This window comes from Neorhizobium sp. AL 9.2.2 (assembly GCF_013317225.1).
GTDB lineage: Bacteria > Pseudomonadota > Alphaproteobacteria > Rhizobiales > Rhizobiaceae > Neorhizobium > Neorhizobium soli.
The window spans coordinates 1293556-1349874 of the sequence record NZ_JAALXU010000003.1; the positions used below are offsets into that span (position 1 = coordinate 1293556).

Sequence of the window (56319 nt, forward strand, 5' to 3'; positions counted from 1 at the left end):
CGGTGCCCTTCAGGTTTTCAACGACTACGGCGCCTTGCAATGCGCGTGAAGGCAGCAATCAGCCCTTGGCGACTGCTGCAACTTCTGCTGCGAAATCGCTTTCTTCCTTTTCGACGCCTTCACCGAGGAGAAGACGTGCCATGCCGGTGACTTCGATCGGCGCGCCGACTTCCTTCTCGGCAGCCTTGACGGCGTCACCGACGGTCAGATCGGGATTGATGACGAAAGCCTGCGACAGAAGAGCAACTTCTTCGAAGAACTTGCGCATGCGGCCGTCGACCATCTTTTCGATGATGGCTTCCGGCTTGCCGGATTCGCGGGCCTGTTCGATGAAGACGTTGCGCTCGCGCTCGGCGACAGCGGCATCGACTTCTTCCGAACGGATGGCGAGCGGGTTGGTCGCAGCGATGTGCATGGCAACCTGGCGGCCGATGGCGTTCAGGGCTTCCTTGTTGCCGGTCGACTTCAGGGCAACGAGAACGCCGAGCTTTCCGAGACGGTCAGCCGCTGCGTTGTGGATGTAAGTCGCAACAACGCCGTCCTCGACGGACAGAAGCGCGGAGCGGCGCAGGTTCATGTTCTCGCCGATCGTGGCAATCGTATCCTTGATCGTGTCGGAGACCGTCTTGCCGGTAGCCGGATAGATTGCTGCGCTGACGCCGTCGACGGTACCGTCGGTGGTCAGGGCAACATCGGCAATGCCGCGAACCATGGTCTGGAACGCATCGTTGCGCGCTACGAAGTCGGTTTCGGAGTTCACTTCGACAACGACAGCCGAGGTGCCGTTGGATGCGACGCCGATCAGGCCTTCGGCAGCGGTACGGCCGGACTTCTTGTCAGCCTTGGCGATGCCCTTGGCGCGCAGCCAGTCGATCGCAGCTTCGATGTCGCCGTTGTTTTCGGCAAGCGCGCGCTTGCAATCCATCATGCCCGCGCCGGACTTTTCGCGCAGTTCCTTCACCAGTGCAGCGGTGATTTCAGCCATTTTCGTGCCTCTTGTCGGTTCAAGTTGCGTGTCGCCGGAAAACCGTCGGCGATACCAAATATTGGGACGAATGTACCCGGAAATATGACATCGTGATGAAGCCATCACGGTTGCGACCGTCTCCACGTCCACCTGACGGTAGACGGCGACGTATCGTCTTAAACGACCAAGGCCAGGGATTGATATCTCTGGCCTTGGTCGAATTCGAAAAGACGGAGCGTCTCAGAACGCTCCAGACTCAGACAATTAAGCCTGAGCTTCCGTTTCGGCTGCGCCTTCAGCTTCGAGAGCAGGCTCTTCAGGAGCCTCCATCATCGCGCCGAGGTCACGGCCCGAAGCGCCCTGCTGACGGGCAATGCCGTCGATGGCAGCGCGTGCCATCAGGTCGCAGTAGAGAGCGATGGCGCGCGAAGCGTCGTCGTTGCCGGGGATCGGGAAGTCGATCAGGTCCGGATCGCAGTTCGAGTCGATGATGGCGACGACCGGGATGCCCAGGCGCTTTGCTTCATCGATCGCGATCTTTTCCTTGTTGGTGTCGATGATGAACATCAGGTCCGGAACGCCGCCCATGTCACGGATACCGCCAAGAGCCTTGTCCAGCTTTTCGCGTTCGCGCTCGAGGTTCAGACGCTCTTTCTTGGAGTAGCCGGAAGCTTCCGAGTTCAGGATCTCGTCGAGCTTGCGCAGACGGGCGATCGAGTTCGAAATGGTCTTCCAGTTGGTCATCATGCCGCCGAGCCAGCGGGAGTTGACGTAGTACTGGGCCGAACGCTTGGCGGAGTCAGCGATCAGCTCGGAAGCCTGACGCTTGGTGCCAACGAACAGAACGCGGCCGCCACGAGCGACGGTGTCGGACACGACCTGAAGGGCGCGCGACAGCATCGGAACGGTCTGAGCCAGATCGATGATGTGGATGTTGTTACGATCGCCGAAGATGTACGGCTTCATCTTCGGGTTCCAGCGGTGTGTCTGGTGGCCGAAGTGGGTGCCGGCTTCGAGAAGCTGGCGCATAGAGAAATCGGGCAATGCCATGCCTAGTTATCCTTTTCCGGTTGAACCTCCGCAAGACGAACAGCAACCTCGTCGAGGCTGCCACCGGGCGGAACGGACCGGATTTCTCCCGGACCATCCCATGCCTTGCGTGTGGAATGCCGGTGCCCATACTAGGCATCGGCCACAAAGGCAAGCTCTTTTCGACGCTGCCTGTCTTTGGGAAGAGCGGGACTGGCCGAAGCCCTAGTCCATTTCGCGGTCGCCGCAGGGCCAGCTTTCCGGCAGTGTCAGGCCGGCCGGCAGTTTCGTGCGCCGGTCGCCGCAGGCCACGTTCAGCTGGTGCTGATCGAGCCCGATCGAAGACGACAGGTCCACTCCTTCGATGCGCGTCAGAAAGAAGAAGGCGCTCTGGAAATTGAGCGGACCTTTGAATTCGGCCTTCGTCAGGTCGGCGCGTGCCAGGTTTGCGAAGGCGAAACTTGCGCCGGTTAGGACGGCCCCGTCGAAGTTCGACCTGCCGAGTTCGGCTTTCTCGAAGCGTGCGTTGTTCAACTCCGCTTTCGAGAAATTGGACCTCTCCAATTCCGCGCTCGTGAAATTCGCGTCGTTGGCGCGTACTTTCTGGAAGTCGGACCGATATGCTTCGACCTTTGAAAAATTCGCCCCCTCGGCGTTGCTGCCTGCCATCCAGGTGCGGATAAGCTTCGCCTTGGTGAGATTGGTACCGGCAAAATTCGAATCGCGCAGATCGGTAAAGCTTAAGTCCGCCTCCGCAAGACTACCCTTGGAGAAATCGGATCCGCTCAGCATCAGATTGCGCTTGGCGCAACTCGACCAGTTGATCCCGGGATAGGGATCGGTACGGCACTCCTGCGCCGAGACCGTGGTCGGCGCGAGTGTCAGCGCGGCGGCTCCTGTCAGGAGCGCGACAGAAAGAATGGTACCAATCGAACTCATAGACACCGCTCCTCTCCACGCCTCGGTGGACGTGCATACTCAACTACCGCTTATATAGAGAAGGACGGCAGCAAATTCACCCCGTCGTCACCTGGTCACGGGTCGTTGATCTGCCTGGCAGTCGCTCTTTTGCAAAAGCTCAAGCTTGCTCAGGCTTCCGCTCAGCACGAAGTCGCCGTAGTCCATCGTCAGGTCGCGCGTGATGCCGTTCTCATAGAGCTTGAACGACATGTTGTAGACGGGCGTCGGATCGCCCGCGGCTGCCTCGTTGAAATAGGCAATGGTCACAGGCCAGTAAGCCGCCTTGGAGAACTCGCCGGCTTTGGCTGCATCAAGATCTTCCTTCTGCGGGTCCTGCTGCTTTCCGATGACTGTCGTGGTCAGAAGCGACTTGTCGCCATCCTCGGAACCGTCGAACACGCGTGCCTCGAAAAACCGGTTGCCATCCTTCGCATTTTTGATCACTTCAAGCATGTGATTGGTAGGGAACGCGCTGGCTGGAAGGTCGACTTCGCGCCCCTCGGGACCGGTCAGGTCCACTTTGACGCCGGTTTCGCCGGTCGTCGCGTCACCGGCGACCTCCTTGTCCAACTGTTCGTCGGTAAACGACTTGGTCTCGAAGTGAAACTGCTGCGCCGATACATCCTCGAACGTGTTGGTCTGTTGGTCGCTGACGCGGGTTTGCTCGCCGGTATCTATCTTTGTGACGAGACGGAAGTTGGTCGTGAACCCCGTGCAGGCCGAGCCGGTAAACTCGTAGACCATTCGTCCGACCATCCCTTCGATTCCGGACCGCTCGGACGCATCCTTGAGCTTCAGGTCGTAGACGGCGCGATGCGGAATGAGCAGGCGGGCCGCCGTATCGGCGCTCATCGGGGCAGCGGAGGCCGCTGGCACGCTCATCACGCCGGCAAGGAACATCCCAAGGCTCGTGCGCAGCATTCACATTCTCCTATTGGACTCAATGCATGATGTTGTAAGAACGCCATCAGCCGAGGTTATGACCTTGATGCAGGATTTTTGGGCAATTTACAATAAAACCGGAGACCGAAATGTCGAACCCGATCGAGACGCGCCTGCAGGAACTGGACATCGTTCTGCCTGAGGCAGCAGCGCCCGCCGCCAATTACGTGTCCTACGTGATCAGCGGCAACATGCTCTATATCTCCGGTCAGCTGCCCACCGAAAACGGCAAGATAGCCGTCAGCGGCCTGGTCGGTGCCGATGTCGACGTCCCGGCAGCGCAGCGTGCCGCGGAACTCTGCGCCATCAACATTCTGTCGCAGGCGAAGGCTGCTCTTGGCGGAGATCTCACCAGGATCAAGCGCGTCGTCAAGCTGTCGAGCTTCGTTGCGTCTGCACCGGGCTTCACGGAACAGCATATCGTCACCAATGGCGCTTCGAACCTCATTGCGAACGTGCTCGGGGAAGCCGGCAAGCACGCCCGCGCTGCCGTCGGCATGGCAGCACTTCCACTTAACGCCGCGGTCGAGATCGAGGCTATCATCGAGATCTCCGCATGACATCTGCAGACTGGATCAAGGACGTTCCGGTCGCGCATCGCGGCTATCACGACATGAACAAGACGGTTTGGGAAAATACGCTGTCAGCGTTTTCCCGGGCCATTGATGCGGGTTTCGCGATCGAGTGCGACATACAGCTGTCCGCAGACAGCGTCCCGGTCGTGTTCCACGACAACAAGCTGGAGCGCCTTTGCGGCATCAAGGGCGACGTTCGCGAACGGACCGCGGCAGAACTCGGAATGCTTTCGATTGGTGGCACCGCGGACAAGATACCGACGCTCAAGCAGATGCTCACGCTTGTCGCCGGTCGCGTTCCTCTTGTCATCGAGATCAAGGGTCGCCAAGCGGATGAGGACGACGGCTTCGTTGACGACGTTCTCGACGTATTGGAAGGGTATGAGGGCAAGGTTGCCCTGATGAGCTTCGACTACCACATCCTGCGTGCACTGAAGCAGGCCGAGGCGCCCTACCCGCTGGGCCTCACCGCCGAAGGCTCAAAGCCGGAGGAGTTCTTCAATCACGACGAAGCGATGCAGCTCGGCCTCGATTTCATCTCCTATCACTGGGCGCATCTGCCCAACTCATTCGTCACTGCGCAGGCTGATGCCGGAATTCCGATCATTACCTGGACGGTGAGGGATGCAAAGGCCGTCGAACATACCTATAAATATGCAAAGCAGATGACCTTCGAAGGGTTCGACCCACGGGAGAACCCTGCCGCATAATTGGATCCAATGACCGGCAACCTGACAATCCGCATCGAAAAATCCATTGCCGCGATCAGCCCACAAAGCTGGTCGCGGCTTTCCGGCGCCTCCAAGGAGGCCGATCCCTTAGGGACATCTTCCGTTCCCTACAATCCGTTCCTGTCACATGCCTTCCTGTCCGCACTGGAGGAATCCAGTTCGGCAACGGCAAAAACAGGCTGGCACGGCCAGCATCTCCTGCTGGAAGATGACAAGGGTCAACTGATCGGCGCCGTGCCGGGCTATCTCAAGAGCCATAGCCAGGGCGAATACGTGTTCGACCATGGCTGGGCCGACGCCTTCGAGCGCGCCGGCGGCCGTTACTACCCTAAACTGCAGTGTGCGGTCCCATTTACGCCCGCAACCGGTCCGCGCCTTCTCGTTGCGTCGGGCTATGATCGCGACATGGTGCAAACCACGCTCGCGGAAGGTCTCCAGGAGGTGACACGGCAGCTCGGCATATCGTCCGCGCATGTCACCTTCGTGCCGGATGATGAAGTCATCGCTTTCGAAGACGCTGAATATCTGCACCGAACCGACAAGCAGTTCCACTTCATCAACGACGGTTATGCCGATCACGATGCGTTTCTGGAAACGCTCGCGTCTCGCAAGCGCAAGGCGTTGAAGAAGGAACGGCGAGCCGCGCTCGAGAACGGTATCACGATCGACTGGCTGACAGGCAAGGACCTGACCGAGGACATCTGGGACCAGTTCTACACGTTCTACATGGATACGGGCGGGCGCAAATGGGGCCGGCCGTACCTTACCCGTGCCTTCTATTCGCTGATCGGCGAACGCATGGCGGACGACATTCTTCTGGTCATGGCCAAGCGCGAGGGGCGGTACGTCGCCGGTGCGATCAACTTCATCGGCGGTGACGCGCTTTACGGGCGCCACTGGGGCTGTATCGAAGACCATCCCTTCCTGCATTTCGAGGTGTGCTACCATCAGGCGATCGACTATGCGCTTGCCCATGGGCTAAAGCGGGTCGAGGCGGGCGCACAGGGCGAGCACAAGCTTGCGCGCGGTTACCTGCCCGTCACCACCCACTCGATGCATTACATCGCCCATCCCGGCCTTCGTAGCGCGATTGCTGACTACCTGAAGCGAGAGCGGGAGGATGTGGAATACATGAACGAGTACCTCTCCGAGCACAGCCCTTTCCGCAAGGGTGAACGGCAAGAACAAGACTGAGCAGCAGAAAGGGAGACGCCACCGATGACCGGTCACGACTACGATTCGAACAACATCTTCGCCAAGATCCTCAAAGGCGAAATTCCCTGCCACCGCGTCTACGAGGACGACGACACGCTCGCCTTTATGGATGTGATGCCGCAGACGCCGGGCCATGTTCTGGTGGTTCCGAAAGCGCCCTCACGCAATCTTCTCGATGCGGATGCGGCCGTGCTTTCGAAGATCATTCCGGTGGTGCAGAAGCTTGCACGAGCCGTCAAGGATGCGTTTGACGCCGACGGCATCACCATCACGCAGTTCAACGAGGCGCCGGCCGGCCAGACCGTCTTCCACCTGCACTTCCACGTCATTCCGCGCTACGAGAACCAGCCGTTGAAGCCGCATACGGGCAAGATGGAGGACAATGAAGTCCTCGCAGCCAATGCCGAGAAGATCATCGGCGAGCTTGGCTTCTGATCAGGGCTGAAGCAGGAGCAGTCCTGCGACGAGAATGGCGATCGGTGTCAGAACGCCGATCGCGACCCGTTTGCCGGTGAGGAGAAACACGGCAAAGCCGAAACCGGCCGCCGCAAGCCGCAGCCAGAGCGGCGAAAGGGCCAGCGTTCCCGTCGGGAACACGATCAGCTTGGCCGTCACCGCCATGACGAGAGCGGTGGCAACCGCCCTCACCCAGTAAAGCGTCTCGGAATCCTCCTTCAGACGGTGGCCTGCGATCACGCCAAGCCAGCGCCAGATATCGGTTGCGAGAAAACCTGCGACAGCGATGACGATATAGGTCCAGTAGCCATCGAACATCATGCCGCCCCCCGACCCGACCCGCGCTTGCGGCGATAGCGGTCGATCAGGTAGGCCACCGTGCCACCGCCGATCCCAGCCAGAAGCACGTCGAACTGCGGCGCTACCAGCGCCAGCGCCGGTCCTGAGACGATGCCGATCACGAAGGCAATCCGGACGACCGGCTGCGCTGCACTCGCCCAGATCGAGGAAATGAAATAGACCGGGGTCAGCATGAACAAGGCACCCGCCACAACAGGCGGAAACTGAGACACGACACCAAAGCTGACGCCGACGATCAGCGCATTGGTGCAGGTCAGCGTGATGCCAAAACCTGCAAAGAAGGCAACCCGGCGCTCTCTCGGCACATGGCGGAGATTGAGGCTCGCAAAGACCCAGGACGTGATGGCGATGAAATGCGAGAGAAACAGGAGAACCGGTAGCGGTGTCTTCTTCGTGCGCATCTCCGGCACGATCGACGCCACCATCGGCATCATCCGGATAGACGACAGCGTCACGGCGAGGAAGGACGCGGCGATGTTGGCGCCGCCCAACATCGAACCCACCAGGATCATCTGGGCCGGCAGGGCCCAGATACCGAGCGTCATCGCGACAGCCTGCCCTCGCGTCAGGCCGGCTTCGACCGCAAAGGCGCTGAAACCGACATAGGACGTCATCAGGATCAGAGCCGGCAAGGAGAAGATGCCGCGCATGCCCTTAAGAAACCACGCAAGGCCGCTGCGCTCGGAGCTTTCGGTGGTCATTGGCATGCCCGTAAATGATTGACGTTACGGGACCTACAAAAACGACGATGCCGGGACAAGCCCGGCATCGATTTCTCGGATGGAAAAGAGCGCTACTTGCTCTTTGGGACGCGTGGCACGGTGCTACCCTTGCGGGGCGCGGACTTTGCCGGGGCTTCCTCGGCAATCACGTCGCCATCGTCGACGACATTTGCCTTGGCGGAACCGCCGTCCTTGTCCTTGGCCTTCGGCGCAGACTTCTTCGAAGGCTTTGACTTTGTCGTCTTGGCCTTGATCTCGTCGGCAGCCTCTTCCACTTCCGCTTCAGGCTTCGGCTTTACCCGGGCCGTTTCCGAAATGGACTCCAGAAGAAGACCGTCGGTGCCATCTTCCTTCTTGCCGGCCGTGACGCGGACGATGCCACCCTTGCGAAGCTTGCCAAAAAGGATCTCGTTGGCGAGCGGCTTCTTGATGTATTCCTGGATCACGCGAGACAGAGGTCTTGCGCCCATCTTCTCGTCATAACCCTTTTCCGCCAGCCAGGCGATCGCGTCCTCATGCAGATCGAACGTCACGTTACGCTCCGACAGCTGGCTTTCCAGCTGCATCACGAACTTCTGGACGACCTGGTGGATAACCGTGGTCGGCAGCGGTGCGAACGGAATGATCGCATCGAGACGGTTGCGGAATTCCGGTGTGAACAGGCGATTGATCGCCTCCTCATCTTCGCCGGTGCGTCTTGATGATCCAAAGCCGATCGCAGACTTGGCCATCTCGGATGCACCCGCATTCGTCGTCATGATCAAGATGACGTTGCGGAAGTCGATTTTCTTGCCGTTGTGATCGGTCAGCGATCCATGGTCCATCACCTGCAACAGGATGTTGTAGATATCCGGATGCGCCTTCTCGATTTCGTCGAGCAGAACCACGCTGTGCGGGTGCTGATCAACGCCATCGGTCAGGAGGCCGCCTTGGTCGAAGCCGACATAGCCGGGAGGTGCGCCAAGCAATCGCGAGACCGTGTGGCGTTCCATATATTCCGACATGTCGAAACGCAGCATCTCGACGCCGAGCGAGGCGGCAAGCTGCTTCGCGACTTCGGTCTTGCCGACGCCGGTTGGACCGGAGAAGACATAGGAGCCGATCGGCTTGTTCGGCTCGCGCAGACCTGCACGTGCCAGCTTGATCGCCGTCGACAGCGCGTCGATCGCGACGTCCTGGCCGTACACGACGGAACGCAGTTCCTTCTCGAGGTTGGCGAGAACCATCTCGTCATCCTTGGAAACCGTTTTCGCCGGGATGCGGGCCATCGTGGCGATTGTCGCCTCGATTTCCTTTTCCGTGATCAGCTTGCGACGCTTGGAAGCGGGCAGCAGCATCTGGGCTGCACCGGTCTCGTCGATCACGTCGATCGCCTTGTCCGGCAGCTTGCGGTCGGAGATATACCGTGCTGACAGTTCCACCGCCGACTTGATCGCGTCGTTGGTGTAGCGCAGCTTGTGATACTCTTCGAAATACGGCTTCAAGCCCTTCATGATTTCGATCGCATCATCGATCGACGGCTCATTGACGTCGATTTTCTGGAAGCGTCGAACCAGAGCCCGGTCCTTTTCGAAGAACTGGCGGTATTCCTTGTAGGTCGTCGAACCGATGCAGCGGATCTGGCCAGAGGACAGAGCCGGCTTCAGCAGGTTGGACGCATCCATGGCACCGCCCGACGTTGCACCCGCACCGATGACGGTGTGGATTTCGTCGATGAACAGGACAGCACCTGGAAAATCTTCCAGTTCCTTGACGACCTGCTTCAGACGTTCCTCGAAGTCGCCGCGATAGCGGGTGCCTGCAAGCAGGGTGCCCATATCGAGCGAGAAGATCGTCGCATCGGCCAGCGCTTCGGGCACCTTGCCCTCGACGATGCGCTTTGCCAGTCCCTCGGCGATCGCAGTTTTGCCAACGCCCGGATCGCCCACGTAAAGCGGGTTGTTCTTGGAGCGGCGGCACAGGACCTGGATCGTGCGGTTGACCTCGGAATGACGACCGATCAACGGATCGATACGGCCATTCTTGGCCTTTTCGTTCAGATTGACACAGTATGCCTTGAGGGCATCCTGCTGCTTCTTGCCGGGACCTTCCTCCTCGTTGCGCGAAACAGGCTTGGCGTCCGAATCGGGCTCATCAGCACCACGCGGGGTCCGGGCCTGGGAGGAACCCGGACGCTTGCCGATGCCGTGAGAGATATAGTTGACCGCGTCGTAGCGGGTCATTTCCTGCTCCTGCAGGAAGAAGGCTGCGTGGCTCTCACGTTCTGCGAAGATTGCGACGAGCACGTTTGCTCCGGTCACTTCTTCACGACCGGAGGATTGGACGTGGATCACAGCGCGCTGGATGACGCGTTGAAAGCCGGATGTCGGTTTGGAGTCCTCGTCATAGCCTGTCACCAGGTTTGCGAGTTCATTGTCGACATATTCAGACACGGTTTTGCGGAGCGTATCCAGGTTGACGCTGCATGCTCCCATGACCGCCGCCGCATCGGCGTCGTCGATCAACGCCAGAAGCAGATGTTCGAGTGTGGCATATTCGTGATGCCGCTCGTTCGCGAAGGTCAGTGCCTGGTGCAGAGCCTTTTCAAGACTAGGCGAAAATGTTGGCACGTCGGGTTCCTCACTTCTTTTCCATGACACATTGCAGCGGATGCTGGTGTTGCCGGGCGAAGTCCATGACCTGGGACACCTTGGTTTCCGCTACTTCATAGGTGAAAATTCCGCATTCTCCGACGCCATGGTTATGGACGTGGAGCATGATAATCGTTGCCGCATCGCGGTCCTTCTGGAAAAAACGCTCCAGAATATGGATGACGAACTCCATTGGCGTGTAGTCGTCATTCAGAAGGAGAACGCGGTACAGGTTAGGCCGTTTGGTTTTCGGTTTCGTTCGCGTGATGACGGAGGTTCCGCGGCCCGCGTTGTCTCCGTCGCCGTTCTTTTCATTTTCCATCAAGATCGGCAGTGCGATCATCGTCTTTCATTCCCTAGTCATCCAGCGGCGGTATAGCGAACAACCGGTCGACAGGACTTCAGTCTTGCTAAAGGTAGTTCTTTGGGAAAGGATTTTAAGCCCCCTTTCCCGCTGTGCAATCACTATTCCGCCGAGAGGGGCTCGCGACGAGCCAAAAGTACCACATTCGGCAACTCAAATTCTGCCGCCATACTGACCCAAAAGGCGGGCGGCATCATGGCCACAGCCTCAGACGCTGCAGCTTCATGCGTACGGATCCGACGCGCGAACGGCGATCGCCTGTCGCTCACAATTCCGTCGAAGAGTAGATGCTAATGAAGCTTGCATGCTCGAGGCTTACGTCCAAAACAAAAGAGGCCCACGGAGGGCCTCTCGACAACTTTTCTTGAAAACCAGTCGGATCCTGCGATCAAAGATCGACGTCGAGGATCGCCATGGAGAAATTGTAGGAACGCTCTCCATCTTCGTCATCCAGATAGACGACGCCGAGAAATTCATCACCAAGATAGACTTCGGCAGAATCGTTCTTGCGGGGACGCGCCTTGACGACGATCTGGGGGTTCAGAAGGCGCTTGAAATAGTCGTCGATCTTCTTGATTTCGTCGGGGTTCACGATCTTCTCCGTCAGATTTTGCGATCAAATCGATGCGCTTTTGGCACGGGAGAAAGGCGAAAGTAAAGCCGCCGTTCTCTACACCGCACGACCCTGCCCCGAGTTTTCCTGGAACAAGTAGGTCCGGGCGCGGACTAGTCCTCGGCGCGCAGAAGCTGGTCCATCAGGCGTGCCGGCTCGGAGCAACCCGCGGTCCCGACGACCTTTGCCGGAACACCGGCGACGGTGGATTTCTCCGGAACAGCTTTGAGGACGACGGAGCCCGCCGCCACACGCGAGCAGGCACCAACCTCGATATTGCCGAGGATCTTTGCGCCTGCGCCGATCAGCACGCCGTTGCCGATCTTTGGGTGACGATCTGCGCCCTCCTTACCGGTGCCACCGAGAGTGACCCCATGCAGGATGGAGACATTGTCCCCGATGATCGCGGTTTCGCCGACGACAAGCCCGGTCGCGTGGTCGAGGAAGATCCCCTTACCGATCTGAGCCGCCGGATTGATGTCTGTCTGGAAGACACTTGAGGCGCGGCTTTGCAGATAGAGCGCGAAGTCGCGACGGCCGCGGTAAAACAGCCAGTGCGCCAAGCGATGCGTCTGGATGGCGTGAAATCCCTTGAAGTAGAGGACTGGCTCGACGAAACGCAGGCAGGCAGGGTCGCGGTCATAGACGGCCTGGATATCGACGCGCAGAATAGCACCCCAATCCGGCCATTCGTCCAGCATTTCCATGAATGTCTGCCGCAGCAGGACGGCCTGCAGATCGGGATGATCGAGCCGTTCGCAGATCCGATGAACGACGCATTCTTCCAGCGAACGGTGGTTCAGGACGGTTGAATAGAGGAAGGCGGCCAGCAACGGGTCCTGGTCGATTGCGACGCGTGCTTCCTGCCGCAGCGTGTCCCATATGGGGTCGACGCTAGCGACACTATCGGTCTGGCGAATGTCCTCGGTCTGGCGAACTTCGGTTCTCGCGGCCATGGCCGTCTCCTCTTTGGCGTAAGCCACAATATATAGATTAGATTTACGACAACACCAACGCCGGCGAAATCGCATTTCGTTGATCGTTAATTCAAGGAAACATGAAGTCTTGCCAATCCGTGGCGGAGCCGGGCTCAGGCCTGCGCCGCGTAAAACTCCAGTACCGCTTTCTTGAAAACTCTGTCGCCGACCGCAAGCATGTGGTCACGACCGGGAATATCGAGCGCTGTCGCATTCGGCATCAGATCGGCCAGATCCTGCGGTGAACCCGCGATATCGTCCTTCGTCCCAACGCCGATCAGCGTAGGAACGTCGATCTTGCCCATATCGCTGCGTTCGACCAGATCGCGCGAACCGCGGATACAGGCGGCGAGTGCCTGCTTGTCGCTTTTCGTCTGGTCGGCAAAGGCGCGGAACATACGGCCGCGATCATGGCTGACGCTCTCAAGCGAGGGCGCCAAGAGCGCATCCGCGATCGGATCCCAGTCACCGACCCCGTCCGTCATGCCGATTCCGAGACCGCCGAGCACCAGCGACCGGACCCTGTCCGGATCGTTGAGCGCTGCAAACACCGAGATACGCGCGCCCATCGAATAGCCGAACAGATGCGCTGCCGGGATGCGCAGGTGATCGAGCAGAGCAACACAATCCGCTGCCATCACCCAAGGGCGATAGGCGTCCGGATCGGTCGGCTTGTCACTGCCGCCATGGCCGCGATTGTCCATGGCGATCACCCTGTAACCGGCATCGCCGAGCGTCTTTACCCATCCCGGATGCACCCAGTTCACGGTCGCGCTGGAAGCGAAACCGTGGATGAGCAGGACAGGATCGCCCGCCGGATCCCCCTCATCCAGATAGGAGAGGCTCAGGCCGTCATGGCTGAAGGTGGAAAAGGCCGGGGCATTGAGGTTCATCTGGGATATCCTGTTTTGGCGGCGGACCATAAGATATCGGTGCTTGCGATTGAACCCTGAAAGACACCTCGCATCGCGGTTTTTGCACTACACTTTTGAATGCGGCGGCGGTAATGTCCGCGCCAAATCAGACGTGCCCTATTGTACGCATTGGAGACGACCATGGCCGGCCACAGCATTCCCCATTTCCAGAACGACGGCGGTTTCCCGTCGATCCAGATCGGCGTGAAGGAATTCATGTGCACTGGTGCATCCGTTCCTTACGATCATCCGCACATCTTTATCGACATGGGCGACGAAGTCGAAAAAGTCTGCTCCTACTGTTCCACTCTGTACAAATACAACCCTACCCTGAAGGCCGAACAGACCGACCCTCCGGGCTGCGTCTTCAACGTCAAGGCCGCCTGATCGGCAGCCAGAAATGGCTGTCGAGACAGTAGCGATCGTGGGTGCGGGCATGGCGGGTCTCACCGCTGCGCTCGCGTTTGCGCGCCATGGCATCACCTGCGACATCTTCGAGCAGGCGCCTTCCCTTCAGGAAGTCGGCGCTGGACTCCAGCTGTCGCCGAACGCTTCGCGCGTGCTGAGCAAGCTTGGCGTACTTGGCGATCTGGAACGGTTGTGGACAGAACCTGACGAAGTGCAGCTCGTTTCGGGCCGTTCGCTTCATCGGCTGGCCTATGTGCCATCCGGCCGGTTCGCCCGCGAGCGGTGGGGATCGCCCTATGGCGTCCTCCATAGGGCAACGCTGCAAGACGCGCTTCTCCACGCCGTGAACGCCAACCCGCTCTGCACGCTTCGGCTGGGCTCGAAGATTGGGAGCGCCGTTCGAGACGAACTGGCGGAGATCTCCGGACGCCACCATGACCTGATCGTCGCCGCAGATGGAGTCTGGTCTGGCATTCGCTCCGCAATTCCCAAAAATCCGGAAGCCGTTTTTTCCAACAGTGTCGCCTGGCGCTTCATGGTTTCCAAGAGCGCGGCACCTTCCTGGCTGAAGCCGAATGCTGTCAGTGCATTTCTCGGACCTTCGGCACACATTGTGGCCTATCCGCTGAAGGAGAAGGATAGTTTCAACATCGTCGCCATCGCGTCCGGCATCAACCCCGGACATCGGTGGAATACCGAGGCAAGCTCTGCCCAGAAAGACCTGCTGCTGCGTCATTTCAGAGGATGGCATCCGAGCATAGCCGAAACACTGGCCGCGTCTGACAAGCCGACGTTCTGGCCGCTCTATCAGGTGACCCCGGGCCGTTGGCACAATGGCCGCGATCTTGTTCTGATCGGCGACGCCGCCCATGCGATGCTGCCCTTTGCGGCCCAAGGCGCGGCGATGGCAATCGAAGACGCGTTCATCCTGGCAAACCGCGTGGCCGCCCTGCCCTCGCTCACACAGGCGCTATCAGCCTACGAGACCGAACGGGCCGGTCGCGTCGCCAAGGTGCGAGCACGCGGGGAATTCAACCGCTTTGCCTATCATGCGCGCGGCCCGCTGAAGCTCGGTCGCAACTTTGTTCTCTCAATGCGTCCGCCGCAATCGCTCGCGGCGGATCTGGATTGGCTCTACGGTTTCGACGCCGAGTAGCGACGCGATCAGACCGCGGCCGCCGCGGCAAACCCCGCTTCAAGATCTTTCTTGAGATCAGGCACGTCTTCGAGACCGATCTGAAGCCTGATGACTGCACCCTCGGTGGGCTGCTTGCAGATGGTGCGGTCGGAAAGATTTACGACCAGAGCAAGGCTTTCGTATCCTCCCCAGGAGTAACCGAGGCCGAAAAAGCTCAGGGCATCGAGGAAGGCGTGCGCCTTGGCCTTCGCCCTCTCAGGCTCGGCCTGCAGCACGAAGGAGAAGATCCCGCTCGATCCCTTGAAGTCACGCTTCCAGATCTCGTGGCCAGGAAAGCTTGGCAACGCCGGATGCAGGACGCGCGCAACGCCGTCGCGACCTTCCAGCCACTCGGCGATTTCAAGGGCGCTTTTTTGATGCTGGTCCAGCCGCAGACCCATCGTTCTCAGGCCACGCAGGATCAGGTAGGAATCTTCCGGCGCACCGCAGATGCCCATTGCAACCCGCGCGGCCTCAAGAGCCGGAAAATGCTTCGCATTGGCCGACACCGAACCCATGACGATATCCGAATGCCCGGACGGGTACTTCGTGGTCGCATGGATCGAGACGTCGACGCCGAAGTCGAGCGGACGAAAATAAAGCGGTGTCGCCCAGGTGTTGTCCAGCGTCACCACGACGTCTGCGGAATAGGCGTGCACAGCGTCCGTGATTGCGCGGATGTCCTGCATCTCGAACGTATTCGAGCCGGGCGCTTCCGTATGAACGAGTTTGGTGTTCGGCCTCATCAGCTTGGTGATGTCTGCCCCGATCTCCGGATCATAGTACTCGACGTCGATCCCCAGTCTCGTGAGCATCGTGTCACAGAAAGTCCGGCAGGGCGTGTAGACCGAGTCGACGATCAGCGCGTGATCGCCCGATGACAGGTAAGCCAGGAACGGGATTGAGATCGCAGCCAGTCCCGATGGAACGAGGATCGTACCCGCAGAACCCTCGAGTTGGTCGAACGCAGCGCACAGGGCGTCCGTCGTCGGGGTCGCGCGGGTTCCATAGGTGTATGGCTGGCTGCGCTTTTCCATCGCTTCGGCATTCGGGAAAAGGACCGTGGAACCTTTGACGACAGGCGGGTTGACGAAGCCATGATACGCGCGTGGATCGTTTCCGATATGCGCAAGGCGCGTATTCTGACCCGCTTCTTCGATCAGTTTATCTTTCTGGGACATGTCCGGAATGCACTTTCGTTGACAATGGCGCCAGTTTTGCCGCCGCCCTCCAGGCTGGTCAACCCCGCTGCCCAATTCCCAGTACCGGTGCAATATTAGCATGCTCGTTCGGTATAAAAACCGCCACAACTCGCACACAACTTGAGCATTTGCCCAGCGCGTAGGCGGTAAAGTCTAATACACCGTAATTTGGACGCAATTTGAACGGGTGGCCCTTGACCCTGCCTTCGTTTCCGAATGAGATATAAACACCCGCGCCGGGAGGTCAGCGGGGGACCGGTCGTATTCATAAAATCAGGGGAACGGCCTGTGTCGAGAGATCACACAAAACAACAGATAAGGTTGGGAAAATGAAAAAGACGCTTTTGTCTGCCGCGTTTGGCGCAGCGGTCCTTGGCTTTGCCTCGGCAGCTTCCGCGGCCACGCTTGATGATGTCAAGGCGAAGGGCTTCGTTCAGTGCGGCGTCAACACCGGTCTGGCCGGCTTCGCGCAGCCGGATTCGGCCGGCGCTTGGAAAGGCTTCGACGTCGATTTCTGCAAGGCCGTCGCAGCTGCGGTTTTCGGTGATGCAACGAAGGTGAAGTACACGCCGACCACGGCCCAGAGCCGCTTCACGGCACTGCAGTCGGGTGAAGTCGACGTGCTCGCACGTAACACCACCTGGACCATCAGCCGCGATACCGCGCTCGGTTTCAACTTCCGCTACGTCAACTACTACGACGGCCAGGGCTTCATGGTTCCGAAGAGCCTGAACGTGAAGTCGGCGCTTGAACTGTCCGGCGCTGCCGTCTGCGTTCAGTCGGGCACGACAACCGAACTCAACCTCGCCGACTACTTCAAGTCCAACAACCTCCAGTACAACCCGGTCGTCTTCGAAAAGCTCGAAGAAGTAAACGCCGCCTACCAGGCCGGCCGTTGCGACGTCTACACGACGGACCAGTCGGGCCTTTATGCAACGCGTCTCGCGCTGTCGAACCCTGACGAACACGTCATTCTTCCGGAAATCATCTCCAAGGAGCCGCTTGGCCCAGCCGTTCGCCAGGGCGACGACAAGTGGTTCGATATCGTTTCGTGGACAGGCTACGCCCTGGTTCAGGCCGAAGAATTCGGCATCACCCAGGCCAATATCGACGAGATGAAGAACTCGACCAACCCGGATATCCGCCGCTTCCTCGGCACCGAGAAGGACACCAAGGTCGGTACCGATCTCGGCCTGACCAACGAATGGGCCTACAACATCGTCAAGGGCGTCGGTAACTACGGCGACGTCTTCGAGCGCAATATCGGTTCCGGCAGCCCGCTGAAGATCGCACGTGGCCTGAATGCTCTGTGGAGCAAGGGTGGCCTGCAGTTCGCACCGCCGATCCGTTAATCGACTGATAGACTGACGTCTCGCAGGGTGGCTCCGTCCGCCCTGCGAGACATTCTCCACGATCAATAAGAATCAAAAACAATAAGGGCCCACAACGGGTCACAGGGGATTGGCAAAGCATGACGGACAACTCGATCCGTGCGCCTGCTACTAAGCGCGCGTCCACGTCACTCATTTACGATCCAAAAGCGCGGAGCATCTTCTTCCAGGTGCTGACGCTGGTCATTCTCGTTGCGCTCGTCTGGTCGATCGCACACAATGTCAGTGTCAACCTTGCCCGCAGCAACACCGCCACCGGGTTTGGCTTCCTCGCTGGTCGCTCAGGCTTCGATATCGGGCAATCCCTGATCGCCTACACGAGCGACTCGACCTATGGCAGGGCGATCCTGGTCGGCTTCCTGAACACGATGATGGTCGCTGTCACCGGAATCATCACAGCAACCATCGTCGGCTTCATCATCGGTATCGGTCGCCTGTCGAAAAACTGGCTGATCGCCAAGCTCTGCACCGTCTATGTCGAGGTGTTCAGAAACATTCCGCCGCTGCTGGTCATTTTCTTCTGGTATTCCGGCGTTCTCGCCATTCTGCCGCAGCCGCGTGATGCTATCCAGGGCCCGCTCTCGACCTTCCTCAGCAACCGTGGCCTGACCTTTCCGGCAACGATCTGGGGCGAAGGCGCGTGGATCCTTCCGGTTGCCATTCTCGTCGGCATCGTTGTCGCGTTCGTCTTCCGCACGTGGTCGGTCAAGCGCCAGATGGCAACCGGGCAGCAATTGCCCAACGGCTGGATCTCCGCCGCCATCATCATCGGTCTGCCGCTTCTCGGATTCATCGCCATGGGTTCGCCGCTGACCTTCGACTATCCCGTCGAAGGTCGTTTCAATCTTTCCGGCGGCGCCAATATCCGTCCGGAATTTGTGGCGCTATATCTGGCGCTTTCGCTCTACACGGCAGCGTTTATCGCGGAAATCATCCGAGCCGGCATCAAGGGCGTCGGCAAGGGACAGACGGAAGCCGCCGCTGCACTCGGCGTCCAGCCGGGCAAGATCACCAGACTGGTTGTCGTACCGCAGGCTTTCCGCATCATCATTCCACCGCTGACAAGCCAGTATCTCAACCTGACCAAAAACTCGTCTCTCGGCGTTGCAATCGGTTTTCCCGAACTGTTTTCGACCGGGAGCACCTCGCTCAACCAGACCGGTCAGGCTGTCGAGATGATCACGATCATGCTCACCATCTATCTAAGCATCAGCATCGCGACATCGCTGTTCATGAACTGGTTCAACGCCAAGATGGCTCTGGTGGAGAGATAAGACATGTCTACACACAAGCTCTCTTACGTTCGCAATGACATGATTGCACCGGAACCGCCGCCGGTCAGCGCCAGTTCGGCAAGCGGCTGGATCCGGACCAATCTCCTGGCAACGCCAAAGGATGTGGTGCTGACCATCGTCGCCATCGCATTGCTGGCTTTCGCCCTGCCCGGCATCATCAACTGGCTGTTCATCAATGCGAGTTGGGTCGGTGCCGATCGCTCGGTCTGCGCCACCGTCGTCCAAGGCGGCACCCAGCCGGATGGCTGGAAAGGCGCATGCTGGGCGTTTGTCGGTGACCGGTTCCAGCAGTTCATGTTCGGCCGCTACCCGATCGAGGAGCGCTGGCGCGTCATGCTGGTCGGGTTCATGCTGATCGTGCTGCTCGTGCCTCTCCTCATTCCGAAACTGCCGTACAAGCCGCTGAACGCCGTTCTGCTGTTTCTCGTCTACCCGGTCGTCTCGTTCTTCCTCATGCATGGCAATGTTCTTGGCCTGCAGCGGGTCGAGACCCCGCTCTGGGGCGGCATGATGGTGACGCTGATCCTCTCCTTCGTCGGCATCGCGGTCTCCTTCCCCGTCGGCATCCTTTTGGCGCTCGGACGGCGTTCCAACATGCGCGTATTGAAGACGCTCTGCGTCGTCTTCATTGAGGTGATCCGCGGCGTACCGCTTGTCATGGTTCTCTTCATGGCAAACGTGATGCTGCCTCTGTTCCTGCCCACCGGCTGGAGCATCGACAACTTCCTGCGCGCCGTGATCGGTGTGTCGCTGTTTGCCTCCGCCTATATGGCAGAAGTCATTCGTGGCGGCCTGCAGGCTATTCCGAAAGGTCAGGGCGAAGGTGCCGATTCGCTCGGCCTCAGCTACTGGCAGAAAACCCGCCTGATCGTCCTTCCACAGGCGATCAAGCTCGTGATCCCTGGCATCGTCAACACCTTCATCGGCCTGTTCAAGGATACGTCGCTCGTTGCCATCATCGGCATGTTCGACCTCTTGAACATCATCAGGCTCAACTTTACGGATACGACCTGGATCACGCCCATGACGCCGCTTACCGGCCTCGTGTTCGCTGGTCTTATCTACTGGATTTTCTGCTTCGGCATGTCACGCTATTCCGCCTTTATGGAACGGCATCTCGATACCGGCCACAAGCGATAACAAGGGGAAAAACAATGGCTGACGCCCAACCCAAAAACCTCACCGTCTCCTCCACGGATGTCGCTGTCGAGATCATCGGCATGAACAAGTGGTATGGCGATTTTCACGTGCTGCGCGACATCAATCTCAAGGTGATGAAAGGCGAACGCATCGTCATCGCCGGGCCGTCAGGCTCCGGAAAATCGACGATGATCCGCTGTATCAACCGCCTCGAGGAACATCAGTCGGGCAGCATTGTCGTCGACAATATCGAACTTACCAACGATCTGAAAAAGATCGACGAAGTGCGGCGAGAAGTCGGCATGGTGTTCCAGCACTTCAACCTCTTCCCGCACCTGACGATCCTTGAGAACTGCACGCTTGCACCGATCTGGGTTCGCAAGATGCCGAAGAAGGAAGCCGAGGAAGTGGCGATGCACTACCTCAAGCGTGTCAAGATTCCGGAACAGGCCCATAAGTATCCGGGCCAGCTCTCCGGCGGTCAGCAGCAGCGTGTGGCGATTGCCCGCTCGCTGTGCATGAAGCCGAAGATCATGCTGTTCGACGAACCGACCTCGGCTCTCGATCCTGAAATGGTCAAGGAAGTGCTCGATACGATGGTTGGCCTTGCCGAAGAAGGCATGACCATGATGTGCGTCACCCATGAAATGGGCTTTGCCCGCCAGGTCGCCAACCGGGTGATCTTCATGGACCAGGGACAGATCGTCGAAGAGAATTCACCGGCGGAGTTCTTCGACAATCCGCAGCACGAGCGCACCAGACTGTTCCTTAGCCAGATCCTGCACTAGGCAGACTGCGCCAACGGGAATGACCTGCAAAAGAAAAGGGGCGCCGCGAGCGCCCCTTTTTCGTTTCCCGTCGAAACAATCGTCAGGGCGCCATCACCACTGGAATGAATAGCGGGCATTGACGCTGGTTACTGCTGCGGTCGCGTCTGAATAGCGATCGACGGAGCCGCTGAGTGTCAGGCTGTCTCCCAGTTTCTGCTCGAGTCCCAGGCCCGCGCCGCCGATGCGAAACGTATCGATCGCCGTTGCGCGGACGACGACGGCTGTGCCCGTGTTTGACCGGGACAGCCGCAGGGTCTGGTTGGCGTCGAGGCCGCTCCAGTCCTGATTGAGCCCGTCGTAGCGCATGACATAGCTCGCATTGCGCTCGACATCGATCGTCGACGTGACGATCTGCGTTTGGTGGTAGTTCATGCTGACGGCGGCCGTTTCGGCCAATCCGTCGTAATCGATCCCGATCTTGCGTTCGACCTCGTAAGCGGGCCTCTGGACCGACTTCATCTTCATGCTGCCCCACAGCCGAAGCGGCGTGTTCATCGACCCGTCCTTCTTCGCATCGACACCGACGTTGAAGCCCGCCTCGGGCTCCAGCTCCGTCGGCAACCTGAAGCCGAGCTTGACGGAATAGCTTCTGTCCGAATTCTTGACGGGCTGCCAGATCACGGGCCTGTCCGCCGCATGAGCGCTCAATGCCGAAAACGGGCCAACCGCAAAGATTGCCGCAAACAGCGCGACGCCGCCGGCCAATAGACTTCTGTTCATTTGATCCCCACTCGAAGGCTCAAGACAATGTTGAGGCGCAAGCAACCGCGAGGTCACCCGGAACACCCGTTTCAATGCGATGGAGGCGAGTTTGTCAGACCCAAAGGTCCGTTTTCGCCACGTGCCTTCCCCTGCCGATGCAACGGAACTGACCGCCGCGAATATACGCTCGAATGAGGCAGCTTCGAATCGATTTTGCGGCTGAAATGCGATTGCGGGATCACGATCGGTTTCCCGAAGATGTGAACTTCGGATGTTGCTGCATCGCAACATGACGTGGTGAGGCTGGGTACGCGGTGGAATGAATGGTAGGTCCTACCCCACTGCAACGCTCTGGCACCACGAGTACCGGTGGCAGCATGCTAGGCCCGGTTTGGTCATGAGCACGCGTTATCCTACAATGAAAGGATCCAGTTCGACCGGGTCGCCGGCGGGCGATGAGCACACGTGGGGGGTCACGAAAACCACTTCTTAACCATTCAGAACTCACATTAGCCAATAGGAACATATTAACCGATCCTGTTAACGCAACACTCTTTTGACGTTCGGTAAAAGAACAGCACGTCGGGACGCCTTGTCCCACGGCACGAATCAAGGAGGATTTGCATGTCGGTTTTTGCACGCTTTATGAAGGACGAGTCTGGCGCCACTGCCATCGAATACGGGCTCATCGCCGCTCTTATCTCTGTCGCGCTGATCGCTGGTGCACAGACGCTCGGCGGTGCACTAAGCACGCAATTCACGAACCTCAGCAAGAAGTTGAACTGCGGCGGCGCTGCTACCACTTGCTGATCGCTGGCATTGCGAGATGCAACCAAGTCGGGTCATGAGGTAACGTCGTTGCACGATTGGCCGGCAGGTATTCTCACTCAAGTATTCGCCTGAGGTCTTCACCCCAGGTTAACATCCAGATCGTACCCAAAAGCTCGGACGCCATCTCTTGGTTCCAGCACTCAACTCGCCGAACAATGGGACCTCCATTGTTCGGTTTTTTGTTGCCGTCACGGTTGTTCGACCCGGTCGCGCGACGCAATCGAGCCGTTGACGCAGGTTGAGGATGACGTGCTCGCGAGGACCTACGCGGAAGGCGAAATCCGAGTCGGACGTCTGTTGGCCTCATCGACCCTCGCGAAAGTCATACATTTGCATCATCGCATGTGCACACAACCGCGATGAAAGCCTCACGCGCCTCAATCAGTAGTTCATACCCTCGAACACACAGGCGGGTCGCCAAGCCGATATCCGACCAACACACGACGAGTTAACTCAGGTCGTCGTCGGCTGCGGCCTTTGGAGGGTTGTGCTTTCTCTAGGGTCTGATTTCGAAAATGAAGCAATGGTTAACCGACCTTGCCGGGCGGGGCGAAATACGCCAGAGATTCTTGATCTCTATATCCAGCTCCAAAGCAGCGCTTTGCTCAAGGCGATATCCCTTCGCTCAAGCGGCAGTCGCAATTTTTTGGGAGATAGTTTTGGCGACCCCTGCAGGATTCGAACCTGCGACCACCTGCTTAGAAGGCAGGTGCTCTATCCAGCTGAGCTAAGGGGCCTGCTAAGACGCTTCTAACAGAACGCAGACAGGATGTCAGTGCGTCCAGGGCTGCGAGCGATTGAAGCGGAAATTGTCGGTGTAGGAAGCAGCTTGACGCGCAGGTTCTTTCGGCTGAACGACGCGGTATTCGATGCCTTCGCGCTTTGCGTAGGCTTCGGCAAGTTCCTGACTTTCAAAGGTCAGGCGTACCTGCTGCTTCATGTCTCCGGAAGATGTATAGCCAAGGATCGGATCGATCCGGCGTGGCTCTTCCTGGTCGAATTCGAGGAGCCAGAGATGCGTCTTGGCTTTGCCAGATTGCATTGCAGTTTTTGCGGGACGATAGATCTTGGCCGTCATGAACTGAAACATCCGACTTTTGCTAGCGTGACGCTTCGGCAACTGCTGAGCGCGACGCTCTTTTGAAGGCAATGGTCGGAGTGGAGAGATTCGAACTCCCGACCCTCTGGTCCCAAACCAGATGCGCTACCAGACTGCGCTACACTCCGTTCCTTACAAGAATGCGAGATACACGGTTCCCTACCAGCCCGCAACTGCAAAAAGTGGATTTTCCCAATTGTTCGAACTGTCTAACGAACTAACTGTGGGAAAGCGGCCAAACACCTATCCTGCGTTGCCGATCCGTTTGGAAACCACCTTGTCACCAACCTTGATTCCGAGCGCTTTCGTCCGACCGGCATTCAGTTCGAGGACAAATTTTACCGGTCCCCGCGAATCGATCACGTCACGAGAGTAAGGAACCGCATTTTCGCGGATATGAGAGACCGTCCCGTCGCCTTCGATAAACAGCATATCGAGCGGCAGGATGGTGTTTTCCATCCACATGGAAACACGGCGTGTCTCGCCGAAGTCGAACAGCATGCCGTGATCGTCAGGCATTTCCTTGCGGTACATCAGGCCCTGCGAGCGCTGCTGGTCCGTCAGAGCGAGCTCAATCACAAAGGCATGGGTCTCGCCCGCTGCCGTGCGGATCGACAGCTCGTCCTTTGGAAAGATGACCTGCTGGGCTGCGGCAGCGTAGGCGACAAACAGAAAAAGCGCCGCAAGGGCGCCTTTTGCAAAGGGCGTGATCCGCCCGAATGACTGCATTCTCAACATCAATGTGACCGGCTTACAGGGTTGGGATTGTCGGGATGAATTTCGGCTGCCATCAAGCCCTTGTCGCCAGGTCCGAACCGGACCAGCACGGTCTGGCCGGGACGGAGCTCTGTCAGTCCGTAGCGGCGCAGCGTTTCCATGTGGACGAAGATATCTTCGGTCCCCTCACCGCGGCTCAGGAATCCAAAGCCCTTGGTGCGGTTGAACCATTTCACCAGTGCCCGTTCCAGGCCGCTCGTTGGCGTGACCTGAACATGGGTGCGAACCGGCGGCAACTGCGAGGGATGAACTGCGGTCGACTGATCCATGGAAAGAATGCGGAAGGCCTGATAGCCACGGTCGCGCTTCTGGATCATCGCGACGATACGGGTGCCTTCAAGGATGGTCTGGTATCCATCGCGCCTCAGGCAGGTCACATGCAGAAGCACATCCTGCATACCGTTGTCGGGCACGATGAAGCCGAACCCCTTCGCAACATCGAACCACTTGACCACACCCGTAATTTCGATGAGCTCGACCGGATCGCCCGCGAATTCCTCGTATTCGGCTACGCCTTTCAACGATATCCTGTCTGCCATATCCTATCGGCCCCTCGATTACGCGTTACGACATGACGGTGGAAGTGATTCTTCGCGCCTAGATTAACATCCCGTTAACCCTCCAGTGCAAGTCCCCGTCTGGACTTTATCAGCATCTTTCTACGGCTGACGGCTTGCCCCAGGCTTGCTGACCTCCTGCAATGCACCATATCCGCTCGACAGTTTGCCAACGACATCGCGGAGCTTGCGACACATGCGCTATCTACACACAATGGTTCGGGTCAAGGATCTCGACGCGTCTCTCCATTTCTACAAGACATTGATGGGTTTGGAGGAGATCCGCCGCATCGAAAATGACAAGGGCCGCTTCACGCTGGTCTTTCTGGCTGCACGCGACGACGTTTCGCAGGCTAAGGAAAATATGGCGCCGTGCATCGAGCTTACCTACAACTGGGACAGCGAGGATTACACGGGCGGACGCAATTTCGGCCACCTCGCCTATGAGGTCGACGACGTCTATGCATTCTGCCAGCACCTGCAGGACAATGGCATCGTGATCAACCGTCCGCCTCGCGAAGGTCGGATGGCCTTCGTACTTTCGCCGGACGGCATTTCCTTCGAGATCCTGCAGAAGGGCGACAACCTGCCGGTCGCCGAGCCGTGGGCATCGATGCCGAATACCGGCAGCTGGTAATTGAGGCTTGCGTCGGCCTGACCAAGGCCAACGCCCCTCTCTTGCCGAGCGAAACAGGACACGTGATGCTCATCTCCATGATTCGCGACAGAGTGTCCGCGACGTACATGAAGGGCATCACGTGCCGGTGTCGCCAGCAAGATCGATCTCAAGGCCGAGTTTTCCGCTCCTCGCAGTGGCGATAGCAGTTTTAATGATGAGCAGTTGCTCGATGACCCGCAAGGTTGCCGACGCCGAACCGGTGTCAGCAGAGGCGGTGGCCGCGGAGCAACCAGATGGCGCGGCAAAACCGCTTGCCAAAGGCGGCACGAGCGGCGCCAGCCTCTATGTCGATCCTCTCGTCTCCACACAGGCGCACCAAGCCAAATCCGCGCCAGCTGCGACGTCTGATGCGCCGGGCGCCAACGCTGACCCAGGCGCGTTCCCCCCTGCGCCGGAGCAGCCGTCGAACTCCATCGCCGGTCTCGTGACGCAACCGACCGGCGTGCGCGCAAGCAGCTACAGCATCTTTTCGTCCAACGCCTCCCCATTTCCATCGGCAACGACTGCGCCGACGGTTGCCCCCGATGGGCAGACGGCCGTCGCCGCACCCGCCGGCGGCATCAATGCAGCGCATGGCAGCGTCTTCACGCCCCGCCAGCCGCTGCCGGACCCGTCGCAGCAGGCGCAGCTCTAACCATCAGCCTCGTGCGGGAGCGAAAAGAGCGAGCTGGTCAAATCCGATAAGCTGCTGATTTCGCATGGCTTTACGCTTACTGAAGCCGCATTTTCCGCGCATCTAATTTTTCGCAAAAAACATCGTTTTTGCGCTTGCGGTAACGAAATCACGCCTCTATAAGGGCGCTCACTGTACGCGCCCTTCGTCTATCGGTTAGGACGTCAGATTTTCATTCTGAAAAGAGGGGTTCGACTCCCCTAGGGCGTACCAGTTCCTTCCTTCAAACTGTTGATTATGCACAAGAACCTCTAAGTTCTCTTGGAGCATCCAGCCGCGCAATTTTCTCTGCTTATCTTCCGAAAAATACCGTTTCTTGGCTTGTCTGTTTGAAAAATCGTCCCTATAAGACGCTCCTGTACGCGCCCTTCGTCTATCGGTTAGGACGTCAGATTTTCATTCTGAAAAGAGGGGTTCGACTCCCCTAGGGCGTACCACTTCCCCCTTCTTCCATATCTTCAGGATTGTTCGCTCGCGCGTTTTCCCGCGGCACGCCTTGGCTTGGATTATTTCATTTAAAAACAGAGAAATATCGATTTTTCTACTTGCCGGATCGGGCAAGCCTGACTATACGAGCGCTCACTGTACGCGCCCTTCGTCTATCGGTTAGGACGTCAGATTTTCATTCTGAAAAGAGGGGTTCGACTCCCCTAGGGCGTACCAGTTTCCCCTTCTGCCAATCCCTGATTTTACATTGCGGCTTTCACCGCGACTCGACCGCGTCGAGAAGCCTGAGCTGGATCCGTCGATTTCCCTGCCACTGGTCGGCCGTGAGGCATCCCGCGGCATGGATCTGCTTTCCGCGGGAGTTGAGCAGCATCTGGCCGAGCGGCGTTTCGGCCGCCCTGAACGCAATCCCGTCCAGACGCGTGCCATCGAGTGATTCCAGCGTGATCTTCACATGCGCGGTGCCGACAAGCCGCACGTCTCTCAGACGATGGGCGGGAATGGCAAAGACGGGCTGCGCGTGGCCAGACCCGTAGGGACCCGCAAGTTCCAGCTGGTCGAACAGCGCAATCGTGGCCCCTGATGCCGATAATGCGCCATCGATCTTCAGCACGTGGTTGGCAACAAGCGCCGGAACGCCCTCAGCCGCCACTTCCTCGAAATAGGCGCGCAGCTTGCCGAGATTGGCGCGCTCGACGGTCAGTCCCGCCGCCATGGCGTGACCGCCACCTTTTAGCAGAAGCCCTGATTCGACTGCGCCGCGAACCATCCGGCCCATGTCGAAACCGTTGATCGAACGGCCGGAACCGGTGCCCTTGCCGGACGGGTCAAAAGCGATCGCGAAGGCAGGCCGCCGGAATTTCTCCTTCAGTCTTGCAGCGAGAAGACCGACGATGCCCGGATGCCATTTCTCATGCGCCGTGACGATGACGGACGCGCCCTCGGCGTCACCGTATTCGCCAAGAACTTCGGCTTCGGCTTCCGCCAGCATGGCGGCTTCCATGGCCTGCCGCTCGCGGTTCAGATCGTCCAACCGGCCGGCAATTTCCTCCGCCTTGATATCGTCTTCCAATGTCAGCAAGCGGCTGCCGAGTGCTGCATCGCCGATTCGCCCGCCGGCATTGATACGTGGGCCGATCATGAAGCCGAAATGATAGGGCGTCACCGGTCCGCCAAGACCCGCCTTTCGAAACAACGCCGTGAGTCCCGGATTGACCATGTGACGGGCGGCGATCAGCCCCTTCACCACGTAGGCCCGGTTCAGCCCCTTTAGTGGCACGACATCGCAGACGGTTGCCAGCGCCACCAGATCCAGCAGACCGAGCAGATCGAGAGACTGTGCGCGGCTATCGCCACCTTCGCGCAACTGCTTCAGGGTCGCGACCATGACCAGAAACACGACTCCCGCCGCGCAGAGATGCCCCTGCCCCGAGAGATCGTCCTGGCGGTTGGGATTGACGAGCGCCACACAGGGCGGCAGCACGTGACCGACCTGGTGGTGGTCGATGACAACCACATCGCAGCCCTCGTCCCTGGCCGCTGTCAGCGCGTCCAGGCTCGTCGAGCCGCAGTCGACCGTGACGATCAGCTGCGCGCCGTTCGCCACCAGTTGACGGATCGCATTGGGGTTCGGTCCGTAGCCTTCGAAGATGCGATCCGGAATATAGATCTCGGCCTCGACACCGAAATGCGTCAGGAAACGATAGAGCAACGCGGAAGAGGCCGCGCCATCCACATCGTAATCACCGAAGATCGCAACCCGCTCCCGTCGGTTGATCGCCGCAACCAGTCTTGCTGCAGCCTTGTCGCAATCCGTCAGCGTCAACGGATCGGGCATCAGTGACCGGATGGTCGGATCAAGGAAGGCCGGGGCATCGTCGAGCGTCACGCCGCGGCCGGCAAGCACGCGGGCGACCAGTTCGGGAATGCCATGGATCTGGCTGATGGCAAGCGCGCGGTTCTGCGCCGCCTGGTCGAGCCGCGACACCCAGCGCTGGCCACTCACCGATTGCTCTACGTTCAGGAACGCGCGCGGTACCGGATCGACCGGTGACGTTGTCATGGAGAGGCTGCTGGCGATTGAGGTGGTCGATTGGGTGGTCATTCAGCCGTTTTAGCGCATCGGCGCATCAACAGTAATCTGTTTTCGGCAGCGGACGTGGCCTCGGCGAAAAAACACTGGGGCCAGTCTAGTGCGGCTCAACGGCTGCGTGGGTCACATGTCCTTGGGCCGTTCGATCCGGATGACCTGCGGCTCGCCAACCAGATAGCTTTCGGCCTTGATGGCGTCGACGGCCTTGCGGACCGAGTCCTCCATCGTCGCGTGCGTGACAAGGATGATCGTCTTCGACATCACGGACGAATCGGGCTTCGAGCGCTGGACGATCGATTCCAGCGAGATGGCGTTCTCGGCCATGCGGGCAGCGATCGAGGCGAAGACGCCGGTCCGGTCGGCAACGGTCAGCCGGATGAAATAACCGCCTTCGTGGCTCTGCATCTGGGCGCGCTTGTAAGGTGTGAGCGACGCGGCCGGTGTGCCGAGAACCGGAACCTGTTGCGCACCCGGACGGCTCTTGGCGATGTCGGCGATGTCACCGAGCACCGAGGATGCCGTTGCATTGCCGCCGGCACCGGGGCCGACCATCAGCAATTCGCCAAGGATATCGGATTCGATCGCGACCGCATTGGTGACACCGTCGACCTGCGCGATGACCGAATCGCGGGGTACCATGGTCGGGTGAACGCGCTGCTCGATTCCTGTTTCGGTGCGCTGCGCGACGCCGAGAAGCTTGATGCGGTAGCCGAGATCGGCGGCCGCGTGGATATCGTCGATAGAGATATTGGTGATGCCTTCGAGATAGATCTCGTCGGGCGCGATCTGGGTCCCGAACGCAAGCGTCGTCAGGATTGCCAGCTTGTGTGCCGTGTCGTTGCCCTCGATATCGAAGGCCGGATCGGCTTCGGCATAGCCCAGCCGCTGCGCTTCCTTGAGGCAGTCGGCAAAGGACAGGCCCTCCTTCTCCATCCGGGTCAGGATGTAATTGCAGGTGCCGTTCATGATGCCGTAGACACGCGAAATCGTGTTGCCGGTCAGGGACTCGCGAAGGGCCTTGATGACCGGGATACCACCGGCAACGGCCGCCTCGAAATTGAGGAGTGCGCCGTTTTCTTCGGCGATCCTTGCGAGTTCGACGCCGGATGCGGCGAGCAGCGCCTTGTTGGCTGTCACCACGTGGAGACCGCGCCGCAAGGCTGCGCGCACGGAGTCAGCAGCCGCCCCTTCGGCACCGCCCATCAGTTCCACGAACACGTCGATCTCAGCGTTTGCTGCCAGTTCTTCGGCGCTGTCGAACCAGGTCACGCCTGAGAGATCAATCCCGCGGTCGCGGCTGCGGTCTCTTGCCGTCACGGCGGCAATCTCGATCGGGCGTCCGCAGGTGATGGCCAATTCGTTGGCACGGGTCTGGATGATGCGAACGAGGGAGGCACCGACAGTGCCAAGACCCGCAATGCCGACTCTGAGGGCATCTGCCATGATGATTTTCCTGGTATTTTGGGAGACTGGTATCTGGGAGAATGGGGCGGTCAGAACGGCCGCCCCTCAAATCGTGATCGGCGGCCCGGTTCGCTGTCAGCGACGCGTGTTAAGCGTAATCACGTTGTGCATCGTATCGTCTGCCGTCGACAGAAACTTCTTGATGCTGCGGGCAGCCTGGCGAATGCGATGCTCGTTTTCGACCAGTGCAAGGCGAACGTAGTCGTCGCCCATCTCACCGAAACCGACACCGGGTGCGACGGCAACGTGCGCCTTCTCGACGAGAAGCTTGGAGAATTCCAGACTCCCGAGATGGCGGAACTTTTCCGGAATTTTCGCCCAGGCAAACATGGTCGCCGGTGGTGGCGGTACGTCGAAACCGGCCTTGCCGAAGCTCTCGACCATCACGTCACGGCGACGCTTGTAGACGCTGCGCACTTCCGCGATATCGGCACCGTCACCGTTCAGCGCGTGGGCTGCAGCCACCTGGATCGGCGTGAACGCGCCATAATCAAGGTAGGATTTGACGCGCGTCAGCGCTGCGATCAGCCGCTCGTTGCCGACAGCAAAGCCCATGCGCCAGCCGGGCATGGAGAAGGTTTTCGACATCGAGGTGAACTCGACGGCCACATCCATCGCACCCGGCACTTCGAGAACCGAAGGTGGCGGGTTGTTGTCGTCGAAGTAGATCTCCGAATAGGCAAGATCGGAGAGCACGATGATCTCGTGCTTCTTCGCAAACGCGATCACTTCCCTATAGAAATCCAGCGACGCGATATGCGCGGTCGGGTTGGATGGGTAATTGATGATGAGTGCCAGCGGCTTCGGGATCGAATGCTTCACCGCGCGTTCCAGCGGCGGAAAGAAGCTATCGTCCGGCTCGACAGACATGGAGCGGATCACGCCGCCCGCCATCAGGAAGCCGAAGGCGTGGATAGGGTATGTCGGATTGGGGCAGAGGATGACGTCACCGGGCGCGGTGATCGCCTGCGCCATGTTGGCGAAGCCTTCCTTGGAGCCGAGCGTTGCCACGACCTGCGTATCCGGGTTCAGCTTCACACCAAACCGGCGTGCATAGTAAGCAGCCTGCGCGCGGCGAAGGCCCGGAATGCCCTTGGAGGAGGAGTAGCGGTGCGTGCGCGGATCCTGGACCACTTCGCAGAGCTTGTCGACGATCGCCTGCGGAGTGGGTAGATCGGGATTGCCCATGCCGAGATCGATAATGTCCGCGCCACCCGCTCGCGCGCTTGCTTTCAAACGGTTCACCTGTTCGAAAACGTAGGGCGGCAGACGCCGGACTTTATGAAACTCTTCCATGTTGTTCCTCAAGGATGAAATCGAAGCAGAGCTCGTCCCGCTGCTCGCGCCTCACTTTATGCCATTTTTGCTTTGCGGCCAAATGTCCTCAAACGCAATAGCAATATCCGGCCGGATCGGCTCGTCGCCCTACTGGCCGGTAATATCGGCCTGGGCATCCTTGCCGTGATCGGTGGCGAGCTTGCGGTACTCGACCACACGACGCTGATACTCCGCTTCGGAGATGGTGCCGGACTTGCGGGCTCGGGCAAGCGATGCCATGCGCGGCTCGGTCTTCTGGTAATCTGCATCTTCGATCTGCTCGTTGGCAGCGCGAAGCGTATAGTCGAATGTGGGATATGTGCCGGTGTCGCGCTTGACGATCGGACCCGGAGGCGGTGCCGTCCTGGTCTGCGTGATGACGGCCGGTGGCGGCGTGTTGGGAATACCGTCATCCAGCGCAAAGCTGTTGCTGTTGCAGCCGGACACAAGAGGCATGGCGCCGATACCGATGAAAAGCGGTAGCCAGCCGATGCGACGCCTCAGTTTTTCCATGTCCGTACCCATTTTCTGTCGCCGGGGCCATCTACCCGGCAGCCTAGCCGCTGGCACTTGTATTCGGTTTCAGCCACAATGTACAAATGAAATCAGACGACAGCTGACGAGGAGGGCTCGCGTGGCGCAAAACTCCGGGGATAAGGGGACAGGCAGTCCGGAATTTCCAGGCTTCGACCCCAAGGCGGTCGAGGCCTACATCGTCAAGGACCCGCACGAGATGGCGATGAATTTCGCGCGTGCCATGGAAAACCTCGGCAAGGCCGCATCGGAATGGCTCGCGCCAAGGGAGCGCGGCGATATTCCAGACCCCGCGCTCGATCCGCTCAGTGATCTCATCAAGACGCTTTCGCAGGTCACCGAGTACTGGATTTCAGAGCCGCAACGGACGCTGCAAGCACAAACCCTGCTCTTCTCAAGCTATATGGGGATCTGGACGCGATCGCTCTCGCAATTCGGAGGCGCGCCTCAAGAGAGCGAGCCAGCGGCGCCGCCGAGAGACAAGCGATTCGCCGACGAGGACTGGGTGAAGAATCCGTTCTTTGCGTTCATGCGGCAAGTCTTCACGGTTACCGCTACCTGGGCCGAGACGCTGGTTGCTGAGGCGCAGGGGCTGGACGAGCACACGCGGCACAAGGCGGCATTCTACGTGAAGCAGGTGACCGCTGCGTTGTCGCCTGCAAATTTTGCGATCACCAATCCCGAAGTCTATCGCGCGACAGTCGCCTCGCACGGAGCCAATCTCGTCACCGGTATGAAAATGCTGGCCGAGGACATCATGGCCGGCGGCGGCGAGCTGAGACTTCGCCAGACGGATGCCTCCAAGTTTGCGCTCGGCCTCAATATCGCGCTCACGCCCGGCAAGGTCGTCGCCCGCAACGACCTCTGCGAGGTTCTGCAATACGAACCGACGACGGACACGGTCTTCAAGCGGCCGCTGGTGATCGTGCCGCCCTGGATCAACAAGTTCTACATTCTCGACCTGACGCCGCAAAAGAGCTTCATCAAATGGTGCGTCGACCGCGGGCACACCGTGTTCGTGATCTCCTGGGTCAACCCGGACAGGCACCATGCCGCCAAGGGATGGGAAGCCTACATGCACGAGGGCATCGATTTTGCGCTCGAGACGATCGAGACATCGACCGGCGAAAACGAGGTCGATGCGATCGGCTACTGCGTCGGCGGAACCTTGCTGGCCGCCACCCTCGCCTTCCACGCCAAGACAGACGTGAAGAGGATCGCATCGGCGACGTTCCTCGCCACCCAGGTCGACTTTACCCATGCGGGCGACCTCAAGGTCTTCGTCGACGAAGCGCAGGTTTCGACGATCGAGACCTATATGGCCGCGACCGGCTATTTCGACGGGTCGAAGATGGCGGCGGCATTCAACATGCTGCGTGCGTCCGAGCTGATCTGGCCGTATGTGGTCAACAACTATCTCAAGGGCCAGGAACCGCTGCCGTTCGACCTCCTGTATTGGAATTCGGACTCGACCCGGATGACACCTGCCAACCACGCCTATTACCTGCGCAACTGCTACCTCGATAACAAGCTCTCCAAAGGCCTGATGGAGCTTGGCGGGGAGCGCCTGTCGCTGAAGGACATCGTCATTCCCGTTTATAATCTTGCCACAAGCGAAGACCACATCGCGCCTGCGAAATCCGTGTTCCTCGGCTCGTCGCTGTTTGGCGGTTCGGTCGATTTCGTGCTGGCTGGATCCGGCCATATCGCAGGCGTCGTCAATCCGCCGGAAAGACGGAAGTACCGATACTGGACCGATGGCCAATTGAAGGACACGCTGGAGGACTGGGTTGCCGGCTCGCAGGAGCATGAGGGGTCGTGGTGGACGCATTGGCAGGACTGGATCGGACCGAAAGCGGGTAACCAGGTGCCGGCCCGAAAGCCCGGCGGGTCCGCGCTCACCGCGTTGGCCGACGCACCGGGAACCTACGTTCTCGTCCGCGACTGACACTTCCCAGCATTCCAGAAGAACCTCATGCGCTTTGATCCGCCGCTCGTCTCCGCAACGCTTGTCCAGCGCTACAAGCGCTTCCTGTTCGACGCGGTGCGGGAGGATGGCACGCCGTTTACCGGGTCGTGTCCGGATACCGGCTCCATGCGGGGATTGACGGAGCCCGGGTCGAGGATCTGGGTATCGGAGCATGACAGCCCGACCCGCAAATACCGTCACATGTTCGAAATGGTCGAGGCCGGCGGCGAGATGGTCGGCATCAATACCGGACTGCCCAACAGGCTAACCGAAGAAGCGATCCGTGCCGGCCTGATCCCCAGCCTTTCCGGCTACGGCACGATCCTGCGCGAGCAGAGATACGGGCGTAACTCCCGCATCGACTTTCTCCTCAAGCAGGAAAATCTGCCGGATGCCTACGTGGAAGTGAAGAACGTCCATTTCAGCCGTTCAGCGGGGCTCGCCGAATTTCCTGACACCGTGACGAAGCGCGGCGCCAAGCATCTCGAGGAGCTCGGCGATATGGTGGAGGCAGGTCACCGGGCGGTGATGATCTACCTCATTCAGCGTCACGACTGCACGCGGTTTTCGATCTGCAGCGATCTCGACCCGATGTATGCGATCGCATTCGCTCGTGCCAAGGCGCGCGGCGTCGAGGCCTATGCGCTCCGCTGCCGCGTCACTCGCGAGGAAATCATAGCGTCGGGAATGGTTATGATGGACGAACCCCGCCCCTCTGTTTTATGAACTGTGGGAGTTGCGAGAGAAATATCATGGTCAATTACATCGAGGCGGTTTCCGCCCCCTCAAAAAACACGGGTGCTATCCGTCTCTACGATACGGCGCAGGATTTTGACGGCATGCGCAAGGCCTGCCAGCTGACGGCGCGCTGCCTCGACGAACTTGCGGCGATCGTTCAGCCGGGCATCACCACCAATGCGATCGACCGTTTCGTGTTCGAGTTCGGCATGGACAATGGCGCCCTTCCCGCAACGCTTGGCTATCGCGGCTACAAATACTCGGTCTGCACCTCGATCAACCATGTCGTCTGCCACGGGATGCCTGAGGACAAGCCGCTGCGCGAGGGCGATATCGTCAATATCGACGTGACCTATATCCTCGATGGCTGGCACGGCGATTCCAGCCGCATGTATCCGGTCGGACAGATCAAACGCGCTGCCGAACGGTTGATGGACGTGACCTACGAATGCCTTCTGCGCGGCATCGCGGCCGTCAAGCCCGGCGCCCGCACCGGCGCGATCGGCGAAGCGATCCAGTCCTATGCGGAGGCCGAGCGCTGCTCGGTGGTGCGCGATTTCTGCGGCCACGGCGTCGGTCGTCTGTTCCACGACTCTCCGAACATCCTCCATTACGGCCGCGCCGACGAAGGCCCTGAGATCAGGGAAGGCATGATCTTCACGATCGAGCCGATGATCAATCTCGGCAAGCCGCATGTGAAGGTTCTTTCCGATGGCTGGACCGCCGTCACCCGCGACCGGTCGCTGTCGGCACAATACGAGCATGCGGTCGGCGTCACCGCGACGGGATGCGAGGTGTTCACCCTGTCGCCCGGCGGTCTCGACCGGCCCGGCCTGCCTCCATTGCAGGCCTGACCATGACCAACCCGCCCGTCTCCTCGCATGACCCTATGGAAGCAGAAGAGGACGACAGGGCGGCCCTATCTGTCGATGAACGCGGGTTCTTTGCCGAGACGCAGTCCAAGAGGTCGACGGCCAAACTTCCGCAAATCGGATCCCCTGCCGTCACGCAAGAACATTACCACGGCCACCGCGAGCGGCTGCGGGAGAAGTACCGGGACCACGGCGACGCTTCGCTGGCAGACTACGAGATTCTCGAGCTCCTGCTTTTCCGCTCCATCCCGAGGCGCGATACCAAGCCGCTCGCGAAAGCATTGATTGCTCGCTTCGGGAACCTTGCCAGCGTGCTCGGTGCGCCGCTCGGACTGCTGCAGGAGGTTAAGGGTATCGGTGAGGCCGTCGCGCTCGACCTCAAGCTTGTCGCGACGACGGGGCAGCGGATGCTGCGAAGCGAGTTGCGGGGCAAGCAGGTGCTTTCGTCCTGGTCTTCGGTGATTGATTACTGCCATGCCGCCATGGCCTATGAGGCACGAGAACAGTTCCGCGTTCTCTTTCTCGACAAGCGCAACGCATTGATCGCAGACGAAATCCAGGGGCATGGAACGGTCGACCACACGCCGGTCTATCCGCGCGAAGTGGTGCGGCGAGCCCTGGAGCTTTCGGCGACTGCGCTCATCCTCGTCCACAACCACCCGAGCGGCGACCCTACCCCGTCACGCGCAGATATCGACATGACGCGGACGATCGTCGAGACGGCAAAGCCACTCGGCATCACCGTCCACGACCACATCATCATCGGCAAGGACGGTCATGCCAGCCTCAAGGGTCTGAAGCTGATCTGACCTTCAGCGACAGCCGATCACGCGACCTGCACGACATGGCCGTCGGAGACTTCGCGATACTCGCGAACCGGTGGGCGGTAATCCATTCCCCGCACCGGGCTTTTCAGTTCGTCGTTGGAAATGCCGCGTCTGATTCCACGCCTTGCAGGATCCGGCACCGGAACGGCGGCCATGAGCTTCTTCGTATAGGGATGCTGCGGATTGTCGAACACGGCCGCCCGAGGCCCGATCTCGACGATCTCGCCGAGATACATGACGGCCACCCGGTGGCTGACGCGTTCCACGACCGCCATGTCATGGCTGATGAACAGGAAGGAAAGGTTGAGGGTCTGCTGCAGATCAAGCAGGAGGTTGCAGACCTGGGCCTTGATCGACACGTCGAGCGCCGACACGCTTTCATCGGCAACGATCACCTTCGGATCGAGCGCAAGCGCCCGCGCGATCGCGATGCGCTGGCGCTGGCCGCCCGAGAATTCGTGCGGGTAGCGTTTTGCCATGTCGGCGGAAAGACCGACCTTTTCGAGAAGATCGGCGGTCTTTTCCCGCGCCTGTTTCACCGTGCCCAGCCGGTGCTTGATGAAGGGTTCGGATATCGCCGAGCCCACCGTCATGCGCGGATTGAGCGAGGAGAAGGGATCCTGGAAGATCATCTGGACGGATTTGCGCATGTTGCGCAGGCTGACCTGGTCGAGCCGCAGGACATCGTAGCCATCGAGCGAGATATCGCCGCCGGTCGGATCGACCAAGCGCATGATCGACCGGCCAGTGGTCGACTTGCCGCAGCCGGATTCACCGACCAGTGCCAGCGTTTCGCCCTGGAACAGATCGAAGGACACGTTTTCCACCGCATGGACCGCACCTGTCTGGCGCGACAGGAGACCGGACCGGATCGGGAAACGGGTGACCAGGTTCTTGACGCTAAGGACCGGTGTGCGGCCCTTTTCCACGGTGCCGGCCACTTCGATCGGCTCGACGGCCAACCCGGTTTTCATGTCGACCACGGGGAAGCGGGTGGGCCAGGCGTGGTTCTGCATCGAACCGAGCTTCGGCACCGCCGAGAGCAGTGCCCGCGTATAGGGATGCTTGCCGCGGTGGAAGATCTCCTCCGTCGGTCCGGTCTCGACCTCGTCGCCGCGGAACATGACGATGGTACGGTCGGCGATCTCGGCGACGACGCCCATGTCATGGGTGATGAAGAGGACCGACATGCCCTCCTCTTCCTGCAGAACCTTGATGAGGTCGAGGATCTGTCCCTGGATGGTGACGTCAAGCGCCGTGGTCGGCTCGTCCGCGATCAGGAGCTTCGGCTTTGATGCAAGCGCCATGGCAATCATCACGCGCTGACGCATACCGCCGGAAAACTGGTGCGGATATTCGTCGAAACGGGATTGCGCGTTGGGTATCCGCACTTTTTCGAGCAGCCTGACCGTCTCGGCGCGCGCCTCCTTTTTCGACATACCCTTGTGGCGCGTGAGAACCTCGGAGATCTGTCGGCCGATGGTGAAGATCGGATTGAGCGAGGTCATCGGCTCCTGGAAGATCATCGATGCTTCGTTGCCGCGCACCCCGCGCATTTCCTTTTCGGAAATGGACAGAAGGTCGCGTCCGTTCAGCATAACCTCCCCTTCAATGCGGCTCGTGTTGGACGCAAGCAGGCGCATGATCGACAGGGACGTCACGGATTTTCCCGAGCCGGATTCTCCGACGATGGCAACGGTTTCGCCAGGCATCACATCGAAGGAGACATTTCGGACGACGCTCTTCCAATCGCCATCGACGAGGAAGGAGGTGGTGAGGTTCTTCACGGAAAGGACGGGAACAGTCGGCGTGGAGGTCTGGCTCATCGGGTGACCCTTACTTGAGCGTCAAAGGGGTGGCGTAGGAGGCTGACGGACGTTTCTCGGCCAGCCGTTGCGCTTCGATCGCAGCAATCTTTTCGTCGATGATGCTGCGGTCGGTCATGCCGTGCGGGTTTTCCCGGGTCGGCATGGTCTCAGCGACGTGCAGGAAGCGCTCCTGCGCAACGGCATAGAGGCGGCGCAGTTCGAAAAGCGGCTCGGGGTGATCATCGGCATTGATCCGTAGCCAGGGATAATCCTGGTCGCGGTAGATGACGAGCGCTGCCGACTGGCGGCCGCGCTTGTCGCCGCCTGCCGCCTCGCCCGCGTCCATGGCATCGAGCAGGCGTTCGGCAAGCGGTACGCCGCGTGCAGTCGCTTCATTGTAGACACGCATCGTCTCGGCAATCACCTGCGGTCCCGCCAGCATGTTTCCCGCAACCGAGACGTTGCGATCCACGAGATGACCGGCCCAATCGACGCAGTTTTCACCGGTGAAAGCGGCGTTGCGACCATGGGCGTCGATGAGGTGCATCTGCCGCTGGCGGTGGCCGTCGTCGCGCGCAGTTAGGCTTGCAATGACCTCATCCGGTGACCTGCCCTCCTCGAGAAGCTTCAGGCCATCGGTTCCATAAAGCGGGCTGACGAAGGCCTGGGTGGCGATAGCGCCCACCCTGCCCCTGATATGCGGCACGGCGCATCCAACCGCGAAGAAACGGCTGGCGACGGCTATGCCCAGATGTCCCGTGTCTTGATCACGCGCGACAATTGACCAGGTCATGGTTCACCGTCCAATCGCATAGGCTTGCATCAGGCGTGGTGTTGCCGCCGCCCTCAGCAGACCGTCGGCATCGCGACGCGCAGCCGTCAGGCGGCCGACCGTCCATGGATCGGCGACGGTGACCTTGTGGCCGCGACGGCGGAGGTCTTCGAGTGCGGCTTCACCGATATTGCTCTCGACCATGATCTCGCCCGGAGAGCTCGTGCGCGGATAGAACGAACCGGGGAAATGCGAGGTGTGGAACAGCGGCATGTCGATTGAGGCCTGCAGGTTCTTGCCGTGGTGGGCGTAGCGCAGGAAGAACGGCAGCTGCCACTGGTCCTGCTGATCTCCGCCGGGTGTGCCGAACACCATGGAGGGTTTGCCCTGATGAAGAGCAAGCGACGGTGTCAGCGTCGTGCGCGGGCGTTTTCCAGGCGCAAGCGAGGTCGGCAGGCCTTCCTTCAGCCAGAACATCTGGGCACGCGAATTGAGTGCAAAACCGAGACCCGGAACGATCGGCGACGACTGCAGCCAACCGCCCGATGGTGTGGTCGAGACCATGTTGCCCCAGCGGTCGATGACGTCGATATGCACAGTATCGCCGCGCTTTTCGGTGAGGTGCGACATGGTCGGCTCGTAGACCGTGCCGGTGCCACTCATCTCCGCCAGCATCGCCATCGTGGCATCGACCTGACGCTCGTAGCCCGGAACCGTGCCGGGGCGCAGTTCCATCGACGCGGTGCTGCCGATCAGCTTCCGCCGTTCGCTGTTGTACCCTTCAGACAGAAGGTATTCGGTCGGGATCTGGCTGAATTCCGGATCGCCGTAATAGACCTCGCGGTCGGCGAATGCGAGCTTCATTGCCTCGACGACCGTATGAACGAAATCGGGACCGGCCGGATCCATCGCCTCGAGATCGAAGCCTTTTAGAAGCGCCAGCGACTGCAGCAGCACCGGCCCCTGACCCCAGGCCGGGGTCTTGGCGATCGTCCAGTCCTGGTAATCGAGCGTCTGGGGCGCCTCAATCGTGGCGCTCCAGTTGGCCATATCGTCGGCGGTCAGCACGCCCTTGTGCTTGGAACCGCTGGCATCCATGACTTCAGCGGTCTTCAGATAGGTGTCGATCGCTTCGGCCACGAAGCCGCGATAGAATGCGTCGCGTGCTGCCTGGACCTGTTCCTCGCGGCCGGATTTCGCTTCCGATTCGGAGATGATCCGCTTGTAGGTTTCGGCGAGAACGGGGTTCCTGAAATTGGAGAGTGCTTCCGGCGCAACGCCACCCGGCAGCCATGTCTCATAGGATGTCGGCCATTCCTTCCGGAAGAATTCAGCCAGGCCCTTGATCGTGTTCGACACGCGCGGAAGCACCGGATGGCCATGCTCGGCGTAGTAGATCGCCGGCTCCAGAACCTCGCGAACGGTCATCGTTCCATAGTCGCGCAGCATGAGCATCCAGCCGTCGAATGCGCCGGGAATGACGGTCGAGAGAAGGCCGTCGCCCGGAATGAGCTTCAGACCTTCCGACGTATAGTGCTCGATGGTGGCACCGGCCGGCGCCGGCCCTTGAGCGCAGATGACTTCGACCTTGTCGGTCTTCTTCGAGTAGAAGACGGCCGGCATGTCGCCGCCCGGGCCGCACAGATGCGGTTCGACAATCTGCAGAACGAAGCCCGTCGCGACCGCTGCGTCGAAGGCATTGCCGCCCTTTTCGAGGATCGCCATGCCGACGGCGGAGGCAATCCAGTGGGTGGAGGTGACGACACCGAAGGTGCCGAAGATTTTGGGGGCGCGTGGTGAATTCGGTCATTCCAGGTATTCCTTGTATAATTCTCTTGTCCGCCGGGCGTTACGCCTCGCGCGGATCCAGTGCATCGCGCAGGCCGTCGCCAAGAAGGTTGAAGCCGATGACGACGAGGAAGATCGCAATCCCTGGCCACATGGCCATCCACGGTGCCTGGCTCAGAAAGTTCTTGGCCGTGTTCAGCATCGAACCCCAACTCGGAGCCGGTGCCTGCTGGCCAAGGCCGAGGAAGGACAGGCTTGCTTCGGCGATGATGGCGGTCGCAACCGTCAAGGTGGCCTGAACGATGATCGGGGCAAACACGTTCGGCAGGATGTAGCGGGTCATGATGTCGACGTGGTTGAGGCCAATCGACCGTGCCCCTTCGACATAATCCTCCGTCTTCACCGCAAGCACCTGGCCGCGGGTCAGCCGCACGAAGACCGGCATCGCAGAAAGGCCGATGGCGATCATCGCATTGGTGAGGCTCGGCCCGAGGAAGGCGGCAAGCGCGATCGCGGTGATCAGGAACGGCATGGCCAGCAGCGCTTCCGTGACACGCTGGATGACCTGATCGACCCAGCCGCCGAAATATCCTGACAGCAGTCCGAACGGCACGCCAATGGCAACCGCGATGGCAACGGAGACGACGCCTGCCATCAGCGACGCACGGGCGCCCCAGATCATGCGCGAGAGGATATCGCGGCCGAGATCGTCGGTGCCGAGCCAGTGGGCGGCAGAGGGCGCCTTGCGCAGTGCCGACCAGCTGGTCGCGATCGGGTCGGCAATCGGCAGGATCGGCGCGGCAATGGCAAGGATCGCGAAAAAGGCGATGATCACCATGCCGACCATCGATCCGCGGTTGGCGCGCATCTTGCGCCATGCCCTGCTTTTCTGGCGCGGCTTTGCGATCGGTGCAGTCTGTTCGATAGCGGTCATAGCGTTGCCCTCAGGCGGGGGTTGAGGAGAACGTAGAGAATATCGGCAATCAGGTTCATGACGATAAAGCCGATGGCCGTGCACATGACGATGCCCTGGACGACGGCATAGTCGCGGGTAAACACTGCATCGACGGTCAGCTTGCCGAAGCCTGGGATGGTGAAGATCTGCTCCGTGAGGACGGCACCACCGAGCAGCTCGCCGAACAGCAGCGCCGACAGGGTGATGATCGGCAGAAGCGCGTTGCGGAACGTGTGGCTGAGGATGACTTCGCGCGGCGACAGTCCCTTGGCGCGGGCAGTGCGGATATAGTCGGAGCTCAACACGCCGAGCATGGCCGAGCGGGTATGGCGCATCAGCTGCGCTGCGAGCGCCGTCGAGAGGACGAAAGCCGGCATGATCATGGTCTTGAGCGAGCGGACCGGATCGACGAAGATCGATTCGTAACCGGATGCCGGCAGCCATCCGAGATTGACCGACACCAGCAGGATCAGCATGATTCCCAGCCAGAAATTCGGGATCGACAGGCCAGACAGCGCGACGACATTGGCGACGTAATCGAGCGTGCGGTTCTTGTAGACCGCTGCCAGAATGCCGGCCGGAATACCGATCAGCATGGCCAGGATCATGGCCATCACCGCGAGCTGGATCGTGACCGGCAGTTTCTGGCCGATCAGTTCCAGCACCGGCTGGTTGGTGCGCAGCGAGACGCCGAAGTCGCCGACCAGGATGCCGCCAACCCAGGAGAGATACTGGGTGATGATGGGATCGTTGAGATGATATTTTTCGCGCAGGAATTCGATCGTCGCGGGATCCCGCTCTTCACCGGCCATGGCGAGGATGGGATCGCCCGGCAGCAGTTTCTGCAGCGAGAAGACGAAGATCGAGATGATCAGCAGGGTCGGGATCGCGACCAGCAGGCGCTTTCCGATATAGACAGGCATGGCATCGCCCTCGTGATTTCAGGTGACCGCGCGGAATGTCTTCCGCGCGGTATGCGATGGGAAATTACTTCTTGGAGACGCCAAGGAAGCGCATCATGCCATCCGGCGACGGCACGAAACCTTCGACCTTGTTGGAAATGGCATAGGCGTAGGGCTGATGGCCGAGGTAGATGATCGGCATGTCGTCGTTGAGGATGACGCCTGCGGCATCGTACTTTTCCTTGCGGACCGCTTCATCCGGCGATGTGCGGGCTTCATTCAGGAGCTTGTCGACTTCCGGATTGCAGTACTTCACGTCGTTGATGCCGCCCTTGCAGGTGACGAACTGGTGCAGGTTGCCATCGGGATCGATACGGCCCGACCAATCGGAGCGGCTGAGCTGGTAGTTGCCGGCCGTCTGTTCCGACAGAAGCGTCGCAAATTCGGTTGCCTTCAGCGTGACGTTGAAGCCCGCTTCCGCCACCATCGACTGGATGACCTGCATCATCTGGGTCTGGGTGGTGCTGTTGGCGTGCTGCAGCTCGATGTCGAGCGTCTCGTGGCCCGCTTCCTTCATGAGCTGCTTCGCCTTTTCGATATCGCGCGCCGGCACCGGCAGGTTCTTGTTGAACCAGGGGCTGGACGACGGGAACGGCTGGTTACCGGCAAGCGACGTGCCTTCGAAGACGATCTGGCCGATTGCTTCGCGGTCGATCGCCAGCGAGAAGGCCTGGCGAAGGCGCTTGTCCTTGCCGAGCGGGTTGTCCGCACGGGGACCGTTGGCGAGGTTGACATACATCGCCATGTAGCCCGGGCCGATGACGTCGGCATAGGTGAGGTTCGGGTCGCTCTTTACCGATTCGGCATCGGACGCCGAGATGCGCTCGGCGATATCGAGGTCACCCGACCGGAGGTTGGCGAGCTTTACGGTCGTGTCCGGGATTGGCAGATAGGTGATCTTGTCGACGAGGATCCGGTCCTTGTCCCAGTAGTCGGCGAACTTCTCGAGCACGATACGGTCCTGCTGGATGCGCTCGACAAATTTGAAAGGACCGGCGCAGACGGGCTTCGAGCCGAAATTGGCACCGAGTTCCTTGGCGGCCTTCGGCGCAACGATCATGCCGGCACGGTCGGAAAGCTGGGCAAGAAGCGTCACGTCCGGAGACTTCAGCGTGAACTTGACTTCAAGCGGACCGCTGGCCTCGACCTTGGCGACCGAGGAAAGCTCGCTCTTGCGGCGCGACTCCGGCAGCGTCATGTTGCGCTCGATCGTTGCGACGACGGCTGCGGCATCCAGCGTTTCGCCGTCGTGGAACTTGACGCCGTCGCGGATCTTCATGGTGAGCACCGTGCCGCCTTCAGACCAGTTCCATTCGGTCGCAAGCTGCGGAATGATCTTCATATCCTGCGAGATGTCGACCAGCTTATCGCACATCGCGGTATAGACGATGCGGCCGACGAAGGTGCGCGACTGCGCCGGATCGAGAACGTCGGCATCGTCATTGAGACCGATGCGCAATTCGCTCGCCATGGCAGGCAGAGACATGATCGCGCTGGCGAGCAGTGCGGCAGTGAGCGTGGAAAATTTCTTCATCATTGTTCCTCTGGTCCATTCAGGTTTGTCGGTCATTGTTCTTGTTGGCCGGCCTTTGTGGCCGGCAGTCTGGGATGGCTAGGACGCAACGCTGAGCGTGTCGTCGTCGCGGATACCGATCTGCTCGCCTTCCGGCGAATGGTCATCGAGGGCCTCGAGCGAGGTGGCCCGGATCAGCCGCTCCTGGTGCATCAGAAGATGCTCGCGCATCGCCTCGCCTGCCCGGCCCGGATCGCGGGCGGCGATGGCGTCGACGATTGCGATATGCTGCTGGTACGACGTGCGGCCATTGGTTCCGGTCTTGCGCGCACGCTCACGAATGGATTGCCACGCGGCATCCTGACGGATGCGGTTGACCACGTCGAAGATCGACAGGAACAGCTTGTTGCCGGCGCTTTGCGCGATCTGGCGGTGCAGCGATCCATCCCAGAGTTCCTTGGAATCCGCATCCGAACTCTGGCCGGTCTTGTCTGCCAGGTAGCGCATGCGCTCGATTTCGGCGGGCTTTGCACGCATCGCTGCAAGCTGGGCGAGCTGTGGCTCCAGGCGAAGGCGAACCTCCATGATTTCCATGATGTCGGTACCGGCAACCAGCGCGTCGACGTGGTCGCTCCAGCCGTCAGGCTTTTCGCCGACAAAGGTTCCGGCACCCTGGCGGCGCCAGATCAGCCCCTCCGACTCGAGCACCTCAAGCGCCCGTCGAACAGCACGGCGCCCGACATTGAGCGTTTCAGCAAGCGCCCGCTCCGTCGGCAGCCGCCCTTCCGCTCCGAATTTCTCCGAGTGAATCAGATCGCGGAGCTTCTCCAACGCGTAGTAGGAATTGTCTTGGGGTTCGGTCTGCATTGAACGTACCATTGTCCGGACCAATTCATGATTGGTTCGAATGAAAGACATTTCCCGGCGAGGGTCAAGACGTTTTTTGTGCATCCTATTTTTCTGCACAAAACATACGCAACCCGAGACAGCCGTTCTACGCTTGCGGCCTTTCCTGCAATCAAACATTCAGAATAGATTGGTAGGAGACGACGCAGGTAGGCTATTGCAGCGTAACAGCGGGATTCGAGAAGCGGAGCAGTCCATGAACCAGTACGACCTCATTGTTGTCGGCAGCGGCCCTGCCGGTCGCCGCGCAGCCATTCAAGCCGCCAAGCTCGACCGGAAAGTGCTCGTCATCGAGCAGGGCCGACGGGTAGGCGGCGTTTCCGTGCATACCGGCACCATCCCGTCGAAGACGCTGCGCGAAACCGCGTTGAACCTCTCCGGCTGGCGCGAGCGCGGTTTCTACGGCCGATCCTACAGGGTCAAGGAAGAGATCAGTGCCGAGGACCTTCGGCGCCGGTTGCTGATCACGCTCGACCATGAAGTCGAGGTGCTCGAACACCAGTTCGCCCGCAACCGCGTCCAGCACCTTCGTGGCAAGGCGAGCTTTCTGTCGACCGATACGATGGAAGTGCTGAAGGACGACGGAGAAGCGGTTCAGGTCAAAGCCAAGAGCATCCTGCTTGCTGTCGGCACGCGCCCGTTCCGCCCCGACTACATGCCCTTCGACGGCAAGACGGTCATCGACAGCGACGAACTGCTCGAAATCGAAAAACTGCCGCGCTCGATGGTCGTCATCGGTGCCGGCGTTATCGGTATCGAATATGCGACTATCTTTTCCGCGCTCGACACCGCCGTCACGGTGATCGACCCGAAGGCGACGATGCTCGACTTCATCGACAAGGAGATCATCGAGGATTTCACCTACCAGCTGCGCGACCGCAACATGAAGCTGTTGCTGGGCCAGAAGGTCGAGAAGGTGGAGCACCTTCCCGACGGCAAGGTCTCGGTCACGATCGATACCGGCCGTAAGATCATCACCGACATGGTGCTGTTTGCCGCCGGCCGCATGGGCGCGACCGACAGCCTCAACCTGGCAGCAGCCGGCCTCGACGCCGATAACCGCGGCCGTCTGAAGGTCAATCCGGAAACCTTCGAGACCTCCGTCCCCGGCATCTATGCCGCGGGCGATGTCATCGGCTTTCCGAGCCTTGCCTCGACATCGATGGAACAGGGCCGAATTGCCGCTCGCGTCGCCGTCGGCGCAATTGCCAAGGAGCCACCGAAGTATTTTCCTTACGGGATCTACGCCGTGCCGGAGATTTCGACCTGCGGCCTGACGGAAGAGGAAATGAAGGAGCGCGGCATTCCCTACGAATGCGGCATCGCCCGTTTCCGCGAGACTTCGCGCGGCCACATCATGGGCCTCGACCACGGCATGTTGAAGCTGATCTTCTCATTGAAGACGCGCCGCCTTCTCGGCGTGCACATCATCGGCGAAAACGCCACCGAACTCGTGCATATCGGCCAGGCGGTTCTCAACCTGAAGGGTACCGTCGAATATTTCGTCGAGAACACCTTCAACTACCCGACGCTTGCAGAAGCCTACAAGATCGCCGGGCTTGATGCGTGGAACCGGATGGGCGAGCTGCCGAAGGGCGATGCACACCACGAGACGGTCCAGCTGACGGACACCAACACGTCGACTACTGTCGAGACGTCTGTTACGTCGGAAAAGAAGAAAACCTCTTCCAGGTAAGAATGACCGTAAGAGACAATCAAAAAGCCGCCCCGAAAGGAGCGGCTTTTTTTGTGGGTTCGACATGACACCAGATACAAAAATGGCCCCTCTCGGGGCCATTTGTCTGAAATGGTGTCGCTGTTAACGCGAGTAGAATTCGACGACCAGCGACGGTTCCATGATGACCGCGTAGGGTACATCGGCCAGGCTCGGGATGCGAGCGAAGGTGGCAACCATCTTGTTGTGATCGACTTCGATGTAGTCAGGAACGTCGCGTTCTGCGAGCGAAACGGCTTCCAGTACGGTGACCATCTGCTTCGACTTCTGGCGAACTTCGACAACGTCGCCAGCCTTGCAGCGGTACGAACCGATGTTGACCTTGACGCCATTGACCGTGACGTGGCCGTGGTTGACGAACTGACGAGCAGCGAACACGGTCGGAACGAACTTTGCGCGGTAGACGATGGCGTCCAGACGCGATTCCAGCAGGCCGATCAAGTTTTCACCGGTGTCGCCCTTGCGGCGGTTGGCTTCTTCATAGATCGCGCGGAACTGCTTCTCGCGGATGTCGCCGTAGTAGCCCTTCAGCTTCTGCTTGGCGCGCAGCTGCACACCGAAGTCGGAAAGCTTGCCCTTGCGGCGCTGACCGTGCTGGCCAGGACCGTATTCGCGGCGGTTAACCGGCGACTTCGGGCGGCCCCAGATGTTTTCGCCCATACGGCGATCGATTTTGTACTTAGACGATTCGCGCTTGCTCATCGTATTTCCTTTCAGAAAGTTACACCGGTTCGTTGCCGAACCGGATGAAGGAAACACGCCCTCCTCTGAACCTCGATTTAGAGGTTCTGACAGGCTTCTCACGAAAAGCGTTCGGAGAGTGCCACGGGACATGTCGTTGAAACACCCGGTGTTGCCACCCGGCGTTGGCGGGTCTTTAGGCGGCTGTCATCAAAATGTCAACAGCAGCCGGGTCGCTGTGGGCTTATTCCGCAGCAATCTTGAGATCGCCCTCGTCAGGCGCTTCGGCACTGCCGGGCGCCGTTTCCGCCTGCAGCTCCGGAAACGCGACGATGCGCTTGCCGGTGAAGTCGGAATGGACCACGACCAGCCCCTGCTCTTCGAAATAGCCCAGCAGACGGCGTGCGCGGCGCGCGGAGTGCGTGCCGTAGGCGCGGGCAATGCGTGCATCGGACGGGCATGGTTCGCCGCCGAGTGCCGCCTTTGCCATCATCAGAAACACGCCCTGAAGATCATCCGAAACACTGTTCGACATGGACAGCACCGTCGTCCAGGCTTCGCTCGATGCCATCGCAGCATCGACGCCGGAACGGGCAATCGCCGTGCGGCGACGGAAATCGCTGAGTGACAGCGGCGGGCCCGGCAGACGACGCATGCGGGCGCGAACGAGGAAGTCCTGATAGAGAACCGCATCCGTTCGATAGGCAGATTGCGGATCATCGAGGATCTCCGCCATGACCGCCATCAGCCGATCCTCACGCTCCTCGACCGAAAGCACGGGCAGCGGCGTCCGCGGCTCGGCGGCAGCCGGCTGAAGGGAAGCAGGCGTCGAGCGCGAGAGTTCCGCCAGAATATCGGTGGTCGGCCGTGGCGCCGGCGCCTGGCGGCGGTTCGCCGTCAAAGGCCGGGTGAATTCTTCTGGATCCGGCGTGAAGATGAGACCTTCGACATCCAGATGCGCATCCGGCAGCGGCATCAGCTTCGGGCTGGACGAACGGGCCGATGTCTCGACATTGCCGATGATGATCGGCAGCGGCCGACGCGACAGAGCCGGGCCGAGCGCGACGAAGTTGCCGCGCTTGAGATCACGGAACATTTCCGCCTGACGCCGATCCATGCCGAGCAGATCCGCGGCGCGGGCCATGTCGATATCGAGAAACGTGCGGCCCATGAGGAAGTTGGAGGCTTCGGCCGCGACGTTCTTCGCAAGCTTTGCCAGGCGCTGCGTGGCGATGACGCCGGCCAGACCGCGCTTACGGCCGCGGCACATCAGGTTGGTCATGGCCCCGAGCGACATCTTGCGGGCATCTTCGGAGACGTCGCCACCAACCGATGGCGCAAACATCTGGGCTTCGTCGACCACGACCAGAACCGGATACCAGTAGTCGCGATCGGCATCGAACAAGCCGTTCAAAAAGGCGGCGGCGGCGCGCATCTGCTCTTCGAGATCAAGGCCTTCGAGGGTCAGGACGCAGGACACGCGGTTCTTGCGGATACGGTTGGCAATGCCCGCGAGTTCGGCTTCGGTGCGCTCGCCATCGACGACGACATGACCGTACTTGTCGGCCAGCGTGACGAAATCACCTTCCGGATCGATCACGACCTGCTGGACCCACGGTGCGGACTGTTCCAGCAGCCGCCGCAGAAGATGCGACTTGCCCGAGCCCGAGTTGCCCTGGACGAGGAGACGCGTTGCCAGAAGCTCCTCGATATCGAGCTTGGCCGGATCACCCCCGGTCAGAGTTCCCATATCGATGCCGACCTGCAATGCCTTACCTCGTATGCCGTCTACACGCGGTCAAAGACCGCCCAAACATTCTCACTAACAGAGAAAGGGATTCGTTTCGCCGTGCAAGAGAGGAAATGCACAGGCTTTGCGGTCAGGCCGCTGCCCGCTTGAAGCCGAGCGACAGAAGCCCTGCCCCGATCATCAGCGAACCACCGGTCCGGTTGACTATTTTCTGCACCCGTGGCTGGCGGATCTGGTTGCGGGCCAGTGAGGCAAGAAGCCCGTAGAGCGTTGCGTTGATCGTCGCCAGAACCAGAAACGTCATCTCGAAGACAGCCATCTGGAAGAAAAGCGGTTTCGACAGGTCGAGAAACTGCGGCAGGAAGGCGACGAAGAACACGATGCCTTTCGGATTAAGCGCCGTGACCACGTAGGTGTGCAGCAGGATGCGCAACGGCTTTACCTGCGGCAGCTCCCCCTCGCCGGCTGCGACCTCTGGATCCATCACGGGTGCGCGCCACAGTTTGATGCCGAGATAGATCAGATAGGCGGCGCCGACCCATTTGAGGATCGTGAACAGCATCGCAGACGTGGCGAGCAAGGCGCCCAGCCCCAGCATTGAGGCAGTCATTGCCGTGAAGTCCCCGAGTGCCACGCCAGCGACTGTAGCAGTCGCCACCTTTCGCCCGTGCGTCATCGCATAGGAGATGACGAGCAGGATCGTCGGTCCGGGAATGGCCAGAAGAATGGCGGATGCGGCGACGAAGGCCAGCCAGTTTTCAATCGACATCGTGTCTGCTCCTGATCCGGTAGGCCGAGCAAGCCATCGAATTCAGCCGATGACAAGAGGGCTAGACCCGCAAACCAAACCCTTGCATCAGACGCTGCGTGGCAAAATCCGGATTGCCAGAGGTAAACACCGCAAAGTCGAATTCGCCGGGGTGTTGCGCACCCTCCAGAAGCGGCACCTTGCGCCGGGCCTGTCGGGCGATCGCCTCGGCCGGATCGAGCCAGTCGACCGGCCAGGGCGCCAGGCGGCGGAACAGGTTCGCCATGAAGGGATAATGCGTACAGGCGAGAACGACGATATCGGTCTTGCGGCCGTCCTTCTCGACGAAGCAGGGCATGATTTCGGCTAGGACCGCGTCGTCCGACAGGGTCTCACCACGGATATAGGCTTCCGCCATGCGGGCGAGGTTTTCCGATCCGACAAGCCGGACGTGGCACTGCGTGGCAAAGGACTGGATGAGATCACGCGTATAGGCGCGCTTGACGGTGCCGGGCGTTGCGAGGACGGACACGAGGCCGGATCTGGTTCGCTCGGCTGCAGGCTTTATCGCCGGCACGGTGCCGACGAAGGTCATCTCGGGAAAGCGCTCACGAAGCGCCGCTCCCGCCAGGGTGAAGGCGGTATTGCAGGCAATGATGGAGATTTCCGGCTGGTAGTCGTTCAGCAGGCGCTCGAACTGGGACAGGATCCGCGCCGTCAGCGCCTCCTCCTCCCAGCCGCCGTAAGGGAAACCGGCGTCGTCGGCGACATAGATGAAGCCGCGCTCTGGCATCAGCACGCGCGCCTCACGCAGCACAGTCAGTCCGCCGATGCCCGAATCGAACATCAGCACCGGCTTCAGGTCATTCGTCGTCGCCATTGCCTTCGATCTCCCCGGTCACGTCGGCCTTCTTCTGCCTCGGCGTGGTTTTTCGTGGCCATTGACGTGGAAACGCATCCAGCGATTTGATCACGCCGCGAAACACGCTGACTTCCTGCTCCGAAAAGCTCCGCCGCGAAAGGACCGCGCGCAGATTGTCGATCATCTTCGGCTTCTTCTCAGGCGGATGGAAGTAGCCTCGGGCATCGAGCGCTTCCTCGATCTGCTCGAACATGCCGAACACTTGGTCCTTCGTCGAGGGCCGCTGCTCGATCGGCTGGAAGCGGGTTTCCTCGATATCGTCCATGCCGGATTTCATCCAGTCATAGGACATCAGCAAAACCGCCTGGGCGATATTGAGCGAGGCGAAGGCCGGATTGACCGGGAAGGTGACGATCTCGTCGGCGAGCGCCACCTCTTCGTTGCTCAAACCCCAGCGTTCGCGGCCAAACAGAATGCCGGTCTTTTCACCTGCCTTGAATTTCTCACGCAATGTGGACGCCGCATAGACCGGTGACCGAACGGGCTTGAAGCCGTAGCGTTCGCGCGCCGTCGTGGCATAGACGAAGTTCAGGTCGCGGGTCGCGTCTTCCAGCGTCTCGAAGACGACGGCTCCATCGATGACGTGGTCAGCCTTCGACGCGGCAGACCTCGCCTTCTCGTTTGGCCAACCATCACGAGGACTGACGAGGCGCAGTTCCGCCAAGCCGAAATTGGCCATGGCGCGCGCCACCATGCCGATGTTTTCGCCCAGTTGCGGTTCCACCAGAATGATGGCCGGGCCCTCGGCAATGAGCTCGCGCTCGCTATTCGTACCTGACATCGCTTAATCCCAACAATTTCAGGCTGGGCAGATAGCCGCCGGATGGATGAAGAGCAAGGCTTTCAGAAGGTTTGCTTCCCTCTACTCGCCCTTGGCGATCGATTGCATCTCTTCAACGAGCGAATCGCTTTCATTCTCGACAACGCGGTGGATGTCCTTGATGACCGGCTTGCCGTCTTCCTCGATCACGTCGAAATGCACTTCCGAAACGCTGTCCTTCATTTCCGCATCATCGATGCAGGCCCACTGCTTGAACGTGACCTTCACATCCGACACGCCATTTGCCGCCGGTGCCGGCACGATGGTGACGTCCTTCAGCGGGCAGCCGTCCTGCGAACTCGTGACGACGTCGTAGCCAAACGGATCGCCGGGGGCATTGTTTTCGGTTTCGTAAGCGGGGTGCTTGGACGCTTCCGAGTAGGCAGTCTGGAACGACTTGCTAAAATTCTGCTGGATCGGCTCGGGATCGAACAGCGACTTCCAGTCACTATCAACCGTATTCCAGTTGTCTTCGGTGATCTTCATCACCGCCTTTACCGGATCGGTCACATCCGCCGCCAGAACGCCGGTGGAAATCAGGGTGAAGAGAGAAAGAAGCGGGAGTATCCGCATATCATAGATCCAGTGCTGCGATGAGTTTTGGCGGACATTACGCCGCGCCCGATGTTTGGCAATGCTCAATCTTGAGGACCAATTTCAGGCAGTATGATGATGGCGAGCGCATGTTCCAATTTTCTAACCGAATCGCGCCATATCAGACCGCACCATCTTTGCGTTCTCTTCCCCGCGATGCTATAGCGCCCCCGTTGATCATTTTTGAGGCCTAAACGGCCCATTACGGCAAGAGGAAGTCCATGCAGAAGATCAAGGTAGCGAACCCGGTCGTCGATCTCGACGGCGACGAGATGACCCGTATCATATGGCAGCTCATCAAGGACAAGCTGATCCTTCCCTATCTCGATCTCGACATCGAATATTACGACCTTTCCGTCGAGAACCGTGATGCGACGAACGACCAGGTGACGGTCGATGCGGCCCACGCGATCAAGAAGCACGGCGTCGGCATCAAGTGCGCGACGATCACGCCGGACGAAGACCGCGTGAAGGAATTCAATCTCAAGCAGATGTGGAAGAGCCCGAACGGCACGATCCGTAACATCCTCGGCGGCGTCATCTTCCGCGAGCCGATCATCTGCCAGAACGTGCCGCGCCTCGTTCCCGGCTGGACAAAGCCGATCGTCGTCGGCCGTCATGCCTTCGGCGACCAGTACAAGGCGACCGATTTCAAGTTCCCCGGCAAGGGCAAGCTGACGATCAAGTTCGTCGGTGAAGACGGCCAGGTCATCGAGAAGGACGTGTTCGACGCGCCCGGCGCCGGCGTTGCCATGGCGATGTACAACCTCGACGAATCGATCCGCGAATTCGCGCGCGCGTCGATGATGTACGGCCTGATGCGCAAGTGGCCGGTCTACCTGTCGACCAAGAACACCATCCTCAAGGCCTATGACGGCCGCTTCAAGGATATCTTCGAAGAAGTCTACCAGGCCGAATTCAAGGCGAAGTTCGCCGAAATCGGCATCACCTACGAACACCGCCTGATCGACGACATGGTGGCGTCGGCTCTGAAGTGGTCCGGCGGTTACGTCTGGGCGTGCAAGAACTACGACGGTGACGTCCAGTCCGACACGGTTGCACAGGGCTTCGGCTCGCTCGGCCTGATGACCTCGGTTCTCTTGTCGCCGGATGGCCGCACGGTCGAAGCCGAAGCTGCGCATGGCACCGTGACCCGTCACTACCGCCAGCACCAGAAGGGCCAGGAGACATCGACCAACTCGATCGCCTCGATCTTCGCCTGGACGCGTGGCCTCGCGCACCGTGCGAAGCTGGATGACAACGCCGAACTGGCAACCTTTGCCACCACGCTCGAAACCGTCTGCGTCGACACCGTCGAACAGGGCTACATGACCAAGGATCTGGCGCTTCTGATCGGCCCGGAACAGCCTTGGCTGTCCACGACTGCCTTCCTCGACAAGATCGATGAAAACCTGAAGACGGCCATGGCTGCCTAAGCCTCATCTCTTCAGTAGAATTCGGCAAACGGCGGGGTATAATCCCCGCCGTTTCTGTTTTTTGCTCGAGGAGATGCCCGTGACGACAATCCGCCCGCTTGAGCCAGCCGACCGTGCCGCATGGGAACCCCTGTTCAGAGCCTATCTCGAGTTCTACGAGTCGGAACTGCCGAAAGAACAGTACGACATCACGTGGTCCCGCTTTCACCATGATGAGGAGCCCCTGCAGGCACTTGGCGCTTTCGACGAGAACGGGCAGATGGTCGGCATCGTGCATGTGGTCTTCCACCGCTCGACCTGGTTACCCGACATGACCTGCTATCTGCAGGACCTCTACGTCGACAGCAGCCAGCGTGGACGCGGCGTGGGGGAAGCCCTGATCGAGAAGGTGGCACTGCTCGCGCGCGACCAGAATGCCGGTCGGCTCTACTGGCTGACGCAGGAAGACAACACAGCCGCGAGGCGTCTCTATGACCGGGTCGCTGTGGCGCCAGGGTTTATCCAGTATCGCAAGCCGCTCTGAGCGGCGCTTACAGCACAGCGGCTTAAACCGGACTTTCAGCAGTATTCCTGCCGGGTTTCACAGCGATACCTTGCGCTCCGCCGATGACACCGACAATGCTGCACGGCTTAATTAGTTGCGGTTTATCAATGCTCTACAATTAATGATGAACCAACATGCTAGTTGTCTGCGGTTATGGAAATGATAGATGTTCCCTACCCCAATTCTGGGTTGAGGGACACTACCGTGAGAAAGACTGTACTTATTGCGGCCGCTACACTGGCGGCTCTTTTTGCATGCACCACTACATCCAACGCCTCGGATCTCGTCTTTACCTTGAAGAACAAGACCAGCGGCACGCTTGAGCGTTTCTATACGTCGCCAGTCGGTGTTGACGACTGGGAAGAAGATGTGTTCGGCAAGGATGTTCTGGAGCCCGGCGAAAGCATCGAGATCACCATCGCTGACGGACGCAAGGTCTGCAAATACGATCTGCGATTCGAATTCACCGAGGATTCCGGTCTCGAAGACCTCGAGGACTCGCAGGACCTCTGCAAGATGGGATCCTACACGATCCACGAATGACACCGTGCCTACATCACCACCCGGTGATGTAGGCTGCTCACTTTGACCTGGTCACGATGCGTCGGTCAGTCCAGGATCAGCTTGCGAGACCCGGCGCCTCGTAGCCGGTGCGCTCCACATACTCAGTGTAACCGCCATCGAAACGATGCACGCCGTCGGCGGTCACTTCCAACACCCGGTTGGACAGTTCGGCCAGGAAATGCCGGTCATGGCTGACGAACAGCATCGTGCCGTCATAGTCAGCCAAGGCTTTGATCAGCATCTCCTTGGTATCGAGATCCAGGTGGTTGGTGGGCTCGTCGAGCACCAGGAAATTCGGCGGATCAAACAGCATGGCCGCCATGACGAGACGGGCTTTTTCTCCGCCGGACAGAACCCGGCATCTCTTCTCCACGTCATCGCCTGAAAAGCCGAAGCAACCGGCAAGTGTTCGAAGCGCGCCCTGCCCGGCCCGTGGGAACTCGGATTCCAGCCATTCGAACACGGTCTGCTCGCCATCCAGCACATCCATGGCATGCTGGGCGAAATAGCCCATCTTGACACTGGCGCCGATCGCGACGGATCCGACGTCGGGCGCCGCCGAACCGGCGATCAGCTTCAGAAGCGTCGATTTGCCGGCGCCGTTGATCCCCATGATGCACCAGCGCTCCTTGCGGCGGATCATGAAATCCAGACCATCATAGATGACGCGGCTGCCATAGGCTTTATGGACGCCCTTCAGGTTTGCAACATCCTCACCGGAACGGGGTGCCTGCTGAAATTCGAAGGCGACCGTCTGGCGGCGACGCGGCGGCTCCACCCGCTCAATCTTGTCGAGCTTTTTCACCCGGCTCTGCACCTGCGCTGCGTGCGACGCACGCGCCTTGAAGCGCTCGATGAACTTGATCTCTTTGGCCAGCATCGCCTGCTGCCGCTCGAACTGCGCCAGTTGCTGCTTTTCGTTCTGCGCCCGCTGCTGTTCGTAAAAGCCGTAATCGCCGGCATAGGTGTTGAGCGATCCGGCATCGATCTCGATGATCTTGTTGACGATCCGGTTCATGAACTCACGGTCATGCGAGGTCATCAGCAAGGCGCCGTCGTAGTTCTTGAGGAACTCCTCAAGCCAGATCAGGCTTTCGAGATCCAGGTGGTTGGACGGTTCGTCCAGCAGCATGACGTCCGGGCGCATCAAGAGGATGCGGGCAAGCGCCACGCGCATCTTCCAGCCGCCGGACAGTTTGCCGACGTCGCCGTCCATCATCTCTTCGCTGAAGGAGAGGCCTGCCAGAACCTCGCGAGCGCGGCTTTCCAGCCCATAGCCGTCCAGCTCCTCATAACGCGCCTGTACCTCGCCATAGCGATCGATGATGGCATCCATCTCGTCCAT

54 protein-coding genes, 5 tRNA genes and 1 pseudogene (1 of these 60 only partly in view) are annotated in these 56319 nt (G+C 59.8%); 24 read left to right on the forward strand and 36 right to left on the reverse strand.

The features are described from left to right. Positions 1-58 precede the first annotated feature (58 nt). The 4 genes from tsf to G6K99_RS12875 form a co-directional block, all read right to left on the reverse strand. Positions 59-985, reverse strand: coding sequence for a translation elongation factor Ts (gene tsf, locus G6K99_RS12860; protein ID WP_062580415.1), 927 nt, complete (start codon positions 983-985; stop codon positions 59-61). A gap of 246 nt (positions 986-1231) precedes the next feature. Further along, positions 1232-2017 carry a 30S ribosomal protein S2 gene (gene rpsB / locus G6K99_RS12865; protein WP_062457320.1) on the reverse strand — a complete coding sequence of 262 codons (786 nt, stop codon included), beginning with the start codon at positions 2015-2017 and terminating at the stop codon, positions 1232-1234. A 204-nt stretch (positions 2018-2221) separates the two neighbouring features. After that, entirely contained in the window at positions 2222-2935 is a 714-nt protein-coding gene (locus tag G6K99_RS12870; protein ID WP_174196725.1) for a pentapeptide repeat-containing protein, read from the reverse strand. Positions 2936-3022: 87 nt separating this feature from the next. Next, on the reverse strand, positions 3023-3877 hold the full coding sequence (locus tag G6K99_RS12875; RefSeq protein ID WP_062580412.1) for a cell envelope integrity EipB family protein: 855 nt from the start codon (positions 3875-3877) through the stop codon (positions 3023-3025). A 110-nt stretch (positions 3878-3987) separates the two neighbouring features. Between G6K99_RS12875 and G6K99_RS12880 the strand changes: the two genes are divergently transcribed. Genes G6K99_RS12880 through G6K99_RS12895 form a run of 4 tightly spaced genes read left to right on the forward strand, consistent with a single transcriptional unit; the run spans position 3988 to position 6854 of the window. Continuing rightward, positions 3988-4458 (forward strand): RidA family protein, encoded by a 471-nt coding sequence (locus G6K99_RS12880; RefSeq protein WP_062457326.1) that lies wholly within the window; start codon positions 3988-3990, stop codon positions 4456-4458. Next, on the forward strand, positions 4455-5183 hold the full coding sequence (locus G6K99_RS12885) for a glycerophosphodiester phosphodiesterase (RefSeq protein ID WP_113110937.1): 729 nt from the start codon (positions 4455-4457) through the stop codon (positions 5181-5183). The genes G6K99_RS12880 and G6K99_RS12885 overlap by 4 nt, the downstream gene beginning before the upstream one ends. Positions 5184-5192: 9 nt before the next feature. After that, the gene (locus G6K99_RS12890) at positions 5193-6398 is read left to right on the forward strand and encodes a GNAT family N-acetyltransferase (protein ID WP_174196726.1); all 1206 of its coding nucleotides are present in this window, start codon (positions 5193-5195) and stop codon (positions 6396-6398) included. Positions 6399-6422: 24 nt separating this feature from the next. Further along, on the forward strand, positions 6423-6854 hold the full coding sequence (locus tag G6K99_RS12895) for an HIT family protein (protein ID WP_174196727.1): 432 nt from the start codon (positions 6423-6425) through the stop codon (positions 6852-6854). Here G6K99_RS12895 and G6K99_RS12900 read toward each other — a convergent pair whose 3' ends face one another. The 7 genes from G6K99_RS12900 to G6K99_RS12930 all read right to left on the reverse strand — a co-directional run bounded on the left by G6K99_RS12900 (position 6855) and on the right by G6K99_RS12930 (position 13434). Further along, the gene (locus G6K99_RS12900; protein ID WP_174196728.1) at positions 6855-7196 is read right to left on the reverse strand and encodes an AzlD domain-containing protein; all 342 of its coding nucleotides are present in this window, start codon (positions 7194-7196) and stop codon (positions 6855-6857) included. Next, positions 7193-7936 carry an AzlC family ABC transporter permease gene (locus G6K99_RS12905; RefSeq protein ID WP_174196729.1) on the reverse strand — a complete coding sequence of 248 codons (744 nt, stop codon included), beginning with the start codon at positions 7934-7936 and terminating at the stop codon, positions 7193-7195. Before G6K99_RS12905 ends, G6K99_RS12900 begins: the two co-directional genes overlap by 4 nt. A 92-nt stretch (positions 7937-8028) precedes the next feature. After that, positions 8029-10566, reverse strand: a complete 2538-nt coding sequence (gene clpA, locus G6K99_RS12910) for an ATP-dependent Clp protease ATP-binding subunit ClpA (RefSeq protein WP_062580404.1) — start codon at positions 10564-10566, stop codon at positions 8029-8031. A 10-nt stretch (positions 10567-10576) separates the two neighbouring features. Next, positions 10577-10930, reverse strand: coding sequence for an ATP-dependent Clp protease adapter ClpS (gene clpS, locus G6K99_RS12915; RefSeq protein WP_062457349.1), 354 nt, complete (start codon positions 10928-10930; stop codon positions 10577-10579). A gap of 409 nt (positions 10931-11339) precedes the next feature. After that, complete coding sequence (locus G6K99_RS12920) at positions 11340-11543, reverse strand: DUF3126 family protein (protein WP_062457352.1); 204 nt, start codon at positions 11541-11543, stop codon at positions 11340-11342. Between the two features lie 134 nt (positions 11544-11677). Further along, positions 11678-12520 carry a serine O-acetyltransferase gene (cysE, locus tag G6K99_RS12925; RefSeq protein ID WP_092662168.1) on the reverse strand — a complete coding sequence of 281 codons (843 nt, stop codon included), beginning with the start codon at positions 12518-12520 and terminating at the stop codon, positions 11678-11680. Between the two features lie 134 nt (positions 12521-12654). Then, positions 12655-13434 (reverse strand): alpha/beta fold hydrolase, encoded by a 780-nt coding sequence (locus G6K99_RS12930; protein ID WP_174196730.1) that lies wholly within the window; start codon positions 13432-13434, stop codon positions 12655-12657. Between the two features lie 162 nt (positions 13435-13596). Here G6K99_RS12930 and G6K99_RS12935 point away from each other — a divergent pair, with 162 nt between their 5' ends. Together G6K99_RS12935 and G6K99_RS12940 are read left to right on the forward strand one after the other, a co-directional pair. Continuing rightward, positions 13597-13842 (forward strand): zinc-finger domain-containing protein, encoded by a 246-nt coding sequence (locus G6K99_RS12935; RefSeq protein ID WP_062580399.1) that lies wholly within the window; start codon positions 13597-13599, stop codon positions 13840-13842. A gap of 13 nt (positions 13843-13855) precedes the next feature. Next, entirely contained in the window at positions 13856-15019 is a 1164-nt protein-coding gene (locus G6K99_RS12940) for an FAD-dependent monooxygenase (protein ID WP_174196731.1), read from the forward strand. 8 nt (positions 15020-15027) lie between these two features. Here the strand turns inward: G6K99_RS12940 and G6K99_RS12945 are convergent, their stop codons facing one another. Then, positions 15028-16221, reverse strand: coding sequence for a cystathionine beta-lyase (locus G6K99_RS12945; RefSeq protein WP_174196732.1), 1194 nt, complete (start codon positions 16219-16221; stop codon positions 15028-15030). A 350-nt stretch (positions 16222-16571) separates the two neighbouring features. Between G6K99_RS12945 and G6K99_RS12950 the strand changes: the two genes are divergently transcribed. The 4 genes from G6K99_RS12950 (at position 16572) to G6K99_RS12965 (ending at position 20856) form a co-directional block, all read left to right on the forward strand. After that, a complete protein-coding gene (locus G6K99_RS12950) occupies positions 16572-17594 on the forward strand; it encodes an amino acid ABC transporter substrate-binding protein (RefSeq protein ID WP_062457371.1) in 1023 nt (340 codons plus the stop codon). A 119-nt stretch (positions 17595-17713) separates the two neighbouring features. Beyond that, positions 17714-18907: an amino acid ABC transporter permease gene (locus G6K99_RS12955; RefSeq protein WP_062457374.1), complete on the forward strand. Its 1194-nt coding sequence runs from the start codon at positions 17714-17716 to the stop codon at positions 18905-18907. Between the two features lie 3 nt (positions 18908-18910). Then, the gene (locus tag G6K99_RS12960) at positions 18911-20068 is read left to right on the forward strand and encodes an amino acid ABC transporter permease (protein WP_174196733.1); all 1158 of its coding nucleotides are present in this window, start codon (positions 18911-18913) and stop codon (positions 20066-20068) included. A gap of 14 nt (positions 20069-20082) precedes the next feature. Beyond that, a complete protein-coding gene (locus G6K99_RS12965; protein ID WP_062457380.1) occupies positions 20083-20856 on the forward strand; it encodes an amino acid ABC transporter ATP-binding protein in 774 nt (257 codons plus the stop codon). A gap of 93 nt (positions 20857-20949) precedes the next feature. Here the strand turns inward: G6K99_RS12965 and G6K99_RS12970 are convergent, their stop codons facing one another. Beyond that, positions 20950-21618 (reverse strand): hypothetical protein, encoded by a 669-nt coding sequence (locus G6K99_RS12970; protein WP_174196734.1) that lies wholly within the window; start codon positions 21616-21618, stop codon positions 20950-20952. Positions 21619-22224: 606 nt separating this feature from the next. On the opposite strand from G6K99_RS12970, the gene G6K99_RS12975 reads away from it, so the two are divergent. Further along, positions 22225-22410, forward strand: coding sequence for a Flp family type IVb pilin (locus tag G6K99_RS12975; protein ID WP_062457386.1), 186 nt, complete (start codon positions 22225-22227; stop codon positions 22408-22410). A gap of 681 nt (positions 22411-23091) precedes the next feature. Here G6K99_RS12975 and G6K99_RS12980 read toward each other — a convergent pair. The 5 genes from G6K99_RS12980 to G6K99_RS13000 all read right to left on the reverse strand — a co-directional run bounded on the left by G6K99_RS12980 (position 23092) and on the right by G6K99_RS13000 (position 24846). Next, positions 23092-23168, reverse strand: a tRNA-Arg gene (locus tag G6K99_RS12980). Positions 23169-23203: 35 nt separating this feature from the next. After that, positions 23204-23509 (reverse strand): ETC complex I subunit, encoded by a 306-nt coding sequence (locus G6K99_RS12985; protein WP_062458113.1) that lies wholly within the window; start codon positions 23507-23509, stop codon positions 23204-23206. Positions 23510-23581: 72 nt separating this feature from the next. Continuing rightward, a tRNA-Pro gene (locus G6K99_RS12990) sits at positions 23582-23658 on the reverse strand. 115 nt (positions 23659-23773) lie between these two features. Then, positions 23774-24259, reverse strand: coding sequence for a DUF192 domain-containing protein (locus G6K99_RS12995; RefSeq protein WP_174196735.1), 486 nt, complete (start codon positions 24257-24259; stop codon positions 23774-23776). Between the two features lie 8 nt (positions 24260-24267). Beyond that, a complete protein-coding gene (locus tag G6K99_RS13000; RefSeq protein ID WP_062457423.1) occupies positions 24268-24846 on the reverse strand; it encodes a cold-shock protein in 579 nt (192 codons plus the stop codon). A gap of 214 nt (positions 24847-25060) precedes the next feature. Here G6K99_RS13000 and G6K99_RS13005 point away from each other — a divergent pair, with 214 nt between their 5' ends. From G6K99_RS13005 to G6K99_RS13025, 5 genes are all read left to right on the forward strand, one after another. After that, on the forward strand, positions 25061-25501 hold the full coding sequence (locus tag G6K99_RS13005; RefSeq protein ID WP_092662156.1) for a VOC family protein: 441 nt from the start codon (positions 25061-25063) through the stop codon (positions 25499-25501). Positions 25502-25712: 211 nt separating this feature from the next. Next, on the forward strand, positions 25713-26177 hold the full coding sequence (locus G6K99_RS13010) for a hypothetical protein (protein ID WP_092662154.1): 465 nt from the start codon (positions 25713-25715) through the stop codon (positions 26175-26177). Positions 26178-26354: 177 nt separating this feature from the next. Beyond that, positions 26355-26429 (forward strand) — tRNA-Glu (locus G6K99_RS13015). Positions 26430-26578: 149 nt separating this feature from the next. Then, positions 26579-26653: transfer RNA gene (locus tag G6K99_RS13020), tRNA-Glu, on the forward strand. A 151-nt stretch (positions 26654-26804) separates the two neighbouring features. Further along, positions 26805-26879, forward strand: a tRNA-Glu gene (locus tag G6K99_RS13025). A 40-nt stretch (positions 26880-26919) separates the two neighbouring features. Here G6K99_RS13025 and recJ read toward each other — a convergent pair. The 4 genes from recJ to G6K99_RS13045 form a co-directional block, all read right to left on the reverse strand. Further along, positions 26920-28725 carry a single-stranded-DNA-specific exonuclease RecJ gene (recJ, locus tag G6K99_RS13030; RefSeq protein WP_174196736.1) on the reverse strand — a complete coding sequence of 602 codons (1806 nt, stop codon included), beginning with the start codon at positions 28723-28725 and terminating at the stop codon, positions 26920-26922. A 153-nt stretch (positions 28726-28878) separates the two neighbouring features. Then, the gene (locus G6K99_RS13035; RefSeq protein WP_174196737.1) at positions 28879-30198 is read right to left on the reverse strand and encodes a homoserine dehydrogenase; all 1320 of its coding nucleotides are present in this window, start codon (positions 30196-30198) and stop codon (positions 28879-28881) included. Positions 30199-30294: 96 nt separating this feature from the next. After that, positions 30295-31515, reverse strand: a complete 1221-nt coding sequence (locus G6K99_RS13040; RefSeq protein WP_062457440.1) for an LL-diaminopimelate aminotransferase — start codon at positions 31513-31515, stop codon at positions 30295-30297. A 129-nt stretch (positions 31516-31644) separates the two neighbouring features. After that, the gene (locus G6K99_RS13045; RefSeq protein WP_082476304.1) at positions 31645-32049 is read right to left on the reverse strand and encodes a hypothetical protein; all 405 of its coding nucleotides are present in this window, start codon (positions 32047-32049) and stop codon (positions 31645-31647) included. Between the two features lie 121 nt (positions 32050-32170). Here G6K99_RS13045 and G6K99_RS13050 point away from each other — a divergent pair, with 121 nt between their 5' ends. Genes G6K99_RS13050 through radC form a run of 4 tightly spaced genes read left to right on the forward strand, consistent with a single transcriptional unit; the run spans position 32171 to position 36458 of the window. Beyond that, complete coding sequence (locus G6K99_RS13050) at positions 32171-34018, forward strand: PHA/PHB synthase family protein (protein WP_371816172.1); 1848 nt, start codon at positions 32171-32173, stop codon at positions 34016-34018. Between the two features lie 27 nt (positions 34019-34045). After that, on the forward strand, positions 34046-34765 hold the full coding sequence (sfsA, locus tag G6K99_RS13055) for a DNA/RNA nuclease SfsA (protein ID WP_174196739.1): 720 nt from the start codon (positions 34046-34048) through the stop codon (positions 34763-34765). A 26-nt stretch (positions 34766-34791) separates the two neighbouring features. Then, positions 34792-35631 carry a type I methionyl aminopeptidase gene (map, locus tag G6K99_RS13060; protein ID WP_062457453.1) on the forward strand — a complete coding sequence of 280 codons (840 nt, stop codon included), beginning with the start codon at positions 34792-34794 and terminating at the stop codon, positions 35629-35631. Positions 35632-35666: 35 nt separating this feature from the next. Continuing rightward, complete coding sequence (gene radC / locus G6K99_RS13065; protein WP_244631477.1) at positions 35667-36458, forward strand: DNA repair protein RadC; 792 nt, start codon at positions 35667-35669, stop codon at positions 36456-36458. 17 nt (positions 36459-36475) lie between these two features. On the opposite strand, the gene G6K99_RS13070 is transcribed toward radC, so the two are convergent. From G6K99_RS13070 to G6K99_RS13100, 7 genes and pseudogenes are all read right to left on the reverse strand, one after another. After that, entirely contained in the window at positions 36476-38302 is a 1827-nt protein-coding gene (locus G6K99_RS13070; protein WP_174196741.1) for an ABC transporter ATP-binding protein, read from the reverse strand. 10 nt (positions 38303-38312) lie between these two features. Next, the gene (locus G6K99_RS13075; protein ID WP_174196742.1) at positions 38313-39077 is read right to left on the reverse strand and encodes a DUF1028 domain-containing protein; all 765 of its coding nucleotides are present in this window, start codon (positions 39075-39077) and stop codon (positions 38313-38315) included. Between the two features lie 3 nt (positions 39078-39080). Further along, positions 39081-40866 (reverse strand): annotated as a pseudogene (locus G6K99_RS13080) (gamma-glutamyltransferase family protein). A 39-nt stretch (positions 40867-40905) separates the two neighbouring features. Then, on the reverse strand, positions 40906-41778 hold the full coding sequence (locus G6K99_RS13085) for an ABC transporter permease (RefSeq protein WP_162728346.1): 873 nt from the start codon (positions 41776-41778) through the stop codon (positions 40906-40908). Further along, positions 41775-42722 (reverse strand): ABC transporter permease, encoded by a 948-nt coding sequence (locus G6K99_RS13090; RefSeq protein WP_092662136.1) that lies wholly within the window; start codon positions 42720-42722, stop codon positions 41775-41777. The genes G6K99_RS13085 and G6K99_RS13090 overlap by 4 nt, the downstream gene beginning before the upstream one ends. 64 nt (positions 42723-42786) lie before the next feature. After that, a complete protein-coding gene (locus tag G6K99_RS13095; RefSeq protein WP_062457473.1) occupies positions 42787-44295 on the reverse strand; it encodes an ABC transporter substrate-binding protein in 1509 nt (502 codons plus the stop codon). 78 nt (positions 44296-44373) lie between these two features. Continuing rightward, the gene (locus G6K99_RS13100; protein ID WP_113110955.1) at positions 44374-45141 is read right to left on the reverse strand and encodes a FadR/GntR family transcriptional regulator; all 768 of its coding nucleotides are present in this window, start codon (positions 45139-45141) and stop codon (positions 44374-44376) included. Between the two features lie 235 nt (positions 45142-45376). Here G6K99_RS13100 and sthA point away from each other — a divergent pair, with 235 nt between their 5' ends. Then, a complete protein-coding gene (sthA, locus tag G6K99_RS13105; RefSeq protein WP_244631438.1) occupies positions 45377-46876 on the forward strand; it encodes a Si-specific NAD(P)(+) transhydrogenase in 1500 nt (499 codons plus the stop codon). Between the two features lie 123 nt (positions 46877-46999). On the opposite strand, the gene rpsD is transcribed toward sthA, so the two are convergent. The 6 genes from rpsD to G6K99_RS13135 all read right to left on the reverse strand — a co-directional run bounded on the left by rpsD (position 47000) and on the right by G6K99_RS13135 (position 52409). Beyond that, the gene (gene rpsD / locus G6K99_RS13110; RefSeq protein WP_062457482.1) at positions 47000-47617 is read right to left on the reverse strand and encodes a 30S ribosomal protein S4; all 618 of its coding nucleotides are present in this window, start codon (positions 47615-47617) and stop codon (positions 47000-47002) included. A gap of 223 nt (positions 47618-47840) precedes the next feature. Beyond that, entirely contained in the window at positions 47841-49364 is a 1524-nt protein-coding gene (locus tag G6K99_RS13115; protein WP_174196743.1) for an ATP-binding protein, read from the reverse strand. 112 nt (positions 49365-49476) lie between these two features. After that, entirely contained in the window at positions 49477-50115 is a 639-nt protein-coding gene (locus tag G6K99_RS13120) for a LysE family translocator (RefSeq protein ID WP_174196744.1), read from the reverse strand. A gap of 61 nt (positions 50116-50176) precedes the next feature. Continuing rightward, positions 50177-50974, reverse strand: a complete 798-nt coding sequence (gene murI / locus G6K99_RS13125) for a glutamate racemase (protein ID WP_174196745.1) — start codon at positions 50972-50974, stop codon at positions 50177-50179. Beyond that, positions 50958-51797: an RNA methyltransferase gene (locus G6K99_RS13130; protein ID WP_113110958.1), complete on the reverse strand. Its 840-nt coding sequence runs from the start codon at positions 51795-51797 to the stop codon at positions 50958-50960. Before G6K99_RS13130 ends, murI begins: the two co-directional genes overlap by 17 nt. A gap of 81 nt (positions 51798-51878) precedes the next feature. Continuing rightward, positions 51879-52409: a hypothetical protein gene (locus G6K99_RS13135; RefSeq protein ID WP_062457497.1), complete on the reverse strand. Its 531-nt coding sequence runs from the start codon at positions 52407-52409 to the stop codon at positions 51879-51881. Between the two features lie 242 nt (positions 52410-52651). On the opposite strand from G6K99_RS13135, the gene G6K99_RS13140 reads away from it, so the two are divergent. From G6K99_RS13140 to G6K99_RS13150, 3 genes are all read left to right on the forward strand, one after another. Beyond that, positions 52652-53866 (forward strand): NADP-dependent isocitrate dehydrogenase, encoded by a 1215-nt coding sequence (locus G6K99_RS13140; protein WP_062457500.1) that lies wholly within the window; start codon positions 52652-52654, stop codon positions 53864-53866. Positions 53867-53939: 73 nt separating this feature from the next. After that, the gene (locus G6K99_RS13145; protein ID WP_174196746.1) at positions 53940-54389 is read left to right on the forward strand and encodes a GNAT family N-acetyltransferase; all 450 of its coding nucleotides are present in this window, start codon (positions 53940-53942) and stop codon (positions 54387-54389) included. A 243-nt stretch (positions 54390-54632) separates the two neighbouring features. Next, a complete protein-coding gene (locus G6K99_RS13150) occupies positions 54633-54953 on the forward strand; it encodes a hypothetical protein (RefSeq protein WP_371816189.1) in 321 nt (106 codons plus the stop codon). Between the two features lie 76 nt (positions 54954-55029). Here G6K99_RS13150 and G6K99_RS13155 read toward each other — a convergent pair whose 3' ends face one another. Continuing rightward, on the reverse strand, positions 55030-56319 hold the 3' portion of the coding sequence (locus G6K99_RS13155) for an ABC-F family ATP-binding cassette domain-containing protein (protein WP_062457506.1). Its footprint extends 333 nt past the window's final position; only the last 1290 of its 1623 coding nucleotides appear in the window; the start codon falls outside the window, past its right edge — the gene reads right to left on this strand; it ends in the stop codon at positions 55030-55032.

Coding starts and splice junctions, on each gene's coding strand:
- tsf (WP_062580415.1), bottom strand. CDS start 985: ATGGCTGAAATCACCGCTGCACTGGTGAAGGAACTGCGCGAAAAGTCC.
- rpsB (WP_062457320.1), bottom strand. CDS start 2,017: ATGGCATTGCCCGATTTCTCTATGCGCCAGCTTCTCGAAGCCGGCACC.
- G6K99_RS12870 (WP_174196725.1), bottom strand. CDS start 2,935: ATGAGTTCGATTGGTACCATTCTTTCTGTCGCGCTCCTGACAGGAGCC.
- G6K99_RS12875 (WP_062580412.1), bottom strand. CDS start 3,877: ATGCTGCGCACGAGCCTTGGGATGTTCCTTGCCGGCGTGATGAGCGTG.
- G6K99_RS12880 (WP_062457326.1), top strand. CDS start 3,988: ATGTCGAACCCGATCGAGACGCGCCTGCAGGAACTGGACATCGTTCTG.
- G6K99_RS12885 (WP_113110937.1), top strand. CDS start 4,455: ATGACATCTGCAGACTGGATCAAGGACGTTCCGGTCGCGCATCGCGGC.
- G6K99_RS12890 (WP_174196726.1), top strand. CDS start 5,193: ATGACCGGCAACCTGACAATCCGCATCGAAAAATCCATTGCCGCGATC.
- G6K99_RS12895 (WP_174196727.1), top strand. CDS start 6,423: ATGACCGGTCACGACTACGATTCGAACAACATCTTCGCCAAGATCCTC.
- G6K99_RS12900 (WP_174196728.1), bottom strand. CDS start 7,196: ATGATGTTCGATGGCTACTGGACCTATATCGTCATCGCTGTCGCAGGT.
- G6K99_RS12905 (WP_174196729.1), bottom strand. CDS start 7,936: ATGACCACCGAAAGCTCCGAGCGCAGCGGCCTTGCGTGGTTTCTTAAG.
- clpS (WP_062457349.1), bottom strand. CDS start 10,930: ATGATCGCACTGCCGATCTTGATGGAAAATGAAAAGAACGGCGACGGA.
- cysE (WP_092662168.1), bottom strand. CDS start 12,520: ATGGCCGCGAGAACCGAAGTTCGCCAGACCGAGGACATTCGCCAGACC.
- G6K99_RS12930 (WP_174196730.1), bottom strand. CDS start 13,434: ATGAACCTCAATGCCCCGGCCTTTTCCACCTTCAGCCATGACGGCCTG.
- G6K99_RS12935 (WP_062580399.1), top strand. CDS start 13,597: ATGGCCGGCCACAGCATTCCCCATTTCCAGAACGACGGCGGTTTCCCG.
- G6K99_RS12940 (WP_174196731.1), top strand. CDS start 13,856: ATGGCTGTCGAGACAGTAGCGATCGTGGGTGCGGGCATGGCGGGTCTC.
- G6K99_RS12945 (WP_174196732.1), bottom strand. CDS start 16,221: ATGTCCCAGAAAGATAAACTGATCGAAGAAGCGGGTCAGAATACGCGC.
- G6K99_RS12950 (WP_062457371.1), top strand. CDS start 16,572: ATGAAAAAGACGCTTTTGTCTGCCGCGTTTGGCGCAGCGGTCCTTGGC.
- G6K99_RS12955 (WP_062457374.1), top strand. CDS start 17,714: ATGACGGACAACTCGATCCGTGCGCCTGCTACTAAGCGCGCGTCCACG.
- G6K99_RS12960 (WP_174196733.1), top strand. CDS start 18,911: ATGTCTACACACAAGCTCTCTTACGTTCGCAATGACATGATTGCACCG.
- G6K99_RS12965 (WP_062457380.1), top strand. CDS start 20,083: ATGGCTGACGCCCAACCCAAAAACCTCACCGTCTCCTCCACGGATGTC.
- G6K99_RS12970 (WP_174196734.1), bottom strand. CDS start 21,618: ATGAACAGAAGTCTATTGGCCGGCGGCGTCGCGCTGTTTGCGGCAATC.
- G6K99_RS12975 (WP_062457386.1), top strand. CDS start 22,225: ATGTCGGTTTTTGCACGCTTTATGAAGGACGAGTCTGGCGCCACTGCC.
- G6K99_RS12985 (WP_062458113.1), bottom strand. CDS start 23,509: ATGACGGCCAAGATCTATCGTCCCGCAAAAACTGCAATGCAATCTGGC.
- G6K99_RS12995 (WP_174196735.1), bottom strand. CDS start 24,259: ATGCAGTCATTCGGGCGGATCACGCCCTTTGCAAAAGGCGCCCTTGCG.
- G6K99_RS13000 (WP_062457423.1), bottom strand. CDS start 24,846: ATGGCAGACAGGATATCGTTGAAAGGCGTAGCCGAATACGAGGAATTC.
- G6K99_RS13005 (WP_092662156.1), top strand. CDS start 25,061: ATGCGCTATCTACACACAATGGTTCGGGTCAAGGATCTCGACGCGTCT.
- G6K99_RS13010 (WP_092662154.1), top strand. CDS start 25,713: ATGACCCGCAAGGTTGCCGACGCCGAACCGGTGTCAGCAGAGGCGGTG.
- recJ (WP_174196736.1), bottom strand. CDS start 28,725: ATGACAACGTCACCGGTCGATCCGGTACCGCGCGCGTTCCTGAACGTA.
- G6K99_RS13035 (WP_174196737.1), bottom strand. CDS start 30,198: ATGGCAGATGCCCTCAGAGTCGGCATTGCGGGTCTTGGCACTGTCGGT.
- G6K99_RS13040 (WP_062457440.1), bottom strand. CDS start 31,515: ATGGAAGAGTTTCATAAAGTCCGGCGTCTGCCGCCCTACGTTTTCGAA.
- G6K99_RS13045 (WP_082476304.1), bottom strand. CDS start 32,049: ATGGAAAAACTGAGGCGTCGCATCGGCTGGCTACCGCTTTTCATCGGT.
- sfsA (WP_174196739.1), top strand. CDS start 34,046: ATGCGCTTTGATCCGCCGCTCGTCTCCGCAACGCTTGTCCAGCGCTAC.
- map (WP_062457453.1), top strand. CDS start 34,792: ATGGTCAATTACATCGAGGCGGTTTCCGCCCCCTCAAAAAACACGGGT.
- radC (WP_244631477.1), top strand. CDS start 35,667: ATGGAAGCAGAAGAGGACGACAGGGCGGCCCTATCTGTCGATGAACGC.
- G6K99_RS13070 (WP_174196741.1), bottom strand. CDS start 38,302: ATGAGCCAGACCTCCACGCCGACTGTTCCCGTCCTTTCCGTGAAGAAC.
- G6K99_RS13075 (WP_174196742.1), bottom strand. CDS start 39,077: ATGACCTGGTCAATTGTCGCGCGTGATCAAGACACGGGACATCTGGGC.
- G6K99_RS13085 (WP_162728346.1), bottom strand. CDS start 41,778: ATGACCGCTATCGAACAGACTGCACCGATCGCAAAGCCGCGCCAGAAA.
- G6K99_RS13090 (WP_092662136.1), bottom strand. CDS start 42,722: ATGCCTGTCTATATCGGAAAGCGCCTGCTGGTCGCGATCCCGACCCTG.
- G6K99_RS13095 (WP_062457473.1), bottom strand. CDS start 44,295: ATGAAGAAATTTTCCACGCTCACTGCCGCACTGCTCGCCAGCGCGATC.
- G6K99_RS13100 (WP_113110955.1), bottom strand. CDS start 45,141: ATGCAGACCGAACCCCAAGACAATTCCTACTACGCGTTGGAGAAGCTC.
- sthA (WP_244631438.1), top strand. CDS start 45,377: ATGAACCAGTACGACCTCATTGTTGTCGGCAGCGGCCCTGCCGGTCGC.
- rpsD (WP_062457482.1), bottom strand. CDS start 47,617: ATGAGCAAGCGCGAATCGTCTAAGTACAAAATCGATCGCCGTATGGGC.
- G6K99_RS13120 (WP_174196744.1), bottom strand. CDS start 50,115: ATGTCGATTGAAAACTGGCTGGCCTTCGTCGCCGCATCCGCCATTCTT.
- murI (WP_174196745.1), bottom strand. CDS start 50,974: ATGGCGACGACGAATGACCTGAAGCCGGTGCTGATGTTCGATTCGGGC.
- G6K99_RS13130 (WP_113110958.1), bottom strand. CDS start 51,797: ATGTCAGGTACGAATAGCGAGCGCGAGCTCATTGCCGAGGGCCCGGCC.
- G6K99_RS13135 (WP_062457497.1), bottom strand. CDS start 52,409: ATGCGGATACTCCCGCTTCTTTCTCTCTTCACCCTGATTTCCACCGGC.
- G6K99_RS13140 (WP_062457500.1), top strand. CDS start 52,652: ATGCAGAAGATCAAGGTAGCGAACCCGGTCGTCGATCTCGACGGCGAC.
- G6K99_RS13145 (WP_174196746.1), top strand. CDS start 53,940: ATGCCCGTGACGACAATCCGCCCGCTTGAGCCAGCCGACCGTGCCGCA.